Genomic DNA, 42,395 nt, shown 5'->3' with positions numbered 1-42,395 from the left:
TCCTGGCGAAGGGTGAGCGCGACCGCGGGCGCGAGAGGGCCCGCAGAGTCTCACCAGGTGAGCTCGATCTCCAGCTCGCTCTCGTCGCCGATCTCGACCTCGACCTTGAGGTCGACCTCGTCCGGCACCTGGACCGTGATGCGTTTGCCGGCGCGCTCGAACTCGACCGAGTTGCTCCGCGCGAGCGCGTCAGCGAGGTCACGCAGCCGAGCGGCGGCGTCCTCACGACGAAGGCGCTGTGTGTCGTCGATGGCGAACAGGTCCATGTCAGCTGCTCCTTGATCGTCGGCGGTCGACGCAGATGACTCCGACGGCGTCGTTGCCTCGCATGTCGGTTCAAGATAGGACGCACTCTCCGGCCCTTCCTCACCCTGTCCGGGCGAAGGGAGGACGGCACGCCTGAGTGCCTCGACCACCCACGGGTGGCCGCGACACTCGAGGCTCGGACGATCCCAGCAGGAGCAGACATGAGCAACGCCACCGCCCGCGACGATCGGCTTCTGCGCCGGGGCCGGCTCCTCGAAGGAGCCACGCTGGGCTGGAACGTCGTCGGGATCGTCGTCCTGGCGGTCGCCGCGATCCGTGCCCACTCGGTCGCCCTCGCCGGGTTCGGGCTCGACTCCTTGATCGAGATCGGCGCGAGCACGGTCGTCCTCTGGGAGCTGTCGGGTTCGGGGGTCGACCGGCAGCGGCGCGCACTTCGACTCATCGCCGCCGCGTTCCTCGCCCTCGCCGCCTACCTGACGATCCAGACCGTTCTCGTCCTCGTGACCGGCCATCACCCGCAGCACAGTCCGCTCGGGATCGCGTGGACCGCCGTCACCGCTCTCGCCATGTTCGGCCTGGCGTACGGCAAGCACCGCGTCGGCACGGCACTGCGCAACCCGGTGCTCACGACCGAGGCCCGGGTCACGGTCATCGACGGCCTCCTTGCGGCAGCAGTCCTGGTCGGGCTGCTGCTCAACGCGGCCCTCGGCTGGTGGTGGGCCGACCCGGTGTCAGGGCTCGTCATCGTCTACTACGCCGTGCGGGAGGCCCGCACCATCTACGCCCAGGACTGACGACACTCAGCGGGCACGTCACCTGAACCTCGCTCCACTCTTCGTTGCGAGCAGGCAATCAATGCGCTCCCGCAAACCGATCTCGATGGCGCACCTGGCCTATCGTGAGTGATCCATCGAACGTCGGACCGAGGGAGAGCGCGATGAGCGTCGCGAGGGAGCAGACGGCCGACGCCTTCATCACGGCCAGTCGCGCCCTCGTCGGGATGGCGATCCGCTCGATCGACTCCGTCGGCGAGACGGTCACCGTCGCCCAGCACCGCGTGCTCGTCGTCCTCGCGGCCAGAGGCCCGCAGACGATCGGCGACGTCGCGTCCGAGCTCGCCGTGAACCCGTCGAACGCGACGCGCCACTGCGAGCGGCTCAGTCGGCTCGGCCTGGTGACGAAGCAGCGCTCGGCGCTCGACGCGCGGATCGTCGAGGTGTCCCTCAGCCGTCAGGGCAAGCGGCTGCTCGACACCGTGACCGACGCTCGCCGTCGCGAGGTCCTCGCCGTGCTCGACCGGATGGAGCCGGCGGAGGCGGCTGCCGCGATCCAGGCGCTGGCGGCATTCAGCGACACGGCTCGCGAGGTGCACGACGCCGACTGGGTCACGACTCCCTGGTGACGGCTCGACCGTTCCGTGCGCCGTCGCATCTATTGCGGCACGCCAACATCCTCGGGTGTCCCAACCACCCAGTGCCGGCCGAGGCGCTCGAGGCCGGGACGGGGCGAAGGTCCCGATCGGCGCGGCACCATGACCCTGTCATCGCCTCGCAGCCCCTGCGCAGCATCGGGCCATGATGCTGACCACCGCCGGGCTCGTTGCCGACGCGATCAGCCGGGATGTCTCGCACCTTGGAAGCGAGGGGTGTTACTGATGAGCCGGGACATGCACGTTCCTGAAGGGGCCGACGAGCCGATCGGTCCGGAGCCCGCGGTGCGAGACCCCGCGGCGTACGCGCGGTCGGGCAAGCTGCGCACCGCGATCTACGAGCACGAGGTCGCTCGGCTGCACGAGCAGCTGGCTCGCTTGCAGTACTGGATCCAGTCCCAGGGCCTGAGGGTGGCGGTGGTCTTCGAGGGTCGCGGTACGGCGGGCAAGGGGGGCGCGATCCGTACGATCACCGAGCAGCTGAACCCTCGCGCGGTCCGGGTGGCCGCACTGCCCAAGCCGAGCGAGCGGGAGCGGACGCAGTGGTACTTCCAGCGCTACGTCGAGCATCTGCCGGCGGCCGGCGAGATGGTGCTGTTCGACCGCAGCTGGTACAACCGCTCGAACGTCGAGTGGGTGATGGGCTTCTGCACACCTGCGGAGCACGAGGAGTTCCTCCGCAGCTGCCCGGAGTTCGAGCGGATGCTGGTGCGTTCAGGGATCGTGCTCCTCAAGTACTGGTTCTCGGTGTCCTACCGCGAGCAGCATCGGCGCCTGCTGGCGCGAAACAGGGAGCCGATCAAGCGTTGGAAGCTCTCCGACATGGACGTCGCCGAGCACGAGCTCTACGTCCGCTACTCCATGGCCAAGGACATCACGTTCCAGCACACCGACATCAAGCAGGCGCCCTGGTACGTCGTGCCCTCGGATGACAAGAAGGCGGCCCGGCTCAACTGCATCGAGCACCTGCTCTCGCAGTTCGACTACGCCGACGTGGTCCCCCCGGTGGTCCACCTACCCCAGATGCGGGAGATCGCCTACGTGCGGCCGCCCATCCACGAGCAGACGTTCGTTCCGCAGCTCTACTGAGCAGCACGACCGGCCGGGTGAGTGTCTCACCCGGCCCGGTCGTGCTTCTCGACCGTCGGCCGCGGCTCAGGGCACCGTGCGAGTGCCCTCGCCGGCGTGAGTCAGGCCCGGCTGACCGCAACCTTGTGCGGCTCCTTGGCCTCGGGGCCAGGAGGGTGGGGGACGCGGACCTCGAGGATCCCGTCACGGTAGGTCGCCCGTACGTCCTTCTCCGACACCCCGTTCGGCAGGCGGAGACTTCGCACGAAGCTGCCGTAGCGGAACTCGCTGTGGTAGCCGTCGGGGCGCTCGTCCTCGGATCGCTCCTCGCGGGACGCGCTGATCCGTAGCAGGTCGTCCTCGACGCTGATGTCGATGTCCTTGGGCGGGTCGAGGCCGGGCAGCTCGGCCCGGACCACGGTCTCGTCGCCGTCGGTGAAGGTCTCGATCCGCATCCAACGGCTGCCCCCGTCGAAGGGCCACTCGAAGGGGCTCTCCCCTGTCAGCAGACCGCGCAGCCGGTCAGCGGTGAAGGAGTCGAAGAGCTCGAGTCCCCACGGCCGCTCGAGGGTTCGCGGAAGGCTTCGCTCCCGCTTGGTGATGGTCATCTCATGTCTCCTCTCGTGACGAACCGACACTCCGGGTTGTCCTGCACGCAACCACCGCCACAGGGCCGTTCGTCCCTCCGGGCGCGTGACCTTGTGCCGGTGGCCGCCGCCTGACTCCGGACTGGCGGGCGGCGAAGGTCTGCAAGCCGTTTGACACGGCATGGGAGCCGTGGCGGACGCGGACTGGTCGGCCGCGGTTGCCGCCCATCTTCCCGCTCGGGCCTTCGTCGCCCACTTCTGATTCAACGCCGTCGACGGGCGGACGGGCAGGGTCGTTCGACCCAGGTCGGACGAGAACAGGTGCCTGGCCGAGCAGGGGCGTTCGGCCCTGTCCGAAGCCGAGTTCCGGAGCGAGGCTTGGTCGCAGAGAGCAGCACCGACGGAGTGATGGCGAGCGACAGGGCCACCGTCACCCCGGGCGGCGACAGTCAGGCAGGTGTGCGATGAGCCAGTTGCGGTCACTGGCATCCCCGGTGCCGGCGTTCGAGGTGGGCGGCGACTTCTCGCTGGGTGCCGAGGAGGAGCTCATGCTCCTGGACCGAGACGGCTGCCTGACCGAGGCTGGCCCGGCCCTGACACAGCTGACGCCGTGGCCCGATCCGAGCGGACGGTTCTCACCCGAGGTCTTCACGTGCGAGATCGAGTACGGGACGTCGGTGGCCGCTACCGCGGGCGAGCTGGTGGGGCACCTCGGACGCGGCCGAGGCCGGATCATCGCCGCGGGCCACCGACCGCTGGCGCTGGGTCTGCATCCGCTCGCCGAGCTCGGAGAGGTCCGGTTCGTCCACACCCATCGGTACGACGCGATCTCGACCGAGCTGGCTGGACTCATGCGGACACCGACCGCGGCTTACCAGGTGCATGTCGGCATGCCGGACCCGGCGGCGATGGTGAGCGCGTTCCGCGCGCTTCGCAACCGCCTCTGCCTGTTCCGGGCCCTCGCAGCCGGATCGCCGTTCTGGTACGGGCGCGATTCGGGGCTGGCCTCCGCGCGCGCAGCCATCATGTGGTCGTATCCACGGGTGGGGGTGCCCCCGGTGTTCCACAGCTTCGACGAATACGCGGACGCCGCATGCCAGCAGATCACCGCTGCCGGCGTACCCGACTACACCTACCTGTGGTGGGATCTGCGGCCACAACCACGGCTGGGCACCATCGAGATCCGGGTGATGGACTCGGTGCCCTCACTCGAGCTGGCCGCCGGACTGGCCGCTCTCGCCCAGGGGCTCGCACGAGACGCCGTCGAGCGCCCCTCCTCCGTCGACCTTCCCGAGGCAGTGCTCCGCGAGAACGACTTCCGGGCCGTGCGCTACGGCCTCGAGGCGCGGGTCACGGACCTGGACGGATGCGAGCGACCGATCCGCGCGATCGCGCAGGACGCCGTCGCTCAGGCCCGTCTCACGCTCGGTCCCGATGGTGCAGCAGACCCTCTCGACTGCGTCTCCGCTGCCCTCGCAGGCGAGTCGGAATGTGCGCGGCAACGGAGGTTGGCGAGCCGGTGCGGCCTCGACGCTCTCCTGCGCGACCTGTCGCGCAGGACCGCGTCGTCGCTCGAACGCATGCCGGAGGCACTGCTCGCCTGAGGTGGCACGGACCACCACGTCGACGAGAGTTCACCCCCACGGGTGAGTGCAGGCGAGCGTCGAGACAGGTAGACAGGTTGCTGCCCGGCCGAACCCGGGGCGCATGGGCGACGACTCACGCAGGGTCACCCGCGTCCCGGGGCCGGGTCCAGGGCCTGGACCGGCCCGTGCAGGCCGTGCCGGGCGACGGCGGTGGCGACCGGGCAGCACCTCTCGAAAGCGCCATCCAGACGTCCACAGCGTCGACATGCACGGACCTGCGAACGGATAACGGGCGGCGTGCGGCAGACGATGAAGTTCGGGACACTCGACATCTCCTACGACGAGCGGGTCCTGCGGCCCCGGCCCTGGACGGAGCAGCAGGCCCATTGGGCTGCCCAGCTGCTCACCGACCCAGCGCCCGCGGGACCGGTTCTCGAGCTGTGCGCCGGCGCCGGACAGATCGGGTTGCTCACCATCAGCCTCCAACCACGCCCGCTCGTCTGCGTCGACCGTTCCCCGATGGCCTGCGGCTTCGCCCGCTCGAACGCCGCGGCAGCCGGCCTCGGGAGCCTCGTGGACGTGCGGGAGGCGAGCTTGGAGTCGGCACTGGCACCCGGCGAGCGGTTCGCCCTCGTCATCGCCGACCCGCCCTGGGTGCCCAGCGATCGGACCGGCGCCTTCCCCGAGGATCCTCTGGAGGCCATCGACGGCGGCCTCGACGGTCTCGACGTCGCACGCGCCTGCCTGCGCACGGCGATCCCACACCTGCTGCCGGGAGCCGCTGTCCTGCTGCAGCTCGGTGCGGAGGACCAAGCCGCCGCGCTCGCCGAGGAGTTCGACGAGCTGGTCGTACGCGAGACCCGCCGATGCGAAGGCGGCGTGCTCGTCCACCTGACGCTGCCCTCGCCGCGTTCTCGGCCTCTCGAAGCGGGTACCGCCACCCATGACCACCTCGCCCCGTCTCGTGGAAGCGGCGGACGTCCCCGAGACCCTGCCGCGCGCCCACGGTGACTCCGCCGGATTCCACGACTGCCGAGACGTATGGCACTCCTGGAACGAGGAGGACTGATGGACCTGCCCAAGCCTCGCGGCCCCTTGAGCGAACGAGTCCTCGGCACCCTCGCGTCCGGCCGCTCAGGCGGCATCGGGCCGCTGGCCGCGCTGCCCGCGCCCGAGACAGGCGACGACGCGGCCCTCACCCTCTGGTGCCTCTACGAGTTGTCCTACCGCGGCTTCGAGGACGTCGACGACCGCCTCGAGTGGGATCCGACGCTCATCGCCGTCCGGCGTGACCTCGAGGACGATCTGGAGAGGCGGCTCCGCGCCAGCTGGAGCGGCCGACCGTCGTACGAGGGGGACTTCGCGGAGGCGTTCTTCGCCTCCGTCGAGACACACGAGGGACCCTCGCTCGCCCGCTACGTGCAGCGAGAGGCGACCGCCGACCAGGTGATGGAGCTGGTGCAGGCGCGCTCGATCTACCACCTCAAGGAGTCCGATCCGGTCGCGTTCACCGTGCCGCGGCTTCCCACAGGGCCGCGCGCGGCCCTGATGGAGCTGCAGTACGACGAGTACGGCGCCGGCAGACCCGAACGCCTGCACGCTCACCTGTTCGCCACCGGCATGACCGCGCTGGGTCTCGACCCGGCCGAAGGCGCCTACCTCGACCAGGCGCCGCTGCCGGTCCTGGAGCAGAACAACACGATGAGCCTGTTCGGACTGCACCGCCGGCTCCGCGGGGCCTCGCTCGGCCACCTCGCCGCGTTCGAGGCCACCAGCTCCGGCCCGTGCAGACGGATGTCGCAGGGCCTTGCTCGGCTCGACCTCGCCCCGCAGATGCAGGCCTACTACGACGAGCACGTGCAGGCCGACGCCGTCCACGAGCAGCTCGCCGTCCGCCTCATCTGCGGGCCGCTCATCGAAGCCGAGCCGGAGCTCGAGGACGACGTGTGGTTGGGCGCCTTCTCGTGCCTCGACCTCGAGGACCGCGTGGCCGAGCACTACCTCGACCGTTGGGGCGTCACCGCATGAGCGGCCCGAGCACGCCCGGTACGCCGGACGTGGTGATCTGCCCGGGTGGGCCGCTGCTGCTGCGCGGCGACCACCTGGTCCGCGACGAGGATGGCGTCGAGCACGCGACCACCCGGCCAATCTCGGCCGTGTGCCGATGCGGAAAGTCGGCCACCAAGCCGTGGTGCGACGGCAACCACAAAGCGATTCCCGAGAAGCTGCGCCCGTGAAGCGCGGTAGCTCGAGCGCCCCCGATGCGCATCTGCGTCCCTGGGTGTGGAGTCATCCGGTTCACGCCCGTGGGTACCAGCACACTCCCGAGAACCCGGACGAGCCGTGAAGGAGAGACGTCGTGAGTGACGAGCAGGAGAAGGTCGTCGACCTGATGAAGGACCTCCATATCGGGATGCTGACCACGTTCGGACCCGAGGGTCCACGGTCGGTGCCGATGGCGCGTCAGCAGGTGGAGCCGAGTGCGGAGCTGTGGTTCATCTCTGCCCGGGACACGCGGCACGTCGAGGACATCGCGCGCGACCCGAAGGTGCATCTCACGTTCTCGTCGAACGCCACCTGGGTCGCGATGTCGGGTCGGGCGCAGGTCGTCGATGATGGGGCGAAGCTCGAGGAGCTGTGGACGACGTTCGCCGAGGCGTGGCTGCCCGGTGGTCCCGAGGATCCGAACGCGACGCTGATCAAGGTCGACGTCGACGAGGTGGAGTTCTGGGACACCCCCGGCGGCAAGATCGCCTCGCTCGTGAGCCTGGCGAAGACGAAGCTGACCGGCGAGACCTACGACGCCGACCACGGGACGGTGCAGACCTCATGAGCGAACATCGCTGAGTGTCTCGACCACCCAGGGGTGGCCGAGACACTCGAGCCTCGGGCGACCCTGTCAGATGCGAAACGGCGGCCTCCCTGCGTTTCCGCAGGGAGACCGCCGATTTCCTTCGGTGGAGCTGAGGGGACTCGAACCCCTGACCCTCTGCATGCCATGCAGATGCGCTACCAGCTGCGCCACAGCCCCGTGGCGTTGTCCCGGATGATCAGCTCCGGGCAACGACGAGAACATTAGCGGACCGCCGAGACGATCACGAAATCGGGGTCAGCCTGTTGTACGCGACCAGTCGCGCGGGGCTTCCAGCAGCGAATGTGAGCTCCGCCCAGCCGCAGTTGTGCATGCCCCAGAGGGTGTCGACGGCCTGACTGTCGGACCAGCCGAGCAGTCCACCGACGCCGAGCTTGATGGCGGCGCCATGGGCGACGGCGACCGCGACGGCACCGTCCTCGGTGGCCTCCAGCTGGTCTCGCAGGGCGCCGACGACGCGGGCACGGACGTCGGTCGAGCGCTCGGCCCCGGGCACAGCGTCGTACCGGCCCACCCGGAAGGCGGCGTACGCCTCCGGGTCGGCGGCCTCGAACTCGTGGTGCGTGAGACCCTCGCGCTCGCCGAAGCCCCACTCGCGCAGCCGCGCATCGGGGACCGGCGTCAGGCCGCACGCCTCGCCGACGTACGACGCCGTGGTGGCTGCCCGGGAGAGATCGCTGCACCACAGCGTGCTCGGACGGTACGTCGCCAGGACCGGTGCGACCGCGCGCGCCTGCGCGTGGCCGGTCTCGTCGAGCGCGACGTCGGTGCTGCCCTGGACGCGCCCGATCCTGTTCCACTCGGTCTGCCCGTGCCGGACCAGGACCAGCCGCTTCACCGCTGGTGCGAGACGACGTCGTCCGGGAGCGAGATCGTCGGGCAGTCGCGCCACAGCCGCTCGAGGGCGTAGAACTGCCGCTCCTCCTCGTGCTGCACGTGGACGACGACGTCGCCGTAGTCGATCAGCACCCAGCGCCCGTCACGCTCGCCCTCGCGGCGGATCGGCTTGGCGCCGAGGTGACGGAGCTTCTCCTCGACCTCGTCCACGATCGCGCGGACCTGGCGGTCGTTGGACGCCGAGGCGAGCACGAAGGCGTCGGTGATCGCCAGCTGCTCGCTGACGTCGAAGGCGATGATCTGCTGGGCGAGCTTGTCGGAGGCAGCCCTTGCGGCAGCGGCGACGAGCTCGAGGGCGTGTTCAGTGGCGGTCACGGTGTGGCCTTCATGGCGAGACTTCCGGGTGGTTCGGGTAGAGGTTGTGCTTGCCGATGTACTGCACGACACCGTCAGGCACGAGATACCAGATCGGTTCCCCGCGCCGGTGCCGGTCACGACAGTCGGTCGAGGAGATCGCCAGAGCGGGGATCTCCAGCATCGTCACGCGGTCGGCCGGGATCTGGTCGAAGGTGCTGATGTCAATGGTGTACCCCGGACGGGTGCAGCCGATGAACTGGGCCATCTCGAAGAGCTGTCCGGCATCGCGCCAGGTGAAGATCTCCGTCAGCGCGTCGGCGCCGGTGATGAAGAACAGGTCGTCGCCGGGCCGGGCCGCCAAGATGTCGCGCAGCGTGTCGATCGTGTACGTCGGCCCGCCACGGTCGATGTCGACGCGGCTCACCGTGAAGCGCGGGTTGGCTGCCGTCGCGATCACCGTCATCAGGTAGCGATGCTCCGCCGGCGACACCTCGCGGTCGGCCTTCTGCCACGGCGCGCCCGTCGGCACGAAGATGACCTCGTCGAGGCCGAAGACGCCCTGCACCTCCGACGCGGCCACGAGGTGGCCGTGGTGGATCGGGTCGAAGGTGCCGCCCATGACGCCGACGCGGCGCCGGCAGGGCTGGTCGGTCATCCCTGCGAGCGACTCAGGAGTGCTCGCGGCCACCGGCGAAGGCGAGCAGGATGCCCATCAGCGACAGCAGCAGCACGAGCGCAGTGGCCCCGACGACCCAGTGGTTCACCTTCTCGGAGTGCTTGGCGGCCTCGGCGGCGTGCAGGGCGAGGATGTTGACCATGGCGCACACCCTACCGGTGACCGAGCGACGCCCAACGCACGCCCTGGCTGCGTTGCGGCCGCTCGACGGCCGGCTCCGCCCTCAAGGCCGCCTTCGCGGCCGCGCCTTGCCAGACCGCACGCTGGACGGCGCTCACGCGCTCACCTTGTGTGGCCGTCGCCGGTGATGACGTACTTCGTGGAGGTCAGCTCGGGCAGCCCCATCGGGCCGCGGGCGTGCAGCTTCTGGGTGCTGATCCCGATCTCGGCGCCGAAGCCGAACTCGCCGCCGTCGGTGAAGCGCGTCGACGCGTTGACCATCACGGCGGCCGCGTCGACGGTCGCGGTGAAGCGACGGGCGGCGGCCAGGTCCTCGGTGACGATCGCCTCCGTGTGGCCGCTCGACCAGCGCCGGATGTGCGCGACGGCCGCCTCCAGGTCCGGCACGACGGCCGCAGCGATGTCGAGCGAGAGGTACTCGCGTCCCCAGTCCTCGTCGGTGGCCGGCAGCACGCCGTCGTGCGCGCCGAAGGTCGCGTCGCCGTGGATCGTCACGGACTCCGCCTGCAGCGCCTTGACCACGCGGGGCAGGAACTCCTTCGCCACGGCGGCGTGCACGAGCAGTGACTCGGCGCTGTTGCAGACGCTGGTGCGAGATGTCTTGGCGTTGACGACGATCGCCAGCGCCTTGTCCAGGTCCGCGGCCGCGTCCACGTAGACGTGCACGTTGCCGACGCCGGTCTCGATCACCGGCACCGTGGACTCCTCGACGACGCTGCGGATGAGGCCCGCTCCCCCGCGTGGGATGAGCACGTCGACGAGGCCGCGCGCACGCATCAGCGCCTTCACGGAGTCGTGGCCGTCACCGGGCACGAGCTGGACCGCGTCCGCCGGCAGGCCGGCTGACGCCACGGCGTCGCGCAGCACCGCGGCGATGGCCGCGTTCGACGATCGTGCACTCGAGGAGCCCCGCAGCAGGGCCGCGTTGCCGGACTTGAGGCACAGGCCGGCAGCGTCGGCGGTGACGTTCGGCCGCGCCTCGTAGATCATGCCGACGACGCCGAACGGCACCCGCACCTGCCGCAGCTCGAGCCCGTTGGCCATGGTCGAGCCGCGCACCACCTCGCCGACCGGGTCGGGCAGTGCGGCGACGTCGCGCAGCCCCTGCGCCATGTCGGCGAGTCGCTCGTCGGTCAGCCGCAGCCGGTCCACGATGTTGGCCGGCGTACCCCCGCCCTCGGCGCGCGCGACGTCCTCGGCGTTGGCGGTCAGCACCTCGGCCGCACGGGACAGGAGCGCGTCGGCCATGGCCTGCAGGGCCGCATCCTTGACGGCGCGCGTCGCAAGGGCGAGCTCGTAGCTCGCCTCTCGCGCACGCAGCGCGACGGCCCGTACGGCGGCCTCGGGCGTGGCGGTGTCGCTCATGCCCCCAGCCTAGAGCGGCACGGCCTGCCGCTCACTCGCGTATCAGGCCGGCGGACCGTTGAGCGGCTCGATGCCCGCGCGGTGCGTCGCCCGGCCCGTCCAGAGGTGGTTGAACTGACGGAAGTAGGCCTGGTAGTACGCCGGGTCGGTGAACCGCACGACGACCTCCTCGTTCGCGAACGAGATGCCGCTCCAGTTCTCCGAGCCGGTCCACACGGACTTCGTCGGCTGCTGCACCCCGTCGGGCCCACGGTAGGAACCGCTCACGATCATCGCCTTGAAGTGGGCGTAGAAGCGCGGACCCCAGCCGGCCAGACCGTCCTCCTCCGCGGGCACGCGCTCCGCGAAGCTCCAGTCAGCCATCCGGACCGGGACCCCGGCGTGCTGCATGATGCCGATCGCGGACGGGCTGAAGACCGCGCCGATGACCATCACGTCGCAGCCGCCGCGCTTGAGCGCCGCGATCGCGTTGGCGATCTGGTTGCCGCGGCCGCCGAAGAGCGCGTACTCCATGATCCGCACGACCGTGTGACCGTTGGCGTTGCCGTATCCGGCGCGGGTGTTGCAGCCGACGCTGCGAATGCGCCGCACCACTGGGTCCTGTGCCGCGGAGCGGGCCAGCGGCGCGGTGGCGCTGCCGACCGTCTGGCGCTGCAACCAGATCTGGTACGGGTGCGCCACGTGCGACTGCGATGTCTGCACGACCCGGGCGCCGCGGCGGTGCTGGAACTTCATCTGCTTGAAGAACCCCACCCAGGTGTTGAACACCTTCGGGTCGTAGGCGATCGCCCACGAGTCGTTCCACTGGCGGTAGACCGCCTTGGACGTCAGGTTGCCCGAGCCGCCGATGATGAGATCGCGGGTGCCGCCGGTGCGGGTGAAGCTGAAGATCTTGATGTGCTGGTTGCCGCCGTCGCCGGGCGCGCGGCACCGACCCGGGCAGGTGACGACGAAGTTGTTGCGCCGCGGATTGCTGCCGAGTGTCCGCTGCAGCGAGAACACCACGCCCGAGGCAGTCCTCTCGTTCACGATGACCTGCACGCGGACGCCGCGACTGCGCGCCTTGCGCAGCGCCGCTGCGATCTCGCCGCGGTCGAACGAGTAGGTCGCCATCCGGATCGTCTCGCCCCGGGGCGTGTGCCGGATCGCCTGCAGCACGCGGTTGACGATGGCCGTCGAGCGTGCCTTGCCCGGCTCGTTGAAGATCGGGCCGAGCGAGGGCTTCCAGCCCGGCAGCGGCGGCAGCAGCGCCGGCGAGGCCGCGGCCGCCGCCGACGCCGGCGGGGCTCCCGCAGGCGTCTCGAGCACTCCGACCGTCGACGCAGCGAGCGCGCCCGTCATCGCCACCATGCCGGCGACCAGCAAGCGTCGCACCCTGTCCCCCATGTGTCTCGCCTGTCTTCTTCTCAGTGACCGATGCGGCCCGCCCATGTCGACCGACTACGGCGCGCGGAGTGGCTTGACGCCCATCCTGTGGGTCGCGCGACCGTTCCACATCGCGTTCCACCTGTCGATGTAGGAACGGTAGACGGAAGCATCGTTGATCGTCAGGACAACCTCCTCATTGGCAAAGGAGAGGGAGTCCCAGTTCTCGGATCCGGTCCACACCGTCTTGGTCGGCTTGCCGGCGTAGGTGCCGTTGATGGCCATGAACTTCAGGTGCGAGTAGAAGCGCGGCCCGAATCCGGAGATGCCGTCCTCCTCCGAGGCGACCCGGTCGGCGAACTCCCAGTCCGCGCTGCGCAGAGGGATCCCCGCCTTCTGCATCGACTTGTAGGTGTGCCCGCCCGGCACGCTCATGATCATGCTGATGTCGCAGCCCTGCTGCTTCTTCCGGATCAGGGCCTTGGCGAGCGCCTGTCCACGGGTCTTGAACATGCCGTACATCGCGATCCGCAGGACCGTGTGGCCGCCGATGCCGTAGCCCTTCGGGGCGACGCAGGAGACCTGCTGGATCCGCTTCCAGGCCGGGTCGGCACTCGGCCGGTAGCGACTCGTGCTGGTCTCCGACGTCGCGACCTGGTTGTTCTGCGACGCGAGCGAGCGCTGGAACTCGTAGTTGTAGCCCTGCGTGGTCGTCGTGTAGCTCAGCCGCCGTGCCGTCGTGCGCCGCTGGTGCGCCATCTGGCTGAACATGGAGCCCCACGTGTCGTACAGCTTCTTGTCGTTCGCGACGGCGTAGCTGTCGTTCCACTGCCGGTAGACGCCCTTCGACGTCATGTTGCCGGAGCCGGTGATGACCAGGTACTGCGCGCCACCGGTGCGGCTGAAGGTGTAGACCTTCGCGTGCATGTTGCCGCCGCTGCCCTTCTTGCGGCAGCGGCCGTCGCAGGCCACGACGAAGTTGCGCCGGTTGGGGTTCTTGCCCAGCTTCGCCTGGAGGCTCGCCACGCCGGACGACATCACGGACTTGTTGACGACGACCTGCACGTTGACGCCGCGCGAGCGCGCACGGCGCAGCGCGGACAGCACGTCACCACGGTCGAAGGAGTAGACGGCGATCCTGATCACCGAGCGACGCTTCGCGTGGTTGATCGCCTTGACCAGGCGCGTGACGATCGCCGTCTGCGCCTTCGGCCCACCGAGCGGGTCGTTGAAGACGGGGCCCAGCCTCGGCCGCCAGCCCGGCTGCCAGGCGACGCAGTTGGCCGGAAGCGAGGAGCTGCCAGGTCGCGGCGCACAGGGGTCGACGGCGGCCGACGCTCGGGAGGCAGGGTCGTGTCCCGAGACCTCCACGGCCTGGGGCACGAGCGCCAACACCACCGCGATCAAGATTCCGGCCGCGGTCCCGATCCGAGATCGTCGCACTGCCACACTCCCCAGTTCCATCCAACACCGTCCCCATCCAGCCCGTGCGCCGGGCAGCGCATCTGGTCGATCCTAGGTTGCGACGCCGACACCTCGTCGGAACGACGCGACACGACCCCAACAGTCACATGGGACCTCAGACCCAGTCAAAGTAAACCGCCCCCGGAGCGAGACGAGCCCCGGACCGACCCGGCCCGGGGCTCGCTGGGAACGGCGGTGCCGTCCGTCAGGCCTTGCGCTGCTTGATCGCCTCGGTGAGCGCCGGCAGCACGGTGTGCAGGTCGCCCACGACGCCGAAGTCGACGAGCTCGAAGATCGGCGCCTCCTCGTCCTTGTTGACCGCGACGATCGTCTTGGAGGTCTGCATGCCGGCCCGGTGCTGGATCGCACCGGAGATGCCGTTGGCCAGGTAGAGCTGCGGCGAGACCGTCTTGCCGGTCTGGCCGACCTGGAAGCTGTGCGGCTTCCAGCCCGAGTCGACCGCGGCGCGCGAGGCGCCCACGGCGGCGTGCAGCTCGTCGGCCAGCGCCTCCACGGCGGTGAAGTCACCACCGGTGCCACGGCCACCGGAGACGATGATCGCGGCCTCGGTCAGCTCGGGGCGGCCGGTCGCCTGCCGCGGCTGGGTGGCCACGATCTGGGCGGTCTTGGCCGCGTCCGAGATCGTGACCGCGAACTCCTCCACCGCAGCCGCGCCGGCGGCCTCCTCGGGGGCGGCCGAGTTGGGCTTGACCGTGATGATCGGGGTGCCCTTGGTGACCTTGCCGACCAGCGTGTAGTTGCCGGCGAACACCGACTGCGTCACCAGCCCGCCGTCGGCGATGTCGACGGCGTCGGTGATCAGGCCGGAGTCGAGCTTGACCGCGAGGCGGGCCGCGATCTCCTTGGTCTCCGCACCCGACGGGATGAGGATCGCCGCCGGGCTGACCTTCTCGGCCAGCTGCTGCAGCGCCTCGGCCTTGGGGGCCACCAGGTAGCCCTTGATCTGGGCGTCGTCGATGACGTAGAGCTTCTCCGCGCCGTACTTCTTCACGGCCTCGGCCACGCCCGCGGCGTCACCGGAGCCCCCGATGAAGACGGCCGAGGGCTCGCCGAGCCGCTTGGCCAGGGTGAGCAGCTCGAAGGTGGGCTTCTTGACAGCGCCGTTCTGGAAGTCGACCAGGACGAGAACTTCAGACATGTCTATCTCCTCTACTCGCAGGCCGGCTCAGATGAACTTCTTCGAGGCGAGGAAGTCGGCCAGCGCCTTGGCGCCCGAGCCGTCCTCGTCCTTGACGATCTCACCGGCGGTGCGCGGCGGGCGGGCGGTGGCGTCCTCGACGGCGGTGTACGCCGCCGCCAGACCGACCTGGCCCGCGTCGACGCCCAGGTCCGAAAGCGACCAGACGTCCAGCGGCTTCTTCTTCGCGGCCATGATGCCCTTGAAGGACGGGTAGCGCGCCTCACCGGACTGGTCGGTCACCGACAGCACCAGCGGCATCTTCGCGCCCACGACCTCGGTCGCGGCGTCGGTGTCACGCTTGATCCGGACCTGGTCGCCCTGACTCTCCACCACCGCGGCCAGCGTGACCTGCGGCAGGTTGAGCCGCTCGGCCAGCATCACCGGCACCACGGCACCCGACGCGTCGGTCGACGCCATGCCGGTGATCACGAGGTCCACCGGGGTCTCGGCGCCGATCTTCTCGATCGCCTTGGCCAGCACCAGCGAGGTGCCCAGGTAGTCCGAGCCGGCGACCGCGTCGTCGAGGACGTGGACACCCTTGTCGGCACCCATCTGCAGCGCCTTGCGGACAGCGTCGACCGCCTTCTCGGGGCCGACCGTCAGCGCGGTCACCTCGATGGCGTCGTCGGGCCGCTTCTCCTTGAGCTGGAGCGCCTGCTCCACGGCGTACTCATCCAGCTCCGAGAGCAGACCATCGACCTCGACGCGGTCGACGGTGAAGTCCTGCTCGAACCGCCGGTCCGCGGTCGCGTCGGGGACGTACTTCACGAGGACAACAATGTTCATGGTGGTGCGGCCGGTACGGCCCCTCCTGTGCGATGGGGTTGTGCCTGGGGAGGCAGGTGGCATGGGGTGTCCGGGGACACGCCCGACTCAACGGTCAGGTTACCGAGAGGTCACTTGGGGCGGTATCCGCTGACCACGTTGACAATGTCACAACCGCGTCACCGGGTCGTCGCGGATGCCGAGGGGCGGATCAGCCGATCGAGGACCCTGCCGGCGATCAGCCAGACCAGGGCCGCCAGACCCCAGTTGAAGAGCGCGTTCTTGGTCTCGGCGTTCGCCGAGGTCCACTGCTTGACGCCGTCGTCGCGGTCGAAGACACCGAGGTCGAGGGTGTCGGCGACGTCGAGGACGAACTTCACCAGCGCGTTGTCGGTGTTGGCCTTGAACGCGATGAAGAGCGCACCGAGCGCGAGGAACAGCGCGGCGATCGAGCAGACCACCCAGACCACGTGCGCCAGCACGGCGCGGACGCGGTTGACGGAGCCGAGCGTCGATGTCGCGTGGCTCATCCGGCTCACCGGCCCTTGAAGACGGCCTTGCCGGGCCCGTTCTCCACGAACGAGGCCATGCCGTTGCGGGCGTCCTCGGTGCCGAAGACGGCGGCGAACCGGACCTTCTCGATCTCCAGCCCGGTGGCGAGGTCGACCTCGAGGCCCTGGTCGATCGCCTCCTTCGCAGCACGCACCGCGTACGACGCCGCGCCGGTGAACTGCTTCGCCCAGGCGACGGCCTCGGCGTAGACGTCGGCGGCCGGGACGACGCGGTCCACGAGTCCGATCGCGAGTGCCTCGTCGGCCTTGACGAAGCGGCCGGTGAAGATCAGGTCCTTGGCCCGGCTCGGGCCGACGAGCCGTGCCAGGCGCTGCGTGCCACCGGCGCCGGGGATGAGACCGAGCAGCACCTCGGGCTGGCCGAGCGTGGCGTCCTCGGCGGCGATGCGGAAGTCAGCGGCCAGCGTGAGCTCGCAGCCACCGCCGAGCGCGAAGCCGGTCACGGCGGCCACGACCGGCTTGGGGATGCGGGCCACGGCGGTCACGGCGGCCTGGACGGAGTCCCCGCGGGCGACCATGTCGGCGAAGGACAGGTCGGCCATCTCCTTGACGTCGTTGCCGGCGGCGAACAGCCGCTCGCCGCCGTACAGCACGACGGCCTTGACGTCGTCGCGCCCGGCAGCCTCCTCGGCGACGGCGCGGAGCTCGGTCTGCACCTGGAAGCTGATCGCATTCATCTTCGGCCGGTCCAGCCGGATCGTGCCGACGCCGTCCTCGACCTCGAGACGGACGAACTCCATCGGGGGCTCCTATCTCTCTCGCCCAGCAGGGCACCTCGACCCTAGTGGTCGCCGGATGCAACGAGCGAGGCGGCGTTCCGTCACAATGGTGCGATGGTTCGATGGACCCGGCTGGGAGACACGGCGAGTGTGTGGCCGGGGCGCAACTGGCCCCTGGGTGCCACCTGGACCCCGGCCTCGACCAACTTCGCGGTCTACGCCCCCAACGCCACCGCGATGTGGCTGTGCCTCTTCGACGACGAGGGCACCGAGACCCGCCACGAGCTGACCGAGCAGTCCCTCGGCATCTGGCACGGCGCGCTGCCGGACATCGCCCCCGGCACCTGTTACGGCTATCGCGCTGACGGTCGGTGGGACCCGGCCGGCGGCCACCGCTTCAACATCGAGAAGCTGCTGCTGGACCCGTACGGACTGGCCACCTCCGGCACGATCCGCAACGACCCGGCGCTGTTCGGCTACCGCTGGGACGCACCTGAGGAGCCGGACACGCAGGACTCGGCGCCGGTGACCGCGCGCTCGGTCGTCGTCGACCCGTCGTTCGACTGGGAGGGCGACGCGCCGATGAAGACGCGGTGGCGCGACACGGTCCTCTACGAGCTGCACGTCAAGGGCTTCACCCGGCTCCACGACCGTGTCCCCGAGCCGTTGCGCGGCACGTACGCCGGCCTGGCGACCCCTGCCGTCGTCGACTACCTGCGCGACCTCGGCGTCACGGCCGTCGAGCTGCTGCCCGTGCACCAGTTCTTCTCCGAGCCGAGCCTGCTCGACCGCGGCCTGGTCAACTACTGGGGCTACAACACGATGTCGTTCTTCGCCCCCGAGGGCTCCTACTCCGCCTCCGGCGACCGCGGTCAGCAGGTCGCCGAGTTCAAGGAGATGGTCAAGGCCTTCCACAGGTCGGGCATCGAGGTCATCCTCGACGTCGTCTACAACCACACCGCGGAGGCCGGCCCCAAGGGGCCGACGCTCTCGTTCCGCGGCCTCGACGACAAGGGCTTCTACAAGCGCGTGCCGAACGGCGTCGAGGCCGGGCACTGGGACGACACCTACTGGGACGTGACGGGGTGCGGCAACACCGTCGACACCTGGGACGACCTGGCGCTGCGGCTCATCCTCGACTCGCTGCGCTACTGGGTCACCGAGATGCACGTCGACGGCTTCCGCTTCGACCTGATGTCCGCGCTGACCCGCACCGGCGCCGACATCGACTTCCACTGCGCGCTGTTGATCGCGATCGGCCAGGACCCCGTGCTGCGGCACGTCAAGCTGATCGCGGAGCCGTGGGACGTCTCGATGGACGGCTACCTGGTCGGCCGGATGCCGCCGCCGTGGGTGGAGTGGAACGACCAGTACCGCGACACCATCCGCGACTTCTGGCGCGGACAGTCCCACGGCGTGCGCACCGTCGCCACCCGGCTGGCGGGATCGTCCGACCTGTACGCCGACGACGGCCGGTCGGCGTACAACTCGGTCAACTTCGTCACCGCCCACGACGGCTTCACGCTGCGCGACCTGGTGTCCTACGACAGCAAGCACAACGAGGCGAACGGCGAGGACAACCGCGACGGGTCGGACAACAACCGGTCGTGGAACCACGGCGTCGAGGGCGAGACCGACGACGCCGAGATCGTCGCCCTGCGGCGGCGTCAGGCGGCCAACCTGATGGTGACGCTGTGTCTCTCGAACGGTGTCCCGATGATCACCGCCGGCGACGAGCGGGGGCGCACCCAGCGCGGCAACAACAACCCCTACTGCCAGGACAACGAGATCTCCTGGATCGACTGGCGTCCCGACCCGGTGCCCGAGGACGGGTACGCCGGGGCGTGGCTCGACGTCTACGAGATCACCAAGACGGCGCTCCGGCTGCGCCGCGAGCATCCGGCGCTGCGGCAGCGGCACTGGTTCGAGGGCTCCCCCGCGATCGTCGGCGGGCCGAAGGACCTGGCCTGGCTGCACCCGAGCGGCCGCGAGATGACCGACGCCGACTGGGCCGACACGTCCCTGGCGGCCGTCGGGTCCTTCGTCTCCGGTGTCCCGCTGCGGGAGCCCGGCCCGTGCGGTGAGCAGCTGATCGACAACTCGTTCCTGCTCTGGTTCAACTCGTCGGCGGAGCCGCTCGACATCACGCTGCCCGTGAACGACTGGGTGCAGACCGGCGAGGTGGTGCTCTCCACGGACGACGCCTTCGCCCTCGGCACCGGGGTCAAGGCCGGCCAGGACCTGACGCTCGGCCCGCGTGCCGTGCTGGTCATCCGCAGCACGTAGTCGCCCGAGCCCGCTCGCCGAACTGTCACCGTGACAGTTCGGGCGGTGGGTGACAGATCGGAAGTGTCACCGACAGCCCGAACTGTCACCGTGACACTTTGGCGTTGGCAGCCGGGCGGCCGGGCGGCGCGAGCCCGGATCAGCCGACCCACTCGAAGCGGTGCTCCGGCCGGCCGGTGGTGCCGTAGCGCAGCGTCAGCCGCACCCGGCCGTCGCGGGCCAGGTCGGACAGGTAGCGCTGGGCGGTCGCGCGCGAGACACCGGTCGCCTCCGCGACGTCGAGCGCGGTCACGGCCTCGCCGGCCCGGCGCAGCACGTCGGCGATGGACTCCGACGTCACCGCCGACCGGCCCTTGCGCACGGCGGCGACCGGCGAGTCGCCCGAGCGCAGGGACTGGAGTGCGCGGTCGACGGCCGTCTGGTCGACGTGCGCGCCACCGTCGAGCATCGTCCAGAAGCGACGGAACGCCTGCAACCTGTCCGCGAGCTCCGACGGCGGGAACGGCTTGAGCACGTAGTTCACGGCGCCTGCGGCGATCGCGTGCCGGACGACGCCTGCGTCGGCGGCCGCGCTCACCATGATCACAGCCGCGCCGAGTCGGCCTATCAGGGCGGAGCCGCTGCCGTCGGGGAGGTACTCGTCGAGCAGCACCAGGTCAGGCGCGAGCTCCTCGGCCAGCCGGAGCGCGTCGGCGGCCGTGTGCGCGCTCGCGACGACCTCGAAGTCCGGCATCGAGCCGACGTACGCCGCGTGGAGGCCGGCGACCCGGAAGTCGTCGTCGACCACGAGCACCCGGATCATCCGCGTCGCTCCCCCGCCGCAGACGCGGCCGCGTTGAGGACGCCCGCGAGGCGGGCCTCGAAGGCGGCCCCGCTGTCCGGACCGCACCGGCTGACCAGGCGTACGTCGCCGCCGTGCGCCCTGGCCGTGTGGCGGGCCAGCGCGAGCCCGATGCCGTGGCCGGTCGCCTCGCCCTCCCGGGTCGTGAACCCGCGCTCGAAGACCTGCCCGACGTGCTCGGCCGCGATCCCGTCGCCGCTGTCGACGACGTGCACCAGCAGGTCGGCGCCATCGGCCAGCAGCGTCACCTCGACGCTGCGCGGCAGTCGGCTGCCGCGGGAGGCCGCGCCGATGCCGTTGTCGATGAGGTTGCCGACCACCGTCACGGTGTCCAGCGGGTGCGCCACGCGGCGGTCCAGCCAGGTCGCCTCGGAGACCCGCAGGAGCACGCCAGCCTCCGACGCGGTCGCCGACTTCGCGGCCAGCAGGCCGGCGAGGTAGGGGTCGTCGACCCCGCTGAGCCACGTGCCGGCGTCGCTCAACCCGGTCAGATAGCTGTTCGCGGCGTCGACGTCGCCGTGGTGGAGCATGCCGATGAGCGCGTGCAGCCGGTTGTTGTGCTCGTGCGCCTGCGCGCGCAGCGCGTCGGTGAGCGCTCGGGTCGCCTCCAGCTCGCCAGCCATCTCGTCGAGGTCGGTCCTGTCCCGCAGGATGAGCACGCTGCCGAGGTCGCGCTCACCCCGTTGGACGGGCAGCCGGGTGGCCACGACGACGCGTCCGCCGATCACCCTCAGGGCACCCGACGGGGCGGGCTCCTCCTCGAAGAGCGCCAGCGACTCCGGCGCGACACCCGCCTCCGAGAGCCGTACGCCGGTCACCAGGTCGGCCCCGAGCAGCCGGCGCGCCTCGGGGTTGCTGACGGTCACCCGTCCGCGGCCGTCGACGGCCACGACACCGTCGCGGACGCCACCGAGGACGGCGACGTGCTCGCGCACGAGGTCGGCCATCTCCTCGGGCTGCAGGCCGAGCGTCGTCCGGCGCAGCCGGCGGCCGAGCAGCAGCGCACCGGCGAGCCCGACGGCGAGCGGCACGAGCGCGACCAGCGCCAGCACCACGGTCAGTGTCCCGGCCTCGTGGGCCACCTCGGACGTGGCGATCCCGACGCTGACCTCCCCGACGATGCGCCCGCTGTCGTCGCGCAGCGGGACCTTCCCGCGGGCGGAGTAGCCGAGCGTGCCCCTCTCGACCGCCACGACGTCGCGACCGCTCAGCGCCTCGTCGGCGCTCGTGCTGACACGGCGGCCGACGTTGGCGGTCGTGGGGTGGCTGTAGCGGATGCCGGCGTCGTCGGTCACCACGACGTACAGCGCACCGGTCAGACGACGTACGCGCTCGGCCTCGGCCTGCACCGGACCGTCCGGCGTCGGCGATGTCGAGGTCACCGCCGTGCCCAGCCCGGGAAGCGCCGCCACGCTGTGGGCGATCGCCAGGGCACGCTGCTCGTACTGCCTCTCGAGGTCGCGCCTGACGACGGCCGTGGAGACGGCCAGGGACAGCAGCACGACGAGGCTGAGGAGGACGAAGAGTGCGACCACGGCCTGGGTCCCGAGAGCCAGCCGGCGCGTCCTGATCACCACGGGAGTGTAACGACGCTCACGCCGCTGGACGGCCGTGAGCAGAACGCGCAGAACGTCGTTTGTGCCGGGTTCGGGCACAACTGGCGCAAGGCTGGTGACGGCCATCACAGCACTCGTACGGTCCTGCGCCATGACCCAGATGCACTCCTCCGCCAGCGGGGCCGGCCCTGCTCCGGCGATCTCGCTGAGCGGGGCCACCAAACGATTCCTCACCAAGGACGGCACCCCGTTCACCGCGATCCGCGACGTCACCCTCGAGGTCGCGCCCGGCGAGTTCGTCGCGGTCGTCGGCCCGACGGGCTGCGGCAAGTCCACGACGCTCTCGCTGATCTCCGGTCTCGAGGGGGCCTCCGAGGGCACCGTCGAGGTCGCGGGCGCCGCGGTCGACGGCATCCCCGACGGCGTCGGCTACATGTTCCAGGGCGACGCCGTGCTGCCCTGGAAGAACGTGCTCGACAACGTCGCGCTCGGGCTCCGCTTCCGTGGCATGGGCCGCCGCGAGGCCGACGGGCTCGCCCGGGACTGGATCGGCCGTGTCGGGCTCACCGGCTTCGAGGACCGCTACCCGCACCAGCTCTCCGGCGGCATGCGCAAGCGCGTCGCCATGGCGCAGTCCCTCATCACCGAGCCGTCGGTGCTGCTGCTCGACGAGCCGTTCGGAGCGCTCGACGTGCAGACCCGCGAGCTGATGCAGGACGAGCTGCTCGGCCTCTGGTCGGGCACCGGCGCGGCCTGCGTCTTCGTCACCCACGACCTGACCGAGGCGATCAGCCTCGCCGACCGGGTGGTCGTCATGACGGCCGGCCCGGCCACCGTCAAGGACGTCGTCACGGTCGACCTGCCCCGGCCCCGCCGCGTCGAGGAGATCCGGCTGACGCCGGAGTTCATCGAGCTCTACAAGCGCATCTGGGACAGCCTCCGCGAGGAAGTCGAGATCACCCGAGCCAGAGGAGCCTCCCGTGTCGCATGACACCGCCACCCCCGTCACCACCCCCGCCCTCGAGCAGACCGTGCCCCAGGTTGCGACCGTGCCCGGCCCTCAGCGGGTCGCCCGCCGCCGGCCGTGGCGGGTGTACGCCGTCCGGGTCGCGCTCGTCGTCGTCTGGCTGGGCTCCTGGGAGCTCGCGGCACGCACGGTGATCGACCCGTTCTACTACTCGATGCCGAGCCAGATCTGGAACCGGCTGGTCGACTGGTTCACCAACGGCACCTCCCAGGGGTCGATCTGGACCAACATCGCGGCCACCCTCGAGGAGGCCGTCCTGGGCTTCCTGCTCGGCACGCTCGCCGGTGTCGTCCTCGGCGTCGTGCTCGGCCGGAGCCGGTTCACCGCCGACGTACTCGCCCCGTTCATCAAGGGCGCGAACGCGATCCCCCGCATCGTGCTGGCGTCGCTGTTCGTCATCTGGTTCGGCCTCGGGATGTCGTCGAAGGTCGCGACCGCCTTCGTGCTGGTCTTCTTCGCGGTCTTCTTCAACTCCTTCCAGGGTGCCCGGGAGGTCGACCGGGTCCTGGTGGACAACTCGCGGATCCTCGGCGCGACCCGCTGGCAGCTGATGCGCAGCGTCATCCTGCCCAGCGCCACCTCCTGGATCCTCGCGAGCATGCACGTCGCCTTCGGGTTCGCGCTGATCGGCGCGATCGTCGGCGAGTTCACCGGCGCGGACAAGGGCCTCGGCCTGCTCATCAACCACTCCCAGGGCAACTTCGACGCGGCCGGCATCTACGCCGGGATGCTCATCACCACCGTGCTCGCGCTCGGCGCCGAGTGGCTCATCACGCAGCTCGAGGTCCGGCTGACCTCCTGGCGGCCACCCGCCCACACCGCCTCCTCCGGCATCTGACACACACACCCACAAGAAAGCGATCACACCCATGCAGCAGCGCACCCGCCGGATCCTCGCCGGCACCATCGCGGCCGCGGCCGTCACCACGTCGATGACGGCCTGCCGCGGCGGCGCCAACGCCGACGACAGCTCCGGCACGCCGAAGGTCAGCATCATGGTCGGCGGCATCGACAAGGTGATCTACCTGCCCGCGAAGCTGACCGAGCAGCTCGGCTACTTCAAGGACGCCGGCGTCGACGTCGACCTCAAGACCGAGCCCTCGGGCGCGAGCGCCGAGAACGTGATGCTCGCCGGCCAGGTCGACGGCGTGGTCGGGTTCTACGACCACACCATCACCCTCCAGGCGCAGGACAAGTGCACCGAGAGCGTCGTGCAGTTCGCCAAGGTCCCCGGCGAGGCCGAGGTCGTCTCGACCAAGGCCGCCGCGGTCTCCGGCGCCGCGGACTTCAAGGGCAAGAAGCTCGGCGTGACCTCGCCGGGCTCCTCGACCGACTACCTGACCCAGTACCTCGCCACGAAGAACGGGACCGACACCAGCGCCTACACCACCGTCACGGCCGGTGCCGGCTCCACGTTCATCGCGGCCCTGCAGAACGGCGGCATCGACGCCGGCATGACGACCGACCCGACCATCGCCACCGCGGTGGACAAGGGCCTCGGCAAGGTGCTCATCGACATGCGGACCGAGGAGGGCACCCAGGCCGCCCTCGGCGGGCTCTACCCGGCGGCGTCGCTCTACATGACCTGCGACTACGTCAAGAAGAACCCGAAGACGGTGCAGAAGCTGGCCGACGCTTTCGTCAAGACCATGACGTGGATCAGCACGCACAGCGCGGCCGAGATCGCCGCGAAGATGCCCCAGGACTACGCCGGTGGCGACCCGGCCCTCTACGAGCAGTCGATCAAGGACTCCTCGCCGATGTTCACCACCGACGGCAAGATGCCCGACGGAGGCCCCGAGACCGTGCTCGACGTCCTCGGCACGTTCAGCGACACGGTGAAGGCGAAGAAGGACACGATCGACCTGTCGAAGACCTACACGACGGAGTTCGTCGACGCGGCCAAGTGAGCCCAGACGCAGAGCGCGGAAGGCCGGTCCACCCCTCGGGGCGGACCGGCCTTCCGGCTTCGTCGGGACGGATCAGGCCGTGGAGACCACGCCCATCTCGGCGTACGACGACAGGTGGCCGTTGCGCGGCACGACCCGCACCGTGTAGCCGAACGGGCCGGCGTGGTCGAGGGTGACCTGGCCACCGAAGCCGTGCCGCCCCGCCTCGTAGGACTCCGTCAGCGCGAGCACCGTGCAGGTCGTGTCGGACAGCAGGTCCTCGGCGTCGGCGCGGCCGTGCAGCAGCTGCACGTCGACGTCCTCGGGCGAGAGCTCGCCGAGCGCGACGAACGCCCGCACCGACAGCACCGCCCCGACCTCGGGAGCGTCGCCGACGCCGCTGCTCTCCACGTGCTCGACCCGCACCTGCGGCCAGGCCGCCTTCACGCGGTGCTTCCAGGCCGCGAGCTCGCGGGCTCCGGCGTAGTCGCTGTTGAGCGAGCGGGCGTTGTCGGTGGCGGGACCGTAGAGCTGGCGGACGTAGTCGCGCACCATCCGGGTGGCCAGCACCTTGGGGCCGAGGGACTTCAGCGTGTGGCGGAGCATCTCCATCCAGCGCGTCGGGACCCCGTCGTGGTCGGTGTCGTAGAAGCGCGGCGCGATCTCGTGCTCGATGAGGTCGTAGAGCGCCGCGGCCTCGAGGTCGTCACGCCGGTCGGGGTCGTCCAGGCCGTCGGCGGACGGGATCGCCCAGCCGTTCTGGCCGTCGTACCACTCGTCCCACCAGCCGTCGAGGATGGACAGGTTGAGGCCGCCGTTGAGGGCCGCCTTCATGCCCGACGTGCCGCAGGCCTCGTAGGGACGCAGGGGGTTGTTGAGCCACACGTCGCAGCCGGGGTAGAGCGGCTGGGCCATGGCGATGTCGTAGTTCGGCAGGAAGACGATCCGGTGCCGCACCTCCGGGTCGTCGGCGAAGCGCACCATCTCCTGGATGAGCTTCTTGCCGCCGTCGTCGGCCGGGTGCGACTTGCCGGCGATGACCAGCTGGACCGGGCGCTCCGGGTCGAGGAGCAGCCGCTTGAGGCGCGCGGGGTCGCGCAGCATCAGCGTCAGCCGCTTGTACGACGGCACTCGCCGCGCGAACCCGATCGTGAGCACGTCGGGCGAGAGTGCGTCGTCGATCCACCCGAGCTCGGCCGTCGCGGCGCCGCGCTTCTCCCACGACCGGCGCAGGCGCCGACGGGCGTCGTGCACGAGCGTCTCGCGCAGCTGGCGCTTGACCGACCAGATCTGCTCCCCCGGCGCCTTGTCGGCCGCGCTCCAGTAGGAGTCGAGGTCCTCGGGGTCGGCGCCGACCTGCGCGGCGAGGTCGAAGAGCTCGCGGGCGACCCAGCTCGGCGCGTGCACGCCGTTGGTGATCGAGCCGATCGGCACCTCGGCCTCGTCGAAGGCCGGCCAGAGACCGTTGAACATGCCGCGCGAGACATGCCCGTGCAGGAGCGAGACGCCGTTCGCGCGCTGCGCGAGTCGGAAGCCCATCACCGCCATGTTGAACACGGACGCGTCGCCACCCTCGTAGTCCTCGCAGCCGAGAGCCAGCACCCGCTCGACCGGCACGCCCGGAGTGGCACCGGAGCCCTCGGCGAAGTACTGCTCGACCAGAGTCCGCGGGAAGCGGTCGATGCCGGCCGGGACCGGCGTGTGGGTGGTGAAGACGGTGGAGGCCCGGCCCACCTCGAGCGCGGTGTCGAAGTCGAGCCTCGGGCCGCCCTCGGCCACGGTCAGCTCGCGGATCCGCTCGAGGCCGAGGAAGCCGGCGTGACCCTCGTTGGTGTGGAACACCTCGGGCGCCGGAGCACCGGTGATCCGCGAGTAGACGCGCAGCGCGCGCACGCCGCCGACGCCGAGCAGGAGCTCCTGCCGCAGCCGGTGCTCGCTGTTGCCGCCGTACAGCCGGTCGGTCACGTCGACGTAGTGGTCGGGGTTGCCCTCGACGTCGGTGTCGAGCATGAGCAGGGGCACCCGGCCGACCGACGCGACCCAGATCCGGGCGACCAGGTCGGGGCCGCCGGGCAGCGCGATCGAGATCGTCGCGCGGCTGCCGTCCGCCTCCCGCAGCGCCGAGATGGGCAGCCCGTCGGGGTCGAGGACGGGGTAGGTCTCCTGCTGCCAGCCGTCCCGGGACAGCGACTGCTTGAAGTAGCCGTGCTTGTAGAGGAGGCCGACACCGACGATCGGGACGCCCAGGTCGCTGGCCGCCTTCAGGTGGTCACCGGCGAGGATACCGAGGCCACCGGAGTACTGCGGCAGGACCGCGGTGATGCCGAACTCGGGCGAGAAGTAGCCGATCGCCCGCGGGCCGTCGGCGACGTGGCGCTGGAACCACCGGTCCTCGGTCAGATAGCGCTGCAGGTCGGCCTCGGCTTCGCGCAGGCGCCCCAGGAAGCCCTCGTCGACGGCCAGCTCCTCGAAGCGCGTCCGGCTGACGGCCCCGAGCAGACGGACGGGGTCGCGTCCGGTCGACTCCCACAGATCGGGGTCGACGGCCGCGAAGACGTCCTGGGTCGGAGGGTGCCAGGACCAGCGCAGGTTGCCCGCGAGGGTGCCCAGCGCGGAGAGCGGCGCGGGCAGCACGGGACGGACGGTGAAACGACGGATGGCACGCATGGGGACGAAACTAGCCCACAACCCTTGGATCGATCCAACATCCGCCGGGGTCTTTATCGAGTCGTGCTCTGAGCGAGGAAAGTCGTCCTCGGTGCGGCAAGATCGGTCGGCGGGCGGCCCTGCCACGACGCGCGGCGCATGGGAACTGCCCCGGCCGGATAGTTTGAAGCCATGGTTGGACGCATCCCCGTGCTGGACGTGCACCCCGTCGTCGATCTCGGCAGGCAGCCCGCGAAGGCCTCCGTCGGCGAACCCTTCCCCGTCAGGGCGACGGTCTTCCGCGAAGGCCACGACATGCTGGGCGTCGAGGTGATCCTCGCCGACCCCAGCGGAGAGCGCAGACCGCCGGTGCGGATGACCGAGACCGGACCGAAGAGCGACCGGTTCGAGGCGTGGGTGACGCCCGACGCCGAGGGCCTGTGGTCCTTCGAGGTGCAGTCGTGGTCGGACCCGATCGGCACCTGGCTGCACGACGCTCCCATCAAGATCGACGCCGGCGTCGACGTCGAGCTGATGTTCACCGAGGGCCGGCTCCTGCTCGAGCGGGTGCTCGCGGACCCGTCGCTGACCCGCGCCGAGGCCGCCACGGTCAAGGCCGCCGCCGATGCCGCGACCGACACCACCCGGCCCTCGGCAGCGCGCATCGCGGTGATGACCGCACCCGACCTCGTCCGCGTGCTGCGCCAGCACCCGCTTCGCGAGCTCGTCACGATCGAAGGTCCCTACCCGGCGTACGCCGACCGGCGCCGTGCGCTCTTCGGCAGCTGGTACGAGTTCTTCCCTCGCTCGGAGGGCGCCGCGCCGGACAAGAAGGGGGTGCTGCGCAGCGGCACGTTCCGGACGGCGGCGAAGCGCCTCGACGCCGTCGCCGCGATGGGCTTCGACATCATCTACCTGCCGCCGGTCCACCCGATCGGCGAGGTCAACCGGAAGGGCCCCAACAACTCGCTGACCCCAGGCCCCGACGACGTCGGCAGCCCGTGGGCGATCGGCTCGAAGGACGGCGGCCACGACGCCATCCACCCCGACCTGGGCACGTTCGAGGACTTCGACGCGTTCGTCGCGCGCGCCGGCGAGCTCGGCCTGGAGGTCGCACTCGACCTCGCGCTCCAGGCCGCGCCGGACCACCCGTGGGTGAAGGCCCACCAGGAGTGGTTCACCACCCGGGCCGACGGCTCGATCGCCTATGCGGAGAACCCGCCCAAGAAGTACCAGGACATCTACCCGATCAACTTCGACAACGACCCCACCGGGATCGCGAAGGAGGTGCTGCGGGTCGTCCGCGTGTGGATGTCCCACGGCGTCCGCGTCTTCCGGGTCGACAACCCGCACACCAAGCCGGTGGCGTTCTGGGAGTGGCTGCTGCGCGAGGTGCGGCGCACCGACCCCGACGTGATCTTCCTGTCGGAGGCGTTCACCCGGCCCGCGATGATGCACGCTCTCGGCTCGGTCGGCTTCCACCAGTCCTACACGTACTTCACCTGGCGGGTGGAGAAGGGCGAGATCGAGGACTACCTCGTCGAGGTGTCCTCGGAGTCCGACCACCTGATGCGGCCGAACTTCTTCGTCAACACCCCCGACATCCTGCACGCCTCCCTGCAGTACGGCGGCCCGGCGGCGTTCAAGATCCGCGCGGCGCTGGCCGCGACGGGCTCCCCGTCCTGGGGTGTGTACGCCGGCTACGAGCTGTTCGAGCACGTCGCCGTGCGACCTGGCAGCGAGGAGTACCTCGACTCGGAGAAGTACCAGCTGCGCCCGCGCGACTGGGACGCGGCCGAGCGCGAGGGACGGACGTTGGCGCCGTACCTCACACGGCTCAACGAGATCCGCCGCGCGCACCCCGCCCTGCAGCTGCTGCGCAACGTCACGGTGCACTCCTCCGACGACGACCACACGCTGGTGTTCAGCAAGCACCACGAGGGGGACGTCGTCATCGTCGTCATCAACCTCGACCCGCACGGCGTGCGGGAGACGATGGTCCACCTCGACCTCGCCGCCCTCGGCCTCCCGGAGAGCTTCGTCGTCCACGACGAGATCACCGGCGAGGACTGGACCTGGGGCCGTGACAACTACGTCCGCCTCGACCCGGGCTGGGAGTCCGCGCACGTCCTGACGGTGAGGAGCCTTCGATGACCGAGCAGACCGACATGCCCATGGGCGACACGCCGATCGGCGGGATCATCAGCGAGGAGCCGTTCCCCGACTCCCCCGGCGTCGACCACCAAGGTGAGCCCGAGTGGTTCAAGTCAGCGGTGTTCTACGAGGTCCTGGTGCGGTCCTTCAAGGACTCCAACGGCGACGGCACCGGTGACTTCAAGGGCCTGACCGAGAAGCTCGACTACCTGGCCTGGCTGGGCGTCGACTGCCTCTGGCTGCCGCCGTTCTTCCCCAGCCCGTTGCGCGACGGCGGCTACGACGTCGCTGACTTCACCGGCGTCCTGCCGGAGGTCGGCACGATCGAGGACTTCCAGCAGCTCCTCGTCGCCGCCCACGAGCGCGGCATCCGGGTGATCATCGACTTCGTCGTCAACCACACCAGCGACCAGCACCCCTGGTTCCAGGCCAGCCGCAACGACCCCGAGGGGCCGTACGGCGACTACTACGTCTGGTCCGACAGCGACGAGCTCTACCAGGACGCCCGGATCATCTTCGTCGACACCGAGCCGTCCAACTGGACGTGGGACCCGGTGCGCCAGCAGTACTTCTGGCACCGCTTCTTCTCCCACCAGCCGGACCTCAACTACGAGAACCCGAAGGTGCACGAGGACATCCTCGATGCGATGCGCTTCTGGCTGGACATGGGCCTGGACGGCTTCCGGCTCGATGCCGTGCCCTACCTCTACGAGGCGGAGGGCACGAACGGGGAGAACCTCCCGGAGACCCACGAGTTCCTCCGCAAGGTCCGCCGCGTGGTGGACGACGAGTACCCCGGCACCGTGCTGCTCGCCGAGGCCAACCAGTGGCCCTCGGACGTGGTCGACTACTTCGGCGACTTCGAGTCCGGCGGCGACGAGTGCCACATGTGCTTCCACTTCCCCGTCATGCCGCGCATCTTCATGGCGGTCCGGCGCGAGTCCCGCTTCCCGATCAGCGAGATCCTGGAGGAGACCCCGCCGATCCCCCGGGGCTGCCAGTGGGGCATCTTCCTGCGCAACCACGACGAGCTGACGCTCGAGATGGTCACCGACGACGACCGTGACTACATGTGGGCGGAGTACGCCAAGGACCCCCGCATGAAGGCCAACATCGGCATCCGCCGCAGGCTCGCGCCGTTGCTCGACAACGACGTCAACCAGATGGAGCTCTTCACCGCGCTGCTCCTCTCGCTGCCGGGCTCACCGGTGCTCTACTACGGCGACGAGATCGGCATGGGCGACAACATCTGGCTCGGCGACCGTGACGGGGTGCGTACGCCGATGCAGTGGTCCGGCGACCGCAACGCCGGCTTCTCCGTCGCCAACCCCGGCAAGCTGGACCGGCCGGTCGTGCAGGACCCCGTCTACGGCTACCAGGCCGTCAACGTCGAGGCGCAGCTGGAGGACTCCTCCAGCCTGCTGCAGTGGACGCGTCGACTGATCCACGCCCGCAAGCAGCACCAGGCGTTCGGGCTGGGCAGCTTCACCGACCTCGGCGGCACGAACCCGTCGGTGCTCTCCTACTCACGCGAGCACCTCAAGGAGGACGGCACCAGCGACGTCATCCTCTGCGTCAACAACCTGTCCCGCTTCCCGCAGCCGGTGCAGCTGGACCTGCGCCGCTTCGAGGGGATGGTGCCCGTCGAGCTGATCGGCGGGGTGCCCTTCCCCGCGATCGGTGAGCTGCCGTACCTGCTGACTCTCGGTGGGTACGGGTTCTACTGGTTCCGGCTGACCCGGCCGGACACCGCACCGATCGAGCCGGAGACCGGCCTGTCCGGGGAGGAGCTGCTGTGAGCGCTACACCGGCGACCGCCGACCATCTCGACCGCGAGGTCTTCGCGGACTACCTGACCCGCACCCGCTGGTTCAGCGGCAAGGGCCGCACGTTCGCGGTGACCCGCATCCGGGTGCTCGGCGAGGTGCCCGGACGCGTCGAGGGCAGCCCACGCGTGCTGATCCACCTCGTCGAGGTGACGTACGCCGACCCCGGCGGCACGGGCACCGAGCGCGAGCTCTACCAGGTGCCGCTGGCGTTCTACGTGCACCCGCAGGGTCGTCTCGACCACGCCTTCATCGGCTGGTGGGAGGACCCGGAGCTCGGCTGGGTCCACGCGTACGACGCCGTGCACGACCGTGAGGCGATGGCCTGCTGGCTGCGCTCCTTCGAGAGCGCGCCGGAGGGAGAGGGCCCACTCTCCTTCCACCGCGTCCCGGGCCACCAGCTCGACACCGGAGCCCACTCGTCGCCGTTCTCGGGCGAGCAGTCGAACTCGTCGGTGGCGTTCGGCGAGGACGCGCTGATGAAGGTGTTCCGCAAGGTGACTCCCGGCGTCAACCCCGACATCGAGATCCACAAGGTCCTCACCGAGCTCGGCTCGGACCACGTCGCGGCCCTGTACGGCTGGGTCGAGTCGAGCTTCGCCGACGAGCCGAGCGGCGCCGGCGATCCGACCGGTGCGGCCGACGGCGAGGAGCCGGTCATGCACCTGGCGATGCTGCAGCAGTTCCTGCGCACCGCGACGGACGGCTGGGACATGGCACTGGCGAGCGTGCGCAGCCTGCTCGGCACGCCGGAGCTGCACGCGACGGAGTCCGGCGGCGACTTCGCGCCTGAGGCGACCCGGCTGGGCGAGGCGGTGGCCGACGTGCACCGCCAGCTCGCCGCCAGCTTCCCCACCGAGACGCGCGGGCCCGAGGCCGCAGTGGCGCTCGCCGCGGCGATGAACGAGCGGCTCGACCGCGCCCTGGCCGTCGTACCGGACCTCGCGGTGCACGCCGAGCGGCTGCGCGCCCTGTTCGCGCGGGTGGCCGGCCTCGGCGGCCTCGAGGTGCAACGTATCCACGGCGACCTGCACCTGGGCCAGACGCTGCGCACCGCCAAGGGCTGGAAGATCGTCGACTTCGAAGGCGAGCCCGCGAAGCCGCTGGCGGAGCGGACGCTGCCCGACTCACCCTGGCGCGACGTCGCGGGCATGCTGCGCTCCTTCGACTACGCCCCGCGCTCGGTCGAGCACAGCCAGCCGGGCGGTGAGGGCGACGCCGAGCTCACCGACCTGCGCCGGCTGCGCGCGGGCGAGTGGGCGCACCGCAACCGCAACCACTTCCTGGTCGCCTACGGCGGCGACCTCACGGTCGAGCAGCGGGTGCTGCTCGACGCCTACGTCGCCGACAAGGCCGTCTACGAGACCGTCTACGAAGCGCGGAACCGTCCGGGCTGGCTGAGCATCCCGCTCGAGGCCCTCGCGCAGATCGGAGCATGACGTGACCGACAACCTCCACACGTCCACCGCCGTACCCGTCGACACCGCAGAGCTGAGCAGCCTCGTCGAGGGCCGGCACGCGTCGCCCCACTCCATCCTCGGGCCGCACCCGCACGGGGGCACCGTCACGGTCCGTGCCTTCAAGCCGCTCGCTTCCAGCGTCGTGGTCCGCTACCGGGTCGACGACGACTGGAGGCAGGCCGAGCTCAGCCACGAGCACGAGGGCGTCTGGGCGGGAGTGGTCCCGGTGGCGGAGGTCCCGGACTACCGCCTTCTCGTGACGTACGGCGACCACACCTCGGAGCTCGACGACCCGTACCGCTTCCTGCCGACCGTCGGCGAGGTCGACCAGCACCTGATCCGCGAGGGCCGGCACGAGCAGCTCTGGAAGGTGCTCGGCGCCCGGGTCCACCACTACGAGTCGCCGGGCGGCCCGGACGTGACCGGCACCTCGTTCGCTGTCTGGGCGCCCCGCGCGCACGGCGTCCGGCTGGAGGGCGACTTCAACAGCTGGGACGGCCGCGAGCACCCGATGCGGCAGCTCGGCGAGTCGGGCGTCTGGGAGCTGTTCGTCCCCGCGGTCGGCAGCGGCACGCGCTACAAGTTCATCATCCTGGGCGCCGACGAGCACTGGCGCGAGAAGGCCGACCCGATGGCCGGCTGGGCCGAGGTCCCGCCGAACACCTCCTCGATGGTGTTCGAGTCCGGCTACACCTGGGGCGACGCTGAGTGGATGGAGTCGCGCCGGTCCAAGCGTCCCGTGGCCGAGCCGATGTCGGTCTACGAGGTCCACCTCGCGTCGTGGCGGCGACACCGCAGCTACGCCCAGCTGGCGGACGAGCTGGTCGGCTACGTCAGCGACCTCGGCTTCACGCACGTGGAGCTGATGCCGGTGATGCAGCACCCGTTCGGGGGGTCGTGGGGCTACCACGTGACGTCGTACTTCGCGCCCGACTCGCGTCTCGGGACCCCCGACGACTTCCGCTACCTCGTCGACCGGCTCCACCAGGCCGGCGTCGGCGTCATCCTCGACTGGGTGCCCGGCCACTTCGCGACCGATGAGTGGGCGCTGCCGCGGTTCGACGGCGCCCCGCTCTACGAGCACCCGGACCCGCGCCGGGGCTGGCACCAGGAGTGGGGCTCGCACATCTTCGACTTCGGCCGCCCCGAGGTCCGCAACTTCCTCTACGCCAACGCGATCTACTGGCTCGAGGAGTTCCACGCGGACGGGCTGCGGGTCGACGGCGTCGCCTCGATGCTCTACCTCGACTACGCCCGCAACGAGGGCGAGTGGGAGCCGAACATCCACGGCGGCCGCGAGAACCTCGAGGCGGTCCAGTTCCTCCAGGAGATGAACGCCACCGCCTACAAGCGCGTCCCCGGCATCACCACGATCGCCGAGGAGTCGACGTCGTGGCCGGGGGTGACCCGGGCGACCGACGCGGGCGGCCTCGGCTTCGGGTTCAAGTGGAACATGGGCTGGATGCACGACACGCTCGACTACCTCGAGCGCGACCCCGTCCACCGGTCCTGGCACCACCACGACATGACGTTCGCGCTGACCTACGCCTGGTCCGAGAACTACATGCTGCCGCTCTCGCACGACGAGGTCGTGCACGGCAAGGGGTCGCTGCTGCGCAAGATGCCGGGCGACCGCTGGCGCCAGCTCGCGAACCTGCGCGCCTACCTGGCCTTCATGTGGGCGCACCCGGGCAAGCAGCTCCTCTTCATGGGCTGCGAGTTCGGCCAGGAGTCGGAGTGGGCCGAGTCGCGCGAGCTCGACTGGTGGCTCCTGGACCATCCCGAGCACCGCGGCCTGCACTCCCTGGTGCGAGACCTCAACCGGACCTACAAGGACAGTCCCGCTCTCTGGACGCTGGACAGCGACCCGGCGGGCTTCGCGTGGATCGACGCCGACGACACCGAGCGCAACGTCTACTCCTTCGTCCGTCGCGGCCCGGCCATCGACGGCGCGGTGGCGGACCAGCTTGTCTGCGTGGCGAACTTCGCGGCCGTCCCGCACGACGTCCGGCTCGGCCTGCCGCACGACGGGGTGTGGGACGAGGTCCTCAACACCGACGCCGAGGCCTACAGCGGCTCGGGCGTCGGCAACCTCGGCGCGGTCACGGCGGTCGGGTCGGAGCACGCGGGCTGGCCGGCGTACGCCGACCTGCGGGTGCCGCCGCTCGGGACGGTCTGGCTGCGCCCGCAGGCCAAGGCTCCGTGGTCGGCAGCGGCCGTCCAGGAGGCACTCGAGCAGGACCCGGAGGAGGATCCGCCCGGCCGGACGGTCTAGCGCGCCAGCGGCGTCTCGGACAGCACCCGGCCGAGCTTGTGCGGGTTGCGAACGAGGTAGAGGGCGGTCACCCGGCCGCCCTCGACCCTCATCGTCGCGATCGTGTCGAGCTCGCCACCGGCCGTGAGCCGCAACCCGGGCGCACCGTTGACGAGGACCTCCTCGGCCGCGACCGGCCCGGGCGCCTTGGCCGTGATGCCGACGAAGAAGCGCAGGACCTTGTCGGCGCCCACGATCGGGCGCAGCGCAGCCTGCTTGACGCCTCCCCCGTCGGTCATCATCACGACATCCGGGGCGAGGACGTCGAGCAGGCGCTGCAGGTCGCCCGTCTCCGCCGCGCTGCGGAAGGTCGCGATGGCGCGACGCGTGTCGGCCTCCGACACCTGGACGCGCGGGCGCCGCGCCTCGACGTGCGAGCGGGCGCGGTGCGCGATCTGGCGCACCGCGGCAGGCGCTTTGTCGACGGCCGCGGCGATCTCGTCGTACTCGACGTCGAAGACCTCGCGCAGCACGAACACGGCCCGCTCGGTCGGTGTCAGCGTCTCCAGGACGAGCAGCATCGCCGTCGAGACGCTGTCGGCCAGCTCGACGTCCTCGGCCACGTCGGGGCTCGTCAGCAGCGGTTCGGGCAGCCAGGGGCCGACGTACGTCTCCCGCTGACGGCCGAGCGTGCGCAGCCTGTTCAAGGAGAGCCGGGTCGTGATGCGGACCAGGTAGGAACGGGCGTCGCGCACCTCACCGTGGTCGACGTCGGCCCAGCGCAACCACGTCTCCTGGAGGACGTCCTCGGCGTCGGCGGCCGAGCCGAGCATCTCGTAGGCGACCGTGAACAGCAGGTTGCGGTGGGCGACGAATGCCTCGGTCGCCGGGTCGACGCTCATGCCTCGGAGCGTACGGCGCTCGGCGTCTCCAGCGGGATGTCGCACACGTCGCCGTAGCCCTGGCTCTGCGTGTGCTTCGCACAGCGCTCCATGACGGCGCCGTAGGGGCCGGTGGTGGCTGCCTTCGGCATCCGGAACCTGCTGGTGCTGGGCATCTCGGTGTCACCTCTCGTCGGGTTGCTCCTGCCCACCAGACACCGCCCGTCGCCCTGTTGTGACACCTCGGACGCGGGCATCCGTCGACCATTAGGGTGGTGCGCGTGAGCGCCAACGAGTCAGGGACAACTGTGCTGACCGTCGCAGACGGCGTCGCTCGCATCAGCTGGACGTCCGACGAGACGCTCGACGCCGTCCGCCACGAGGTCGCGGCCGCCCTGATGACCCACCACCGGGTCGAGGCACTGGTGGACCCGGCCGACGAGAAGGGCCAGCGCACCGCCACCTGGTCGGGCCTGCGTCGCGAAGGAGTGATGCGGGGCGTCACGGTCGACGGCGCGCCTGTCGACCGCATCGTCTACGCGCGGGTCGAGACCGACGTACCGGCCCACGAGCCGGAGGGCTTCCGGGCGCTCCTCAACTCCTTCCTCCCCCGCAAGCGGGCGATCGGACAGTTCCTCATCCGCGACTCGAACGACCGGGTGCTGCTCTGCCAGCTCACCTACAAGTCCGACTGGGACCTGCCCGGTGGCGTCATCGAGGTCGGCGAGTCCCCGGCGGTCGGCGTCAGCCGCGAGGTGGAGGAGGAGCTCGCCCTCGACCTCAAGGCCGGTCCGCTGCTCCTGACCGACTGGCTCCCGCCCTGGAGCGGCTGGGACGACGCCGTCTGCCTGGTCTACGACGGCGGCGTCCACGACCCCTCCATGCTCGACGCGATGGTGCCGGAGGCGCGGGAGATCCGCTCCGTGGCCTTCTGCACCCTCGAGGAGATCCGGGAGCGCTGCGCCGACTTCACCGCCCGCCGCATCGAGGCGGCCCTGGCGAGCGCGCACGGCAACGGCGTCACGTACACCGAGTCCGGCCGGCCCGTCGCCTGACCCGATCCCCGAGACGTCAATCCCTCCGGCCCGAGACGTCAATCCCTCTGGTCCGAGACGTCAATCCCTCTGGTCCGAGACGTCGTCTGAGGTAGGCGCCGACGGAAAGTGGGGACGACTGCCGATGTGGCGCCCTACCTCAGAGCGCGACCGTAGGGATGTCGGAAGGTCTCCGACATCCCTACGAGGAGCAGTGACATGAGCAACGCCAACATCCTGTACGCGAGCTTCGTCAAGGCCGAGAGCGCCTACCGCGCCCAGCGGATCCGCGAGGACATCGTCGGCCGCCACGAGAAGTCACGCCTGCGCCACACCCGTCGCAACCTGCTCGGCTCCGCCGACTCCTGAGCCCCGACCATGGTGTCGCCCGCGCAGGTCTGGTGCGGCGGGTTGCCGCGAGGCACGATGCTGTCATGTCCTCGCGTCGGCAGAACGCGACCGCGGGTGCCGTCCTCGCTGACGCCCGTGGCGACGGACGCGCGCTGCGGGTGACGTGGCACGACGAGGTGGGGGTCGTGGTGCTGAGCGTCTGGCGCGACAACGTCTGCACGACGACGGTGCGGCTGACGCCCGCCGACGCCGTCGACCTCATCGAGGTCCTGGCGGCGGGAATGCCCCGCGAGCACGACGTCGCCGACTCCCGCCCGGACGCCGCGGGAGCGTGAGCGTCGCTCACACCTGCATGGACGCGACGGCGTCGAGCAGCGCCTCCCGAACAGCCTGTACGGCGGGCCGTGTGGCGAGCGAGGACGGGGACGCCGTGAACACCGTGCGGACCGGCGCGTCCTCGAGGTCGACGAGCCGCACCGGCGGCGTACCACCGCGCCAGAGCAAGTCGGGCAGCAGTGCGACCGCGTTGCCCGTCGACACCAGCGCGACGTGCGCCTGCAGGTCGGCCGTCTCGAACTGCACGTCCGGCTCGAAGCCCGCGCGCCGGCAGAGCTGCTCGGCGAAGTGCCGGGAGGCAGCGCCGTGCGGCTCCATCACCCACGGCAGCCGCGCCGCGTCGTGGAGCGACCCGACGGACGCCTCCGACGCGGTCGCCAGCCGGATCGCATCCTCCGTGAGGGGCTGCCGATCGAGCTGCGCGTGCCACGGCGCGGCGTGGCCCGGGTACTGCTCAGCCACGACCAGGTCGAAGTCGCGCGCGAAGGTCTCGTGCAGCGCTGTCTCCGGCTCGCGCTGGGTGACGACGACCCGGACACGCGGCGTCCGCTCGTGGACCAGGCGCAGCGTCGTCGGCAGCAGCGCCAGCGCCGCCGACTGGAAGATGCCCATCCGGACCGTGCCCGTCGCCTCGTCAGCGGCGGCGAGGAGGTCCGACTCGGCCAGCTCCAGCCGCTCGAGAACAGCTTCCGCGTGGGCGACGAGGAGCTCGGCCTCCGAGGTCAGCTGGACGCGGCGCCCGACCTTGCGGAGCAGGTCCACCCCCACCTCGCGCTCGAGCTGGTTGAGCTGCTGCGACACCGACGACGGGCTCTGGTGGATGGCTGCGGCGACGGCCGCGATGGTGCCACGGACGTGGACCTCTCGGAGCAGTCGCAACCGGCGTACGTCGAGCACGAGACACCTCCCTGATCCGTCAGCGGATCTTACGCATATGAGTCAGAAATCAGCGCTTTTCCCGAACGATCAGGGCGAGCGAAACTGGTAGGTATGCCCACCCCGACGTACGACGACCCCGCGGCCGTCCACGAGCTCACCGATCTCCTCCCCGCCGTCGAGGAGACGGTCCGCCGCTGGCTCGACACGTCGGCCCAGATCAAGCCCGACAAGGCCGCCAGCCGGCTGGCGGACGTGCTCGACGACCCGGCCGGCCTCCCCTTCACCGTCGGGTTCATCGACGGCGTGATCCGCCCCGAGGACAAGCGCGTGGCCGCGCGCAACCTGGCGATGCTGGCCCGCGACGTTCCCGGCTTCCTGCCGCTGCACCTGCGCCTGGCCGTGCGCGCCGGTGGCGCCCTCGGCACGGTCGCCCCCGGCGTCGTGATCCCGGCGGCACGTGCCGCTCTCCGTCGGATGGTCGGCCACCTGCTCATCGACGCCGAGCCGCGACGGCTGGGCCGTGCCGTCGAGCGCCTGCGCGCCGATAAGAACCGGCTCAACCTCAATCTGCTGGGCGAGGCGGTGCTCGGTCGCGAGGAGGCGACCCGCCGGCTCAAGGGCACCCTCGCGCTCCTCCAACGGCCGGACGTCGACTACGTCTCGATCAAGGTGTCGGCCACGGTCGCCCCGCACTCCCCGTGGGCCTTCGACGCAGCCGTCCAGGTCATCGTCGACTCGCTGCGCCCGCTCTACGAGCGCGCCGCCGAGAGCGGGACCTTCATCAACCTCGACATGGAGGAGTACCGCGACCTCGACCTCACCGTCGCGGTGTTCACCCGGCTGCTCGACGAGCAGGAGTTCCTCGGCCTCGAGGCGGGGCTGGTGCTCCAGGCCTACCTGCCCGACGCGCTGGCGTCGATGATGCAGCTGCAGGACTGGGCCGCCGACCGGCGCCGCCGCGGTGGCGCCCCGATCAAGGTCCGCCTCGTCAAGGGCGCCAACCTGCCGATGGAGCGGGTCGAGGCGTCGCTGCGCGACTGGCCGCTGGCGACCTGGCACACCAAGCAGGACAGCGACACCCACTACAAGCGGGTGCTCGACTACGCGCTCCACCCCGACCGCGTCCGCAACATCCGCATCGGCGTCGCCGGCCACAACCTGTTCGACATCGCCTTCGCGTGGCTGCTGGCCGGCGAGCGCGACGTCCGCGACTCCATCGACTTCGAGATGCTCCTCGGCATGGCGCAGAGCCAGGCGGAGGCGGTCAAGCGGGACGTCGGCGAGATCCTCCTCTACACCCCGGTCGTCCGGGCGACCGAGTTCGACGTCGCCATCGCCTACCTGATCCGCCGGCTCGAGGAGGGCGCGAGCCGCGACAACTTCATGTCCGCCGTCTTCCACCTGTACGACGACAAGGCGCTCTTCGAGCGCGAGCGGGCGCGTTTCGAGGCCAGCCTCCGGGCGCTCGACCGCAGCGTCCCCGCGCCGCACCGCACCCAGGACCGCACCGCGCCCGTCGACGCCACGCCGGCAACGGTCTTCCACAACGTCCCCGACACCGACCCGGCCGTCGCGGCCAACCTCGCCTGGGGCGCCCAGATCCTCGCCCGGGTGCCGTCGAGCACCCTCGGCGTCGACCGCGTCGAGCGTGGCCGCGTCACGACCGCCGACGGCCTCGAGGCGCTGGTCGACACCACGACAGGTGCCGGCGCCGCGTGGGCGGCGCTGGGCGGCAAGGGTCGCGCGGAGGTGCTGCGGCGCGCCGCGGTGTCGCTCGAGAGCCGCCGTGCCGAGCTGATCGAGGTGATGGCCTCCGAGTGCGGCAAGACGCTCGACCAGGCCGACCCGGAGGTCTCGGAGGCGATCGACTTCGCGAACTACTACGCCCACCTCGCCGAGCAGCTCGACGACGTCGACGGAGCGGTCGCGGAGCCGGTCGGTCTCACCGTCGTCACGCCGCCGTGGAACTTCCCGGTCGCCATCCCGGCCGGCTCGACCCTCGCGGCGCTGGCCGCCGGGTCGCCGGTCGTCCTCAAGCCGGCGCCGCAGGCCGAGCGCTGCGGCGCCGTCCTGGCCGAGGCCCTCTGGGAGGCCGGCGTGCCGGGCGACGTACTCGCCTTCGCCACCATCGACGAGGGCGACCTCGGCCGCAGCCTGCTCGCCGACCCGCGCGTCGGTCGCGTCATCCTCACGGGTGCCTTCGAGACGGCGGAGCTCTTCCGCTCGTTCCGTCAGGACCTGCCGCTGCTCGCCGAGACGAGCGGCAAGAACGCCATCGTCGTCACGCCGAGTGCCGACCTCGACCTCGCGGCCCGCGACGTCGCCCAGTCGGCGTTCGGACACGCCGGCCAGAAGTGCTCGGCCGCTTCGCTCGTCATCCTCGTCGGCTCGGTCGCGACCTCGACCCGCTTCCGGCACCAGCTGCTCGACGCCGTCCGCTCGCTGCACGTCGGCTGGCCGGAGGACCCCTCCGCCCAGGTCGGACCGCTGATCGAGCCGGCGGCGGGCAAGCTGCTCGACGCGCTCACCCGCCTCGACGCCGGCGAGCGCTGGCTCATCGAGCCCCGCAAGCTCGGCGGGTCCGGTCGGCTGTGGTCGCCGGGTGTCAAGGAGGGTGTCCGGCCGGGCAGCCGCTCGCACCTCACGGAGTTCTTCGGGCCGGTGCTCAGCGTGATGACGGCCGAGACCCTCGAGGAGGCGGTGGCTCTGCAGAACGAGGTCTCCTTCGGCCTGACCGCCGGCCTGCACTCACTCGACCCGGCCGAGGTGCGTCAGTGGCTCGACACCGTCGAGGCGGGCAACGCCTACATCAACCGCGGAATCACCGGTGCCATCGTGCGCCGCCAGCCGTTCGGCGGCTGGAAGCGCTCGGCCGTCGGCACCGGCACCAAGGCCGGAGGGCCGAGCTACCTGCTCGGGCTCACCGACTGGAGCAGCACCTTCGCCACCTCCACGGCCACGCCGCGACCGACGTCGCAGCACCTGCTCGACGAGGCCCGGCGGGCCGGGCTCGAGGGCTGTGACCGACTCGAGCGCGCCTTCAGGTCGGATGCGGCCGCCTGGGAGCACGAGTACGCCGACACCCGCGACGTCTCCGGGGTCGAGGCCGAGCGCAACGCCCTGCGCTACCTGCCCGTGCCGGTGACGGTGCGGCACGAGTCGGGGCTGGTCACCGACCTCCTCCGGGTCGTCGGTGCCGGCCACACCGCCCGCTCCCGGGTCAGCGTCTCCACCGCGGCGCCGCTCGACCGCGCGATCGCGTCCGCGCTCGCCACGGCGGGCATCTCGGTGGCCGTCGAGGACGCCGCCGCCTGGCGGACGCGGCTCGCCACGATGCACGACGCGCGGGTCCGCCTCGTCGGCGCGGACGCGGCGACGGCGTACGCCGCGACCGGAGGCCGTCCCGACGTCGCGATCCACGCCCACCCGGTCACGGAGTCCGGTCGACTGGAGATGCTGCCCTTCCTGCGCGAGCAGGCGATCAGCATCACGGCCCACCGCTTCGGCAACCCGACGACGCTCCCCGACGAGGTCCTGCCGCTCAGCGTCTGACCGCTTCGCCTCGGGGGCTGACCCGAACTGTCACCGTGACACTTTGCGCGGTGGGTGATACATCCGAGCTATCACCCATCGCCCGAACTATCACCGTGACACTTTGCGCGGTG

General features: G+C 70.7%; 40 protein-coding genes and 1 tRNA gene. 20 read left to right on the top strand and 21 right to left on the bottom strand.

Annotated elements, in window-relative coordinates:
• Positions 1–50 precede the first annotated feature (50 nt).
• On the bottom strand, positions 51–266 hold the full coding sequence (locus ABD205_RS15485) for an amphi-Trp domain-containing protein (protein WP_344046253.1): 216 nt from the start codon (positions 264–266) through the stop codon (positions 51–53).
• A 201-nt stretch (positions 267–467) separates the two neighbouring features.
• Here ABD205_RS15485 and ABD205_RS15480 point away from each other — a divergent pair, with 201 nt between their 5' ends.
• The 3 genes from ABD205_RS15480 (at position 468) to ppk2 (ending at position 2,785) form a co-directional block, all read left to right on the top strand.
• Complete coding sequence (locus ABD205_RS15480; RefSeq protein WP_344046251.1) at positions 468–1,061, top strand: cation efflux transmembrane domain-containing protein; 594 nt, start codon at positions 468–470, stop codon at positions 1,059–1,061.
• A 143-nt stretch (positions 1,062–1,204) separates the two neighbouring features.
• Positions 1,205–1,669, top strand: coding sequence for a MarR family winged helix-turn-helix transcriptional regulator (locus tag ABD205_RS15475; RefSeq protein ID WP_344046249.1), 465 nt, complete (start codon positions 1,205–1,207; stop codon positions 1,667–1,669).
• Positions 1,670–1,933: 264 nt separating this feature from the next.
• The gene (gene ppk2 / locus ABD205_RS15470; protein ID WP_344046248.1) at positions 1,934–2,785 is read left to right on the top strand and encodes a polyphosphate kinase 2; all 852 of its coding nucleotides are present in this window, start codon (positions 1,934–1,936) and stop codon (positions 2,783–2,785) included.
• Positions 2,786–2,886: 101 nt separating this feature from the next.
• Here the strand turns inward: ppk2 and ABD205_RS15465 are convergent, their stop codons facing one another.
• The gene (locus ABD205_RS15465) at positions 2,887–3,372 is read right to left on the bottom strand and encodes an Hsp20/alpha crystallin family protein (RefSeq protein WP_344046247.1); all 486 of its coding nucleotides are present in this window, start codon (positions 3,370–3,372) and stop codon (positions 2,887–2,889) included.
• A 443-nt stretch (positions 3,373–3,815) separates the two neighbouring features.
• On the opposite strand from ABD205_RS15465, the gene ABD205_RS15460 reads away from it, so the two are divergent.
• The 5 genes from ABD205_RS15460 to ABD205_RS15440 all read left to right on the top strand — a co-directional run bounded on the left by ABD205_RS15460 (position 3,816) and on the right by ABD205_RS15440 (position 7,770).
• On the top strand, positions 3,816–4,955 hold the full coding sequence (locus ABD205_RS15460; protein ID WP_344046245.1) for a carboxylate-amine ligase: 1,140 nt from the start codon (positions 3,816–3,818) through the stop codon (positions 4,953–4,955).
• Positions 4,956–5,246: 291 nt separating this feature from the next.
• Positions 5,247–5,948 carry a methyltransferase gene (locus ABD205_RS15455; protein ID WP_344046243.1) on the top strand — a complete coding sequence of 234 codons (702 nt, stop codon included), beginning with the start codon at positions 5,247–5,249 and terminating at the stop codon, positions 5,946–5,948.
• A 57-nt stretch (positions 5,949–6,005) separates the two neighbouring features.
• Complete coding sequence (locus ABD205_RS15450; RefSeq protein WP_344046241.1) at positions 6,006–6,965, top strand: iron-containing redox enzyme family protein; 960 nt, start codon at positions 6,006–6,008, stop codon at positions 6,963–6,965.
• Positions 6,962–7,174 carry a CDGSH iron-sulfur domain-containing protein gene (locus ABD205_RS15445; protein WP_344046239.1) on the top strand — a complete coding sequence of 71 codons (213 nt, stop codon included), beginning with the start codon at positions 6,962–6,964 and terminating at the stop codon, positions 7,172–7,174. The genes ABD205_RS15450 and ABD205_RS15445 overlap by 4 nt, the downstream gene beginning before the upstream one ends.
• 122 nt (positions 7,175–7,296) lie before the next feature.
• Positions 7,297–7,770, top strand: a complete 474-nt coding sequence (locus ABD205_RS15440) for a pyridoxamine 5'-phosphate oxidase family protein (protein WP_344046238.1) — start codon at positions 7,297–7,299, stop codon at positions 7,768–7,770.
• Positions 7,771–7,895: 125 nt separating this feature from the next.
• Here ABD205_RS15440 and ABD205_RS15435 read toward each other — a convergent pair.
• The 13 genes from ABD205_RS15435 to ABD205_RS15375 form a co-directional block, all read right to left on the bottom strand.
• A tRNA-Ala gene (locus ABD205_RS15435) sits at positions 7,896–7,968 on the bottom strand.
• A gap of 64 nt (positions 7,969–8,032) precedes the next feature.
• Complete coding sequence (locus ABD205_RS15430) at positions 8,033–8,647, bottom strand: histidine phosphatase family protein (protein WP_344046236.1); 615 nt, start codon at positions 8,645–8,647, stop codon at positions 8,033–8,035.
• Complete coding sequence (gene rsfS / locus ABD205_RS15425) at positions 8,644–9,021, bottom strand: ribosome silencing factor (protein ID WP_344046235.1); 378 nt, start codon at positions 9,019–9,021, stop codon at positions 8,644–8,646. The genes ABD205_RS15430 and rsfS overlap by 4 nt, the downstream gene beginning before the upstream one ends.
• A 10-nt stretch (positions 9,022–9,031) precedes the next feature.
• Positions 9,032–9,658 (bottom strand): nicotinate-nucleotide adenylyltransferase, encoded by a 627-nt coding sequence (nadD, locus tag ABD205_RS15420; RefSeq protein ID WP_344046234.1) that lies wholly within the window; start codon positions 9,656–9,658, stop codon positions 9,032–9,034.
• Between the two features lie 13 nt (positions 9,659–9,671).
• The gene (locus ABD205_RS15415) at positions 9,672–9,821 is read right to left on the bottom strand and encodes a hypothetical protein (RefSeq protein ID WP_344046233.1); all 150 of its coding nucleotides are present in this window, start codon (positions 9,819–9,821) and stop codon (positions 9,672–9,674) included.
• Between the two features lie 10 nt (positions 9,822–9,831).
• Positions 9,832–9,957 (bottom strand): hypothetical protein, encoded by a 126-nt coding sequence (locus tag ABD205_RS15410; RefSeq protein ID WP_344046231.1) that lies wholly within the window; start codon positions 9,955–9,957, stop codon positions 9,832–9,834.
• Between the two features lie 4 nt (positions 9,958–9,961).
• Positions 9,962–11,224: a glutamate-5-semialdehyde dehydrogenase gene (locus ABD205_RS15405; protein ID WP_344046229.1), complete on the bottom strand. Its 1,263-nt coding sequence runs from the start codon at positions 11,222–11,224 to the stop codon at positions 9,962–9,964.
• A gap of 42 nt (positions 11,225–11,266) precedes the next feature.
• A complete protein-coding gene (locus tag ABD205_RS15400) occupies positions 11,267–12,598 on the bottom strand; it encodes a phospholipase D-like domain-containing protein (RefSeq protein WP_344046227.1) in 1,332 nt (443 codons plus the stop codon).
• 66 nt (positions 12,599–12,664) lie between these two features.
• Positions 12,665–13,987, bottom strand: coding sequence for a phospholipase D-like domain-containing protein (locus ABD205_RS15395; RefSeq protein ID WP_344046225.1), 1,323 nt, complete (start codon positions 13,985–13,987; stop codon positions 12,665–12,667).
• 271 nt (positions 13,988–14,258) lie between these two features.
• Complete coding sequence (locus ABD205_RS15390) at positions 14,259–15,212, bottom strand: electron transfer flavoprotein subunit alpha/FixB family protein (RefSeq protein ID WP_344046223.1); 954 nt, start codon at positions 15,210–15,212, stop codon at positions 14,259–14,261.
• 27 nt (positions 15,213–15,239) lie between these two features.
• Positions 15,240–16,040 carry an electron transfer flavoprotein subunit beta/FixA family protein gene (locus ABD205_RS15385; protein WP_344046221.1) on the bottom strand — a complete coding sequence of 267 codons (801 nt, stop codon included), beginning with the start codon at positions 16,038–16,040 and terminating at the stop codon, positions 15,240–15,242.
• Positions 16,041–16,198: 158 nt separating this feature from the next.
• Positions 16,199–16,549, bottom strand: coding sequence for a hypothetical protein (locus ABD205_RS15380; RefSeq protein WP_344046218.1), 351 nt, complete (start codon positions 16,547–16,549; stop codon positions 16,199–16,201).
• Between the two features lie 5 nt (positions 16,550–16,554).
• Positions 16,555–17,331, bottom strand: a complete 777-nt coding sequence (locus ABD205_RS15375) for an enoyl-CoA hydratase/isomerase family protein (RefSeq protein WP_344046216.1) — start codon at positions 17,329–17,331, stop codon at positions 16,555–16,557.
• Positions 17,332–17,424: 93 nt separating this feature from the next.
• Here ABD205_RS15375 and glgX point away from each other — a divergent pair, with 93 nt between their 5' ends.
• Positions 17,425–19,596: a glycogen debranching protein GlgX gene (glgX, locus tag ABD205_RS15370; protein WP_344046214.1), complete on the top strand. Its 2,172-nt coding sequence runs from the start codon at positions 17,425–17,427 to the stop codon at positions 19,594–19,596.
• Between the two features lie 139 nt (positions 19,597–19,735).
• Here the strand turns inward: glgX and ABD205_RS15365 are convergent, their stop codons facing one another.
• Positions 19,736–20,398 (bottom strand): response regulator, encoded by a 663-nt coding sequence (locus ABD205_RS15365; protein ID WP_344046212.1) that lies wholly within the window; start codon positions 20,396–20,398, stop codon positions 19,736–19,738.
• Positions 20,395–22,011 (bottom strand): sensor histidine kinase, encoded by a 1,617-nt coding sequence (locus tag ABD205_RS15360; RefSeq protein ID WP_344046210.1) that lies wholly within the window; start codon positions 22,009–22,011, stop codon positions 20,395–20,397. Before ABD205_RS15360 ends, ABD205_RS15365 begins: the two co-directional genes overlap by 4 nt.
• A 133-nt stretch (positions 22,012–22,144) precedes the next feature.
• Between ABD205_RS15360 and ABD205_RS15355 the strand changes: the two genes are divergently transcribed.
• The 3 genes from ABD205_RS15355 to ABD205_RS15345 are packed head-to-tail and all read left to right on the top strand — an operon-like array spanning position 22,145 to position 24,930.
• Positions 22,145–22,984 carry an ABC transporter ATP-binding protein gene (locus ABD205_RS15355; RefSeq protein ID WP_344046208.1) on the top strand — a complete coding sequence of 280 codons (840 nt, stop codon included), beginning with the start codon at positions 22,145–22,147 and terminating at the stop codon, positions 22,982–22,984.
• Positions 22,974–23,858: an ABC transporter permease gene (locus ABD205_RS15350; RefSeq protein WP_344046206.1), complete on the top strand. Its 885-nt coding sequence runs from the start codon at positions 22,974–22,976 to the stop codon at positions 23,856–23,858. Before ABD205_RS15355 ends, ABD205_RS15350 begins: the two co-directional genes overlap by 11 nt.
• Positions 23,859–23,889: 31 nt before the next feature.
• Positions 23,890–24,930 (top strand): ABC transporter substrate-binding protein, encoded by a 1,041-nt coding sequence (locus tag ABD205_RS15345; RefSeq protein WP_344046204.1) that lies wholly within the window; start codon positions 23,890–23,892, stop codon positions 24,928–24,930.
• Positions 24,931–25,002: 72 nt separating this feature from the next.
• Here the strand turns inward: ABD205_RS15345 and glgP are convergent, their stop codons facing one another.
• Positions 25,003–27,576 carry an alpha-glucan family phosphorylase gene (glgP, locus tag ABD205_RS15340; RefSeq protein WP_344046202.1) on the bottom strand — a complete coding sequence of 858 codons (2,574 nt, stop codon included), beginning with the start codon at positions 27,574–27,576 and terminating at the stop codon, positions 25,003–25,005.
• A gap of 171 nt (positions 27,577–27,747) precedes the next feature.
• On the opposite strand from glgP, the gene ABD205_RS15335 reads away from it, so the two are divergent.
• Genes ABD205_RS15335 through glgB form a run of 4 tightly spaced genes read left to right on the top strand, consistent with a single transcriptional unit; the run spans position 27,748 to position 35,270 of the window.
• Complete coding sequence (locus ABD205_RS15335) at positions 27,748–29,709, top strand: alpha-1,4-glucan--maltose-1-phosphate maltosyltransferase (protein WP_344046200.1); 1,962 nt, start codon at positions 27,748–27,750, stop codon at positions 29,707–29,709.
• Positions 29,706–31,508 carry a maltose alpha-D-glucosyltransferase gene (gene treS, locus ABD205_RS15330; RefSeq protein WP_344046197.1) on the top strand — a complete coding sequence of 601 codons (1,803 nt, stop codon included), beginning with the start codon at positions 29,706–29,708 and terminating at the stop codon, positions 31,506–31,508. Before ABD205_RS15335 ends, treS begins: the two co-directional genes overlap by 4 nt.
• Positions 31,505–32,974, top strand: a complete 1,470-nt coding sequence (locus tag ABD205_RS15325; RefSeq protein ID WP_344046195.1) for a maltokinase N-terminal cap-like domain-containing protein — start codon at positions 31,505–31,507, stop codon at positions 32,972–32,974. Before treS ends, ABD205_RS15325 begins: the two co-directional genes overlap by 4 nt.
• Before the next feature lies 1 nt (position 32,975).
• The gene (gene glgB, locus ABD205_RS15320; protein WP_344046193.1) at positions 32,976–35,270 is read left to right on the top strand and encodes a 1,4-alpha-glucan branching protein GlgB; all 2,295 of its coding nucleotides are present in this window, start codon (positions 32,976–32,978) and stop codon (positions 35,268–35,270) included.
• Here the strand turns inward: glgB and ABD205_RS15315 are convergent.
• The gene (locus tag ABD205_RS15315; protein WP_344046191.1) at positions 35,267–36,151 is read right to left on the bottom strand and encodes an RNA polymerase sigma-70 factor; all 885 of its coding nucleotides are present in this window, start codon (positions 36,149–36,151) and stop codon (positions 35,267–35,269) included. The genes glgB and ABD205_RS15315 overlap by 4 nt on opposite strands.
• Positions 36,148–36,306, bottom strand: a complete 159-nt coding sequence (locus ABD205_RS15310; RefSeq protein ID WP_344046189.1) for a hypothetical protein — start codon at positions 36,304–36,306, stop codon at positions 36,148–36,150. The genes ABD205_RS15315 and ABD205_RS15310 overlap by 4 nt, the downstream gene beginning before the upstream one ends.
• 105 nt (positions 36,307–36,411) lie before the next feature.
• On the opposite strand from ABD205_RS15310, the gene ABD205_RS15305 reads away from it, so the two are divergent.
• The 3 genes from ABD205_RS15305 (at position 36,412) to ABD205_RS15295 (ending at position 37,850) form a co-directional block, all read left to right on the top strand.
• On the top strand, positions 36,412–37,185 hold the full coding sequence (locus tag ABD205_RS15305; protein WP_344046187.1) for an NUDIX hydrolase: 774 nt from the start codon (positions 36,412–36,414) through the stop codon (positions 37,183–37,185).
• A 198-nt stretch (positions 37,186–37,383) separates the two neighbouring features.
• Positions 37,384–37,533: a hypothetical protein gene (locus tag ABD205_RS15300; protein ID WP_344046185.1), complete on the top strand. Its 150-nt coding sequence runs from the start codon at positions 37,384–37,386 to the stop codon at positions 37,531–37,533.
• A 65-nt stretch (positions 37,534–37,598) separates the two neighbouring features.
• On the top strand, positions 37,599–37,850 hold the full coding sequence (locus ABD205_RS15295; RefSeq protein ID WP_344046183.1) for a hypothetical protein: 252 nt from the start codon (positions 37,599–37,601) through the stop codon (positions 37,848–37,850).
• Between the two features lie 7 nt (positions 37,851–37,857).
• Here the strand turns inward: ABD205_RS15295 and ABD205_RS15290 are convergent, their stop codons facing one another.
• Positions 37,858–38,748 (bottom strand): LysR family transcriptional regulator, encoded by an 891-nt coding sequence (locus ABD205_RS15290; RefSeq protein ID WP_344046181.1) that lies wholly within the window; start codon positions 38,746–38,748, stop codon positions 37,858–37,860.
• Between the two features lie 93 nt (positions 38,749–38,841).
• Here ABD205_RS15290 and ABD205_RS15285 point away from each other — a divergent pair, with 93 nt between their 5' ends.
• A complete protein-coding gene (locus ABD205_RS15285; protein ID WP_344046179.1) occupies positions 38,842–42,282 on the top strand; it encodes a proline dehydrogenase family protein in 3,441 nt (1,146 codons plus the stop codon).
• Positions 42,283–42,395: the final 113 nt, after the last annotated feature.

Source organism: Nocardioides panacihumi, assembly GCF_039530925.1.
Classification (GTDB): Bacteria; Actinomycetota; Actinomycetes; order Propionibacteriales; family Nocardioidaceae; genus Nocardioides; species Nocardioides panacihumi.
This window is presented reverse-complemented; position numbering and strand designations above follow the sequence as displayed.

What these genes read in the sequence shown, in the direction of transcription:
- ABD205_RS15485 (WP_344046253.1), bottom strand. Translation starts at nt 266, where the DNA reads ATGGACCTGTTCGCCATCGACGACACACAGCGCCTTCGTCGTGAGGAC.
- ABD205_RS15480 (WP_344046251.1), top strand. Translation starts at nt 468, where the DNA reads ATGAGCAACGCCACCGCCCGCGACGATCGGCTTCTGCGCCGGGGCCGG.
- ABD205_RS15475 (WP_344046249.1), top strand. Translation starts at nt 1,205, where the DNA reads ATGAGCGTCGCGAGGGAGCAGACGGCCGACGCCTTCATCACGGCCAGT.
- ppk2 (WP_344046248.1), top strand. Translation starts at nt 1,934, where the DNA reads ATGCACGTTCCTGAAGGGGCCGACGAGCCGATCGGTCCGGAGCCCGCG.
- ABD205_RS15465 (WP_344046247.1), bottom strand. Translation starts at nt 3,372, where the DNA reads ATGACCATCACCAAGCGGGAGCGAAGCCTTCCGCGAACCCTCGAGCGG.
- ABD205_RS15460 (WP_344046245.1), top strand. Translation starts at nt 3,816, where the DNA reads ATGAGCCAGTTGCGGTCACTGGCATCCCCGGTGCCGGCGTTCGAGGTG.
- ABD205_RS15455 (WP_344046243.1), top strand. Translation starts at nt 5,247, where the DNA reads ATGAAGTTCGGGACACTCGACATCTCCTACGACGAGCGGGTCCTGCGG.
- ABD205_RS15450 (WP_344046241.1), top strand. Translation starts at nt 6,006, where the DNA reads ATGGACCTGCCCAAGCCTCGCGGCCCCTTGAGCGAACGAGTCCTCGGC.
- ABD205_RS15445 (WP_344046239.1), top strand. Translation starts at nt 6,962, where the DNA reads ATGAGCGGCCCGAGCACGCCCGGTACGCCGGACGTGGTGATCTGCCCG.
- nadD (WP_344046234.1), bottom strand. Translation starts at nt 9,658, where the DNA reads ATGACCGACCAGCCCTGCCGGCGCCGCGTCGGCGTCATGGGCGGCACC.
- ABD205_RS15415 (WP_344046233.1), bottom strand. Translation starts at nt 9,821, where the DNA reads ATGGTCAACATCCTCGCCCTGCACGCCGCCGAGGCCGCCAAGCACTCC.
- ABD205_RS15405 (WP_344046229.1), bottom strand. Translation starts at nt 11,224, where the DNA reads ATGAGCGACACCGCCACGCCCGAGGCCGCCGTACGGGCCGTCGCGCTG.
- ABD205_RS15390 (WP_344046223.1), bottom strand. Translation starts at nt 15,212, where the DNA reads ATGTCTGAAGTTCTCGTCCTGGTCGACTTCCAGAACGGCGCTGTCAAG.
- ABD205_RS15385 (WP_344046221.1), bottom strand. Translation starts at nt 16,040, where the DNA reads ATGAACATTGTTGTCCTCGTGAAGTACGTCCCCGACGCGACCGCGGAC.
- ABD205_RS15380 (WP_344046218.1), bottom strand. Translation starts at nt 16,549, where the DNA reads ATGAGCCACGCGACATCGACGCTCGGCTCCGTCAACCGCGTCCGCGCC.
- ABD205_RS15375 (WP_344046216.1), bottom strand. Translation starts at nt 17,331, where the DNA reads ATGGAGTTCGTCCGTCTCGAGGTCGAGGACGGCGTCGGCACGATCCGG.
- glgX (WP_344046214.1), top strand. Translation starts at nt 17,425, where the DNA reads ATGGTTCGATGGACCCGGCTGGGAGACACGGCGAGTGTGTGGCCGGGG.
- ABD205_RS15365 (WP_344046212.1), bottom strand. Translation starts at nt 20,398, where the DNA reads ATGATCCGGGTGCTCGTGGTCGACGACGACTTCCGGGTCGCCGGCCTC.
- ABD205_RS15355 (WP_344046208.1), top strand. Translation starts at nt 22,145, where the DNA reads ATGACCCAGATGCACTCCTCCGCCAGCGGGGCCGGCCCTGCTCCGGCG.
- ABD205_RS15345 (WP_344046204.1), top strand. Translation starts at nt 23,890, where the DNA reads ATGCAGCAGCGCACCCGCCGGATCCTCGCCGGCACCATCGCGGCCGCG.
- glgP (WP_344046202.1), bottom strand. Translation starts at nt 27,576, where the DNA reads ATGCGTGCCATCCGTCGTTTCACCGTCCGTCCCGTGCTGCCCGCGCCG.
- ABD205_RS15335 (WP_344046200.1), top strand. Translation starts at nt 27,748, where the DNA reads ATGGTTGGACGCATCCCCGTGCTGGACGTGCACCCCGTCGTCGATCTC.
- treS (WP_344046197.1), top strand. Translation starts at nt 29,706, where the DNA reads ATGACCGAGCAGACCGACATGCCCATGGGCGACACGCCGATCGGCGGG.
- ABD205_RS15315 (WP_344046191.1), bottom strand. Translation starts at nt 36,151, where the DNA reads ATGAGCGTCGACCCGGCGACCGAGGCATTCGTCGCCCACCGCAACCTG.
- ABD205_RS15310 (WP_344046189.1), bottom strand. Translation starts at nt 36,306, where the DNA reads ATGCCCAGCACCAGCAGGTTCCGGATGCCGAAGGCAGCCACCACCGGC.
- ABD205_RS15300 (WP_344046185.1), top strand. Translation starts at nt 37,384, where the DNA reads ATGAGCAACGCCAACATCCTGTACGCGAGCTTCGTCAAGGCCGAGAGC.
- ABD205_RS15295 (WP_344046183.1), top strand. Translation starts at nt 37,599, where the DNA reads ATGTCCTCGCGTCGGCAGAACGCGACCGCGGGTGCCGTCCTCGCTGAC.
- ABD205_RS15285 (WP_344046179.1), top strand. Translation starts at nt 38,842, where the DNA reads ATGCCCACCCCGACGTACGACGACCCCGCGGCCGTCCACGAGCTCACC.